The following is a 41591-nucleotide window of genomic DNA, read 5'->3' on the forward strand; positions in this document are numbered from 1 at the left end:
CCCCGCCAAAATGTCGCGGGCCCGGTATGGTTAATGAGCCGTTAGGACTCAGTCGCCATTTCTCGGTCCAGGCCTGCTGGGCCGTGGAGATTCGAGAGCATGAGCGGGTTCAATCGGCTGCCTCTGGGCTGGAGGCTGATCGTCGTCCTCGGCCTGATCGCGGGCCTGGGCCAGCTGGGCTGGGCGGCGTTCGGCGGGCCGGGCCTGGTCTCGCCGTTCAGCATGGCCGGCATGGCCACCCTAGTGGCGACCCTGATCATCGGACTGCTCGCCTGGAACGAGGCCACGAACCGCGCCCTGCAGGGGCTGGGCCGCTCGGTCGACGCCCTGGGCGCGGGCCAGTATGACCGCCCGCTCGCTTCGCCCGACTCCGACGACGAACAGGTCCGCGGCCTGGCCAAGGGCCTGGACGGCGTCCAGCGCAGGCTGGCCGGCGAGCAGGCCGCCCGCGCCGCCGAGGACGCCCAGCGCGCCGCCGCCGACGCCGAACAGCAAAAGCGGACCCAGGACCTGGAGACCTACGCCCGCACCCAGCTGACCGCGCTGAACGCCATGGGGCAGGGCGTCGAGAAGCTGGCCCAGGGCGATCTGATCGCGCGCGTGCGCGAAGACGCCTTCCCGGCCGAAGCGCGCCAGATCCCCAGCGACTTCAACGCCGCCGTCGACAACCTGCAGCAGACCCTGGCCGGCATCCTGAACACGGCGCGCGGCCTGCGCGCCGGCTGCGGCGACATCGCCGCCGCCGCCGAGGACCTGGCGCAACGGACGGAGCGCCAAGCCGCTGGCCTGGAACGCACCGCCGCCGCCCTCGACCAGATCACCGCCACCGTCACCAAGAGCTCGGACAACGCCGAGAAGGCGCGCGGCGTGACCCAGAGCGCCAAGTCCAACGCCGAGAAGAGCGGCCAGGTGGTGCGCGAGGCCGTCGAGGCCATGGGCGGCATCGAGAAGTCCTCGCAGTCGATCACCCAGATCATCGGCGTCATTGACGAGATCGCCTTCCAGACCAACCTTCTGGCCCTGAACGCCGGCGTCGAGGCGGCCCGGGCCGGCGACGCCGGTCGCGGCTTCGCGGTGGTGGCGCAGGAAGTGCGGGCCCTGGCCCAGCGCTCGGCCGACGCGGCCAAGGAGATCAAGGGCCTGATCCGCGCCTCCAGCGAACAGGTCGACAAGGGCGTCAAGCTGGTGGGCGAGACCGGCCAGACCCTGGACCAGATCCTGGGCCAGGTGATCGAGATCAACGACCTGGTCGGCGAGATCGCCGCCTCGTCCAAGGCGCAGGCCGGGGGGCTGGCCGAGGTCAACGCCGCGGTGAACCAGATGGGCCAGGTGATCCACCAGAACGGCGCCATGGTCGAGCAGTCGGCGTCGGCCGCCGGCGCCCTGGCCGCCGAGGTCGAGGAGCTGGAGCGCCTGCTGGACGGCTTCCAGGTCGGCGCCCAGATCCACGAATATCGTCCCCGCCAGGAGGCGCGCCGCGAGGTTCCCGCCGCCCCGCGCCGCGAGGCTTTCCGCGACCGCTACGTGCAGGGCGCCAACGCGCTGAAGATCGAGCCGCGCTCGCGTCCCGGCGGGTGGTGACGGCTCCGGCGCGCTCGCCTTTTGGGCGAACGGTCGAGTTGGGATAAGACTAGGCCGCTCATCCGCCGTTAAGGGCGTCCAGGTCTAGGTTTGAGCACGACGGGTCCGCCGTCAGGACGACCATGAACGATTACGCCGCCCCCTTCGCCCGTCCCGAGCCCGAGCAGGCCGCCACGCCGCGCTCGCGCGCCGCCCTGCTCAAGCGGCTGGCCGATGTGGTCTGTCTGCCCGCCAGCCGCATCAACGCCTTCGAACGCGCCATGACCGCCGACCTGCTGGTCGAGATGCTGCGCGACGCCGTCGTGGGCGAGCGCGAGAAGGTGGCCCGGCGCCTGGCCAACCTGACCGAGATGCCCGGCGTCCTGGTCCGCCTGCTGCTGCGCGACGAACTGCCGGTGGCCCGCGCCCTGCTGGAGCACTCGCCCGTGCTCAGCGACGCCGACCTGATCAGCTGCCTCTACAACAGCACCCAGGACCATCGCCGGCTGATCGCCCAGCGGCGCGGGGTCAGCGAGGTGGTGGCCGACGCCCTGGTCGACATGGACGAGACGGGGGTCACCGAGGTCCTGCTGAAGAACGACCTCGTGCGCTTCAGCCACCAGGGGCTGGAGAACATCGTCGCGGCCACGCGCGACAATCCGCAGCTGATCCCGCTGCTGCTCAAGCGCGCCGAGCTGCGACCCAGCCACGCCTATGTGATGTTCTGGTGGTCGGACGCCGAGGCGCGGCGCACCATTTTGCAGCGTTTCGCCGTGTCGCGCGAAATTCTGCAGGACGCCGTGGGCGACGTCTTCCCCCTGGCCTCGGCCGAGGGCTGGCAGGACCCGCTGTCGCGAAAGGCGCTTCAGTTCATCGAACGGCGTCAGCGAAACCGCGCCGCCATCGACAAGAGCCCCTACGACAGCCTGGAGGACGCGGTCGCCGCGGCCCAGGCCGGCATGACCCGCGAGACGGCCGAGGAGATCTCGTACCTGTCGGGCCTGAAGCCGATGACCGGGGCCAAGATCTTCACCGACCCGGGCGGCGAGCCGCTGGCCATCCTGTGCAAGGCCACCGGCCTGCCGCGCAGCGCCGTGCGGGCCTTGTGGCGGGGGCTTCGCCGACCCGACACCGACGCTTCCGGCGCCGTGGCGCCGGCCCTTGAGCGGGTGCTGACCGCCTTCGACACCATCGCCGTGGACCGCGCCCAGACCATGCTGCGCTACTGGAACTGGTCGCTGTCGTCGGCCATGACCCCGGCCCTGCTGAAGGCCATCCGCGAGGGCGACGAGGCTGCCGTGGACGAGTATTCGGTGCCCCAGCGCGCGGCCATGCTGGCCCTTTCCCGAGATTTCGCACGCTAATCGACCATAGTCGTTGAGCTTGTTCAGCGAGTATGGTCCGTCAGGAATAGAGATTTCTGACAACTGAAGGCTGTACGCAAGATTGGCCAGACCAGTGCACGCCGGCCAATAAATGGTAGATACCCGCACGTCTATGTTGCCCGGGTGTAATAATCTGCTATCCAAGACTGCATTGGTTCCTGGGGGACCAGTATGAGTCGGGGGAGCGACAAGAACATGGACAGAGAGGCCGACCTCATTGAAGTCACGGCCGGTGTGGTCGCCGCCTATGTGGGCGGCAACACCATCGCGGCGGCCGACGTGCCGGGCCTGATCCGCAGCGTGCACCAGGCTCTGTCGAACGTGGGGGGCAAGGCCGAGACGGCCGAAGTCGGGCGCGAGCCGGCCGTTTCGGTGCGGCGTTCGATCACCCCGGACTATCTGATCTGTCTGGAGGACGGTCGGAAGTTCAAGTCGCTCAAGCGCCACCTGCGCACCAAGTACGACCTGAGCCCCGAACAGTATCGAGCCCGCTGGGACCTGCCGAAGGACTATCCGATGGTCGCCCCGAACTACGCCCAGGCGCGTTCGGACCTGGCCAAGCAGATGGGCCTGGGTCAGGGCGGCCGGAAACCGGCGCGTCGCGGGCGCGCCTAACCTACCGCGAACCGACTATCCACGAACCGACCGGGCGGTGACCTGACAGGTCAGCGGCCGGCCGGCTTCGGCGTCCGCCAGGCCGCCAAGGGTGGTCTCGGCGATCGCCGACAGGGCCTCCTCGGTCAGGAAGGCCTGGTGCCCCGTGATCAGCACGTTGGGGAACGTCAGCAGGCGCTGGAAGACGTCGTCCTGGACGATCTCGTTCGAGAGGTCCTCGAAGAACAGGTCCGCCTCCTGCTCGTAGACGTCCAACGCCACGCTGCCGACCTTGCCCGACTTGAGACCGCCGATCAGGGCCGCGGTGTCGATCAGCGCACCGCGGCTGGTGTTGACGATCATCACGCCCGGCCGCGCGGCGGCCAGGCGGTCGCGATCGATCAGGTGTCGGGTGTCGGGCGTCAGCGGGCAGTGCAGGGTGATCAGGTCGGCTTCGCGCAGCACCTGGTCGACCGGCGCGTAGCGCACCCCGATCGCGACCAGCTCGGGGTCCTCGACCAGGTCGCTGGCCAGCACCTCGCAGCCGAAACCCAGCCGCAGGGTCTTGGCGACCAGGGCGCCGATGCGGCCCGTGCCGACCACGCCCGCCGTCCGGCCCGAGAGGTTGCGGCCGATGAGGCCGTCCAGGGCGAAGTTGTTGTCGCGGACCCGGATCCAGGCGCGCGGGATGTTGCGGTCCAGGGCCAGGATCAGGCCGATCGTGAACTCCGCCACCGCCTCGGGCGAATAGGCCGGCACGCGGACGACGGCGACGCCCAGGCGCTCGGCGGCCTCCAGGTCGACATTGTTGTAGCCCGCGCAGCGCAGGGCCACGAGGCGCGCGCCGCCCTTGGCCAAGGTCTCCAGCACCGCCGCGTCCACCCGATCGTTCACGAACACGCAGACGGCGGGAAAGCCCTCGGCCAGGGCGGCCGTGCTGGCGTCGAGCCGGGCCTCGAAATAGCGGATGTCGTGGCCGAAGCCGCGATTGGCCGCGTCCAGGAAGCGGCGGTCATAGGCCTTGGTCGAGAAGACGGCCACGCGCATGGGCGGGCTCAGCCGGTGACGCCGATGGTCAGGACGTAGTCGGCCGTCTCGTTCCGCATGGCGGCGTCCTCCATCATGTAGACGATGATCCGGTAGGCCCCGGCGACGGGCGTCTTGCCGGCATAGTCGCGTGCGCTCGAGCCGTTGAACAGGGGCTCGTCCAGACCGGGGGCGATCACGTTGAACCGGGCCGAGGCGTTGCGGGTCCGCAGCGACACCTTCAGCGTCTGGCCGGCCCGGACGGTGAGGACGTAGCTGACGCCGCCGTCGGCCTTGATCGCGCCGTTCACGGTGGCCGAGGACGCGCCCTTGGCGAAGCGGACCTGCTCGTTCCGGAAGGGGCCTTGCGCCAGGGCCGCCGGAGGCAGGCTCAGCAAGGCCAGGCCCAGCAGGACGGGGACGATCGGCGCGGGCTTTCGCATGATGGGTGCGGGCTCCCTGTCGGCTGCGTCGCAATCATAGCATGCAGTCGGGGTTTCGGCGGCCGATTTGAATTCTCAAGGTTGCGCCCTGTGCTCGACGAACGGGCAGCGCGGGCGCCTCGAAAGCGGTCGATCACAGTGTCCGGAGGCGTCGAGTCGGCTTGAGTCTGAGCGTTCATTAACCCTAATTCAAACAATCGCTTGCGCCATCCGCGCGCTGCTTTTGGCATCCGGATTCTACCCCGGACGTTTCGCTTGCGGATTGACTCACCTCAACAAACTTAGCCGTAGAGCGCGATTTTCGCTGGCGGCGATTCGGTGCTTAAGACATAGTGAATCGTCGTGATTCCAACGGCTTGTTAAGGAATCTGAAGATGAACGCGCAGCTGAGCGCATCGGCCACGGCGGCCCGCGCTCACCAGGAGATGTTCGCCTACTGGGCGTCCCTCCGCCGGGGGGCTAGCCTCCCGTCGCGCGTCGACCTGCACCCTTCGGGCATCAAGCGGATGCTGCCGACCGTGAGCCTGATCGACGTGAAGCGCGATCTGGACGGCGCGATCGACTACCGCCTGCGCCTGGCCGGCACCGGCCTCTACTCGGTCTATGGCCGCGAGATCACCGGCCGCACCCTGGAAGACGTCTACAACACCGCCGCGGTCGAATACTGGCGCCGCGAGCTGGACAAGGTCGTCACCGAGCGCCGTCCGGGCGTCGGCGTGCACAGCCTGGCCTGGAAGGGCTCGCCGCACATGTCGATCCTGTGGCTGCGCCTGCCCCTGGCCCGCAACGGCAAGGACGTCGACATGATCCTGGGCTACGACGCTGTGGTCGGGTCCCAGGCCGGCGACATGCAGAGCGGCATCCGCGCCGCGTGAGGCCCGCGCCGCGCGCCTCACGCGCGGCGATTTCCATGGCTCAGCTTGCTCCCCCGGCCTCGCCGCCTATTGTCCCGCCTGGGATTCCAGCCGAGGTTTGGGGGAAGAGGTCGGGTGACCGTCGATCGCGACGTCTTTCAGTTCATTCGCGAGCACGTGCGTTCGGTCTGGGCGCTGGAGCTGCTGCTGCGCCTCAAGCACGATCCCGAGCGCTGCTGGTCGGTGGCGGAGCTGGTCGGCGATCTGCGGGCCAGCCACAGCCTGGTGACCGACAACCTGACCGCCTTCGTGGACGCCGGACTGGTGGTCGCCGAGGATCGGGGCTGCTTCCGCTACCAGCCGGCCGCCGCCGTCCTGGCCAAGGTCTGCGACGACCTCGAGACCGCCTATCGCACCAAGCCCGTCACCGTGATCCGCTGGATCTCGGCCCCGGCCGAGCGCCTGCAGTCGCTGGCCGACGCCTTCAAGTTCAAGGGTAGGGACCAATGAGCGGGCCGACGGTCGTCTACATCCTCTGCATGCTGGCCAGCATGACCTGCGCGGGCCTGCTGACCCGGGCCTGGCTGCGCAACCGCTCGCGCCTGCTGCTATGGACGGCGATCAGCTTCGGCTTCCTGGCCCTGAACAACCTGCTGCTGGTGGCCGACCTGGTGGTGTTCATCACCCAGGTGAACCTCTTGCCCTATCGTCAGCTGACCGCCGGCCTGGCCATCGCCACGCTGCTGTACGGCTTCATCTGGGAGGTGGACGAATGAGCTTCCCGATCACGCCGGTCGAGGGGCTGATCGCCGGCGCCCTGGCCACGGGGTTCCTGGTGGCCGGCCTGTTCTTCCTGAAGTTCTGGCGGCGCACGGGCGACGGCCTGTTCCTGGCCTTCTCGGCCGCCTTCGGCCTGCTGGCGGCGGGCAACGCGCTGCCGGTGCTGCTGGGCACGCCGCACGAGGAGCGCAGCGGCATCTACCTGTTCCGCCTGGCGGCCTTCGTGCTGATCATCGTGGCGGTGCTGGCCAAGAACCTGCGGCGCGGGACCTAGAAGGGGACGGGGACACGCACTTGTGCGTGTCCCCAGCCAACGCGCCGTGGATCGAGCGGGGACACGCCGAGGGGGCATGTCCCCGCTCCAGCTAGAAGTTCCAGGTCAGGGTGGCGCCGTAGGTCGACGGCTTGCCGGGGAAGCGGACCACGGTGTTGGCGTTGCTGCTGACCGCGCTCCAATAGTACTCGTCAGTCAGGTTGCGGCCCCAGACCTGCAGCTCCCAGCCCTTGTCCGAGGCCAGGCCGACGCTGCCGTTGACCAGGCCGTAGCCGTCGATCGCGAACAGCGGATTGCCCTCCAGGTCGGCGCTGGACTTGCTCTGCCAGCGCCCGTTCAGCGCCGCCTTCAGCCGCAGGCCGTCGCCGACCTCATGGTCGAACATGGCCGTCAGGCCGCCCTGGAATTTCGGGCTGTATAGAAAGGGCCGCCCATCGAAGGTCTGGGACTGACCGGCGGAGTTGATGCCGGTGTAGCCCTGGACTTCGGTGTGCAGCCAAGTCGCCGAGGCGATAAAGGTCAGTGAGCGCGACGCGCGCCAGGTGATGTCGCCGTCCAGGCCGTGGGCCTCGGCGTCGGGCACGTTGGCCAGGCGGGCGAGAGCGGTGTAGATCGGGTCGGCGAAGTACACCGACAGCTGCTTGTCGGTGTAGTCGTAATAGAAGGCGCTGACATTGGCCTGGACCCGGCGCTGGAATAGGCCGGCCTTCACGCCCACCTCGTAGGCGGTCAGCATCTCCTGCCGCGCCGGGGCGTTCTGGGTCGAGATGTTGGCGGCGTTGATCGGGGTGGCGCCGGCCTTGGCCCCGCGCGAGACCGAGCCGAACAGCAGCACGTCCTCGGTGGCTTGCCAGTCCAGGGCCACGCGCCAGGCCACGTTGTCCTCGTCCAGCTTGGAGGTCACCAGGCCGAAGCTCTTCTTGACTGGGTCGAAGGTGTTGCACTGGCCCTGGCTGATCGGCGCGACCGGGCCGTAGGCGGCGAAGAACAGCGCCCGGTTCACGACGTTGACGTTGGGCAGCATGTTGCCGTTGAAGTCGCGCGAGCAGCCGTAATAGTCCTGCTTGTCCTGGCTGTAGCGGACGCCCAGGGTCAGTTTCAGCGTGTCGGTCAGCTTGTGGTCGACATTGCCGAACACGCTCCAGGTGTCGGTCTCGATATTGCCGACGTCCTCGTAGGTGCGGAACGCCTGGCTCATCTGCAGGGCGGTGTAGCCGCCGCTGTTGAACGGCGTGGCCAGCAGGGTCGAGCCGAAGAAGCGGATGGTCCCGACATTGGCGTTCTGGCCCAGCAGGGTGCGGTTGCTGTCGAGGATCTCGTCGTGGGCCACATAGGCGCCCACCAGCCACGAACCCTTGTCGGTGGCGCCTTCCAGGTGCAGTTCCTCGGCGGCGGACTGGATGTCGCCCTTGGCCTTCTGGACCAGGATCTCGTAGGGCGCGCCGCTCCAGTCGAAGACCGCCCTGCGGGACAGGTCGTTGTAGCTGGTCAGCGAGACCAGCCGGACGCTGTCGCTCAGCTCCCAGCCGACCCTCAGCTTGAGGGCGTCGAAGGCGTCGTCCTCGCGGGCGGGACCGGCGATGCCCAGGCCCGTGCCGACCTCCGTCCCGCGGGTCGACAGCGGGGCCCAGTCGGCCTGGTCGGCCTTGGTCGGCTGGTGCGAGGCCACGTAGGCGACCACGCCCGGGGCGTTGAACGGGCTGGCGGCGGTGGCGGGCGTGAAGCCGATCGCCTGGGCGGCCACGGTGTCGGACTTGTTGCGCCAGCCGGCGTAGGAGAAGTCGACGTCGATCTTGTCGGTGGGCTGGGCCGCCAGCGACAGGCGCCAGCCGTCGCGATGGACCTCGCCCAGGCGCTCGTCGCGGGTATTGCTCTTCTGCCAGCCCTCGTCGCTGTCCTCGGTGCGGAAGGCGAAGCGGGCCTGCAGGCCGGGCGCCAGGGCGCCGCTGACATAGCCCTCGAAATTGTGGGTCTTGTAGTTGCCGACCTCGCCGGTGACCGAGGCCTCGAACATCTCGGTGGGCTTGTTGGTGACGAAGTCGATCAGGCCGGCGGTGGTGTTGCGGCCGTACAGCGTGCCTTGCGGGCCCTTCAGCACCTCGACCCGCTCCAGGTCGAACATCGGGCCGGTGTTCATGAACGGATAGGCGTAGGCGACCTCGTCCGTATAGGTGCCGACCGTCGAGGTGGCCGACAGGTTGATCGTGTTGAAGCCGATGCCCCGCAGGGTGTAGGTCGGCACGCCCTGGTAGCTCTGGCTGACCGTGAAGCTGGGCGCGATGGTCGACAGGTCCTTGGGATCGGTGACCCGCAGTTGCTGCAGGGTGTCGCCGCTGAACGCCTGGATCGGCATGCCCACGCTGTTGGCGGTCTCCTCGCGGCGCTGGGCCGTGACCACCAGGGTCTCGATCGTCGGGACGTCGTCCTTCTTGGGCTGCGCCTGGGCCGGGGCCTGAGCTTGCGCGATGGCGGGCATGGCCGCGAGCAGCGCGATGGCCGACGCCCCCAGCGTCAGCAACAGGCGCGATTTACCTGGCATCCGAATTCCTCCCTCTGGCCGCGCCTGCATCGGACGCCGGCTCTGATGGGGAGCGTGCGGGTCGCGGCCGGGGGGGACAAGCTATCGGAATCGATAGGGGGCGGGCGCGTCAGAGGCCCAGCACCAGCTTGGCGATGATGTCGCGCTGGATCTCGTTGGAGCCGCCGTAGATCGAGGCGGCGCGGTTGTTCAGGTAGCGGGCCATGGTGGTCAGGCCGTGCTCCGGCCCCACCGGCGGGGTGTTGGAGCCGGCCGCGCGCGCCTGGGGCTGATGCGGCGCGGCGTAGGTCGCCAGGGCGTCCACCGCCACCTCGTCCAGCCGCTGCAGGGCTTCCGAACCCTGGGCCTTGAGGATCGACGAGGCCGGGCCCGGATTGCCGCCGCCGGTCAGGGCGCTCAGCACCCGCCGCTCGGTCATGTCGATGGCCAGGGCCCCGATCTCGGCCTCGGCCAGGCGGCGACGGTGGTGCGGGTCTTCCAGCAGCCTCTCGGTCTCGTCGCCGGCCTCGTCGCCCGCCTGGGCGCGCAGGCGCTCCAGCCCCGCGTGGAGACCGGCCGCGTAGCCGCCGCCGCGCTCGAATTCCAGCAGGTGCTTGGCCACGGTCCAGCCCTGGTTCTCTTCGCCCAGCCGGTCGGCCTTGGGCGTGCGGACCGCGTCGAAGAACACCTGGTTGACCTCGTGCTCGCCGGCCAGGGTGATGATCGGGTCCACCCGGATGCCGGGCCGGTCCATCTCGATCAGCAGGAAGGTGATGCCGGCCTGGGGCTTGCCCTCGGTCGAGGTGCGCACCAGGCAGAACATGTGCGTGGCCCAGTGGGCGTGGGTGGTCCAGATCTTGGCGCCGTCCAGCACGTAGTCGTCGCCGTCCTGTACGGCCCGCATGCGCAGGCCGGCCAGGTCCGACCCCGCGCCGGGCTCGGAATAGCCCTGGCACCAGTAGTCCTCGCCCGAAAGGATGCGCGGCAGGTAGCGGGCCTTCTGCTCGGGCGTACCGAACCGCATGATGGCCGGGGCGACCATCCGCAGCCCCATCGGCGCCAGGTGCGGCGCGCCGGCCCGGGCGCATTCGGCGAAGAAGACGTGGCGCTGGATGTCGGTCCAGCCGGGACCGCCGTACTGGGCCGGCCAGGTGGGCGCCGCCCAGCCGTGGGCGTGCAGGATGCGCTGCCAGGCCAGGCTGTGATCCTTGTCGCAGAACACGCTGGTCATGCGGCGCCCGACCTGGCGCAGTTCCGGCGTCAGCTCGGCGTCCAGGAAGGCGCGCACCGTGTCGCGAAAGGCCCGGTCGGCGCTCGACAACTCCAAATCCACCCGTCCCGGCTCCTCTCCCGACGTCGTCGGGGAAACTTGCGAAGAGGGGAGGGCCGCGCGCAAGCTATCGGAACCGATAGGGAAAGCACGTCGATGACGACCGCCGGCGAGGACATCCAGCGCCTGGCGCGCGTGACGGCCCTGGCCGAGCGCGTGCGCGATCTGGGCCGCGACATGGGGCTGCCCTACGTGGCCGTCAGCGCCGACATCTCCAGTCCTGACCCCATGGTCGGGGTGGATTCCAGGCCGCTGGCCGAGAGCGTGTTCGAGTGGCTGGACGCCTCGCTCCACTACTGGCGCGACCGGTCCTTCGCCCTGCGGGCGCCGTTCATCCTGGCCGCGCGCTGCACGGCCGAGCCGTTCTTCTATCACCAGGGCCGGTTTTCCAGCTGGCGGCCGCTGGCCCGGCTGGAGGCGATCGAGGTCGGCGAGGCGGCCAAGACCTTCGGGGTCGAGGCGGCGATCATCGCCCCGGCCCACCTGACCGGCGGGGTGATCGGGGCGGTGGTCTGGGCCTCGTCCCAGCCGGTGGCAGACCTGCCGGCGCTGTATGCGGCGCGGTCGGACCAGCTGCATGGCGCGGCCCTGCGCCTGGTCTCGGCCTATCGCGACCGCCAGGACGACGACGCCCCGCCGGTGCGCCTGACCAAGCGCGAGATCCAGTGCCTGAAATGGGCGGCGGCCGGCAAGACCGACGCCGACATCGCCCAGATCATCGGCATCTCAGGGCCCACTGTCCGCTTCCACGTCCAGAACGCGGCGCTGAAACTGCGCGTGGCGGGCCGCGCCCAGGCCGTCCACCGGGCGACGGGGCTGGGCTATATCGGCGCGATGGGCTCGAGCCAGGGGCGGGGCGCGGAGCGGTAGGATATCTGTCGTCAGCGCTCGGTCTGGAAAATAAAACCTTCGCATTCGCTTCACCTGGCCGTCGCCGACTCAGCGGAGACAGGCTTCGCCGGCAATAGAGCTCAGTAAACATCCGGCTGCGTCTGAACTACGCGCCGTCTTGAAGGACGACAGAGGTCTGGTTCGTCATTCAAAGCGGCCCGCATGTCTGGGAGCGGCGAATGATGAGTTTGGCGATTCTGGCCCTGGTTCCCGCCGTGGCGGTCCTGGCCCCCGACGCGATCGATCTCGGCGCCTCGACAGGCGGTGGCGCTGTCGTCCCGCCCGCCCCCCACAGCACCGAGATCAGCGTGCTCACCTACAATGTCCGAGGTCTGCCCTGGCCGCTGGCCAGCGGCCGCGCCAAGGCCCTGAAGGCGATCGGGCTCGAACTGGCGACGATGCGGCGCGACGGCCGCCAGCCCGACGTGGTGCTGATCCAGGAAGGCTTCCGCGGCGAGATCGCCGACCTGGTCGAGGCCAGCGGCTACCGCTACTGGGCGCGCGGGCCCAGCCGCTTCGAACGCGCCTCGGAGGCGGGGCCGGAAGACGGGCGGCGCTACGCCACGGTGCGCTATCCCTCGTTCGGCGAGGGCTGGGGCAAGTTCACCGGCGCCGGCCTGCACGTGCTGAGCGATGCGCCGATCACCGACGTCGAAGACACGCCCTACCGCTACTGCGCCGGCTTCGACTGCCTGGCCAACAAGGGGGTGATGCTGGCGCGCCTGGCGCTTCCGGGCGCGCCCGGCGCGATCGACATCGTCAACACCCACCTCAACTCGCGTCGCGCCGCCAAGGTGCCGGTCGCCGGGTCGCTGCGGGCCCACAACCTGCAGACCGAAGAGTTGGTGACGTTCATCAACGCCCATCGCGACGCCGATCGCCCGCTGCTGGTCGGCGGCGACTTCAATGTCCTCGACGCTCCCGACCGCTACGACTACCGGTCCGCCGAGCGGCCGTATCAGGTGGTCAGCGAATTCTGCAACCGCGCCGCCGATCCCTGCGACGGCCAGGCCCTGGGGCCTCCGGCCGCGCGGCCCTGGCTTCGCTCCCAGGACCTGCAGGCCTTCGCCGGCGCCGGGCCGGTGACCGTGCGGCCGATCCGGATCGAGACGCTGTTCGGCGCTTCCCGGTCGGGGCGGCGGCTGTCGGATCACGACGGCTATCTGGTGCGCTACCGGCTCAGCTGGGATCCGGCGGTCGTGGCCGCCGCGTCGCCGCGGCCGCCCGTCGAGGTTCGGCCCCAGCTGCGCAGCGGCCTCGGCGTCAAGGTGACCTGGCGGCGGTAGCTACCCCTCCAGGAACTGCTCCACTTCCCGCCGGCTCGGCATCGACGGTGCGGCGCCCGCCTTCTGCACCGACAGGGCGGCGGCGGCGTTGGCGTGCTCGACCGACTCGCGCAGGTCCATGCCGGCGGCCAGGCAGGCGGCCAGGGCGCCGCAGAAGCAGTCGCCGGCCCCGGTGGTGTCCACGGCCTTGACCTTGCGGCCCTCGACCAGGAAGGCCTCGTCGCGGCGCACGGTGGCTACCCCGGCCGAGCCGAGGGTGACGATCACCGTCTGGTCCGGACGGCTCATCAGCTTGCGCGACACGCGGCTGACCTCTTCCAGGCGCGAGGGCTCGTGGTCCAGGCGGGCGTAGGTGGCCAGTTCGGTCTGGTTGAGGATCAGGATGTCGGTCAGCGGGAACAGCGCCGCGCCCTGCGGCAGGGCGGGGGCGGCGTTCAGAATGCGCAGGGCGCCCTTGGCGACGCCGGCCCGGAACAGGGCCTCGATGGCCGGGGCCGGGGTCTCCAGCTGGCAGAGCAGCACGCGCTGGCCCTCCAGCGGCGTGGCGGCCACGTGCTGGGGCGTCAGGGTGGCGTTGGCGCCGCTGGTGACGACGATCATGTTTTCGCCGCTGGACCCGACCCAGACGTGGGCCTGGCCGGTCGGGATCGACGGCAGTTCGGCCACGTCGGAGACCTGCACGCCGTAGCCGGCCAGCTTGGCCTTCAGGCTGGGGCCGCTGTCCTCCTTGCCGACCGCGCCCATCAGCCGGGTGGCCGCGCCCATGCGGGCGGCCGCGACGGCCTGGTTGGCGCCCTTGCCGCCGGGGAACAGCTCCAGCGAGATGCCGGCCACCGTCTCACCCGGCCGCGGCAGGTCGTCGACCCGCGCCACGGCGTCCAGATTGATCGACCCCAGTACGAAAACGCCCATCGCCCTACTTCTCTAATCGCTCTCTAACCGCCGCCGGACCCACGCTGGAAGCTCTCGACCAGGCTGCCGGCGACCAGTCGCCAGCCGTCCACTAGCACGAAGAAGATCAGCTTGAACGGCAAGCTGATCGTCGCGGGCGGCAGCATCATCATGCCCATGCTCATCAGCACGCTGGCGACCACGAGGTCGATGACCAGGAACGGGATGAACAGCAGGAAGCCGATCTCGAAGGCCCGCTTCAGCTCCGAGATCATGAAGGCCGGGGTCACCACCTTCAGCGGGGTGTCGACAGCGGTCTTGGGCTTTTGGATCTTCGATAGGCGGATGAACAGGGCCAGGTCGTCCTGGTCGACCTGGCGCAGCATGAACACCTTCACCGGCTGGGCCGCGGCGTCGAAGGCCTCGGGCATCTCCATCTGCTTGTCCAGCAGCGGCTTGATCCCGGCGTCGTACGACTGCTCGAAGGTGGGGCCCATGACGATGGCGGTCAGGAACAGGGCCAGGCTGATGATCACCGGGTTGGGCGGGCTCTGCTGGACGCCGATGGCGGTGCGCAGCAGGCCCAGCACCACCACGATCCGCACGAACGAGGTGGTCATGATCACGATCGACGGGGCCAGCGACAGCACGGTCAGCAGGCCGACCATCTGCACCACGCGCTCGGACAGGCCCGCGCCGGTGCCCAGGTCGACATTGATCGCCGACTGGGCCACGGCCGCGGCGGGACCGATCACGGTGATCAGCCCGGCCAGCACCGAGATGATCGCGGCCTGGCGAAGGTCCTTGGGGTCGGCGCCGGTGATCAGCTTGAGCAGGCGGCGCATCAGACCACGATCTCCCCGGAGGGCTTGTTGTTGGCGGCGGGTTTGGCCGGGGCGGGGGCCTTGCGGGGCTTCCTGGAACTCCAGTCCAGAAGCTGCCCTTCGCCCAGCATCAGCAGGCGCTCCTCGCCGTCCAGGGTGAACAGCACCAGGCGGCGGGTGGGGTCCAGGACCAGGGTCTCGACCACCTGCATCCGGCGGTCCTTGCGCAGGGTGGTCACCCGGGCCAGGGCGTCCGGCCCCCACTTGCGCAGCGCCACGCCGGCCAATCCCACCAGGCCCAGGGTGATGGCCAGGGCGGCGACGGCGCGGATCAGAAGGAAGATGTCCATGACGCCTGGAAACGGAGGAGGGGCTGGAAGGAGAAGCTGAGTCGCGGAAGAGAATAGCGCAGGGCGCGACGCGGAGCCGCACCCTTGGTGTGCAGCACGGTCCTTAATGCGTGATTAACCCTGTTTCTTCACCATGACTCGCATGGGTCCCGATGACATTCCTCTGTTCGCGATGCTGAAGAGCCGCATGGGCTATCTGTCCCAGCGGCAGAAGGTCATCGCGCAGAACGTCGCCAACGCCGACACGCCGGACTACCAGCCGCGCGACCTGAAGGCCTACAGCTTCAAGGCGTCGCTGGACCAGCAGGCGACGGGCCAGCCCTATCGCGGCGGGCCGGTGTCGTCCCAGGCCACCAGCGGCGTTCAGATGGTGGCGACCAGCGCCGCCCACATGGCGCCGTCCAGGCCGTACAGCCCGTGGCGCTCGCCCGAGCAGGCCGACAGCGAGACCACCCTCGACGGCAATTCGGTGACGCTCGAGGACCAGATGCTCAAGATGACCGACGCACGCATGAACTACGACGCGGCCGTCGGTTTCTACCAGAAGTCCATGGCCATGCTGAAGACGGCCACGCGCCGTCCGGGCAGCTAGGAGTAAGTCCAGATGACCGAGATCCGCTCCCAGTCGATGGCGACCATGGCCATCGCCGCCAGCGCCCTGAAGGCCCAGCAGGGCCGCATGCGGGTGATCGCCGAGAACATCGCCAACGCCAATTCGACGGCCCGCACGGCCGGCGGCGACCCCTATCGTCGCCAGGTGCCGGTGTTCAAGCCGGCCCAGGTGGCCGGCGGCGAGGGCGTGGCCATGACCTCGGTCGATCCCGACCGCAGCGACTTCAAGACCGAATATGATCCCGGCAACCCGGCCGCCGACGCCAAGGGCTACGTCAAGCTGCCCAACGTCGACACCCTGGTCGAGGCGCTGGACATGAAGGAGGCGCAGCGCGCCTACGAAGCCAACATGAACGTCATCGAGACGTCGCGCGCCATGGAATCGCGCACGCTCGACATCCTGCGCAAGTAAGGGGCCCTAAGCGATGATGACCGCGCTCGCGGCCGCCAAGGCCTACGCCGCCCAGGGCTCGATGGCCATGCCGTCGATCGGCGGGGCCGAGGCCCCCAAGAAGGCCATGGACTTCGGCCAGATGCTGAAGTCGGCCATGACCGACACCCTGCACCAGACCCGCGCGGCCGAAACCAAGATGGCCCAGCAGGCGGCCGGCAAGGCCGAGCTGATCGACGTGGTCACCGCCATTTCCTCGGCCGAGGCCAGCCTGGACACGGTGATGGCCGTGCGCGACCAGGTGATCTCGGCCTATCAGGAAATCATGCGGATGCCGATCTAAAGGGCGCTTAGCCCTTATCGGCCACGCCTCTCCCTTTCGCCGTCATCCCGGGCCTTGCGCCCGGGACCCCTCCATCCGCCGCAAGTGCGAGTGGGGCGGTTCGCCGGCGAACCGCTTGCGCTTCACGTGGAAGCTGGATCAGGGGTCCCGGGCACAAGGCCCGGGACGACGGGCAGGGGGTTACGGCTTGCAGCCCAGCTGGATCCAGCAGCCGAACAGGTTGACCTGATCCTCGGTCCAGGCGGGCGCGGGGAAGGGCGGCATGTCGCCCGACTGCACCTTGCCGTAGATGGCGCTCGACCACATCACCACGCTGTCATAGTTGCTGAGGTCCAGCTTGCCGCCGGTGACGTTCTTCATGTGGCTGATGTCGGTGCCGTTGAACAGCGGCGCGATGTCGGTGGCGAAGCTGACGCTGGTCGGGCAGGTCAGGCCGGCGGCGAGCAGTTCACGAACGTTGGCCATGATGGCTTTCCCCTTCGAAGGAAATGGCTGGAGAGAAGGCCCGGCGGAAGGATGTCGGTCCTAGCGCCGGTAGACGAGTGCGCGGTTCTTGTTGGGAACCACCTGCGCGCCGGAGCTTGAGATCCCCGGCACGGATTCCGGCGTGCCCACGATGCCGCGCGCCAGGATCACGCTGAAATCGCCGCCCAGGCTCTGGCCCTGGCTGCCGTGGCAGCCCATGCACCCGCCCATGTCGTGGCCGACGGTTTGGAAATAGGTGTTCTTGTGGGTGCCGCCGCCCGGCTCGTCGAACTGCGAGGCGTAGTCGGAATTGGCGCCCGTGCCGCCGACCCCGCCCACGGCGCCGACCAGGCCGCCGCTGAAGATCTGCAGCGGGCGGTTGGTCTCGACCATGATGTTGGCCAGGTAATAGCTGGCCGGGTTCTTGTCGGTGTTGGGATCGTTGCCCGTGTAGAAGCCGGGCTGGGTCTTGTCGATCGGCGTGTATTGCACGTTGACCAGCTTGTAGAAGGCCCACGGCGAGCTCTTGATCTTGTTGGCGGTGTTGTAGGCGGCGATCGCCGCGTGGGCGGCCTTGTTGGCGTTGACGATCACCGGCGGGATCGGGTTGGCCCGGTAGTTGATGCACACGAAGCCGCCGACCGGCAGGGCCGTCAGGGTCGAGGTGTTCAGGTAGTAGGCCTGGTTCTGCGGCAGCTGCGCGGTGCTGGACGTGCAGTAGGCGGCGTTGGCCGGGTTCAGCGTGACGTTCGGCGGCACCTGGCTGGGCGACACCGTGCCGGTGTCGTTGAAGGTCAGGGCCGGGATCACCGGGCAGGGCGCGGTCTGGTCCGAACGGCAGGGCGGCAGGCTGGCCACGGCGCCGTCGACGTCCTCGACCGGCTTGCCGGCGGTGGTCAGGATGTTGTCGGCCTGCTCGAAGGTCGCGTAGATGAAATAGGGCGCCGAGGGCGTCTTCTGGATGATGTGCAGCGACACCAGGCCCCAGGTCGCCTCGTTGTAGCAGAGCGAGGAGCCCTCGCCTTCGTAGTACCGCACCTTGGTGGTGTGGAACCGCGTGACGTCCTCCTTGGCGGGGTTCAGCATCCGCCAGCCGGCCTTGATCTCGATGGTGTTGTTGGGAAGGCTGACATAGCTGGTGCCGCCGGGAGGCGGGTCGCCCTGGGTCTTGAAGTAGTTGATCGTCGCCGTGCGCAGGGCGCGCGACGGACCGTTCACCGCATTGATCTTCTGGACGTAGTCGAACTCGGCCCGGTTGGCCTTGGCCATGAAGCGGATCAGCTGCGGGGCGCTGTTGTCGGGCGTGGGCGTGGCCACCCCGACCCCGGCGTACATCGCCGCCAGGGTGATCTCGGTGGTCTCGTCCAGATTGACCCAGGCGGCCTGGGCGGGCGGCTGGCCGCCGTTGCAGGGCGAGATCGGCGAATTGTAGACGTCGGCGTAGGTCGGGATCTGGTCGTAGGGCTGGGTGGCCCCGGCGGTGAAGATCTCGGCCTTGCCGCGGAAGGTCTGCCAGGTCAGCGGGCGGGTGGCGCAGTTGGGGTCGCCGAACAGGCAGTCGGCGGCGGGCGTGTCGCGGTCGCCGACCGCGCCGGTCTGGATCTTGGCCGGCCAGTTCAGGGCGATGAATTCCTGCCAGGCGAAGGCGGCGGCCTGGTCGAGGGAGGCCTTGGCCGCCCCGCCGCCGCTGGGGTTCAGCTCGCCGGGCGGGGTGGAGCTAATGCTGATCGGCGTGGTCGCCAGCTCGGCCTTGGCCGCCCCGGTCGGCGGCTTGGCCGAGCAGGCCATCAGCAGGCCGCCGGCCAGCAAGGCCCCGGCCGCGATCGCCGCGAGGCGGAGCAGGGACTTGGGGGCGGTCTCGCGCGGGGTGAGGCGGATCATCGGCGACGCTCCTGGTCTGGGCTCGGCTTGCGGCCGGCGAGCGGGAGGGCTCGGCCGCGCCGACGACGGGACGCTGGCGCCTTTCTGGATTTTCCCCCATAAGGCGCAGGCGAATTGATATCGACCTATGAGGGAGTCTTAGGGCGAGTTTTCGCGAAGCGCAACTAGAGCGCGCGAAAAAGCCGTGTTCGCGTCATGGGTTTTCGCGGCCGCGCCCGAGCGGGCGAGGTCGGTCGTCCGCCGAGAGGACGATCAGGCAAGAGGGCCTAAGGCCTTCGCTCGGGAGGAGGCCCGGGCGACGTTGGACGACGGGTTCTAGTGAGGGTCCCGCCTCAGCGCGTGATCGTGATGTTCACCTGGGGCAGGGCGGCGATCCAGGTCGCGGTCACGGCCTGGGCCTCGTCCACCAGCCGGTGCACGTCGATCACGCCGCGCGCCGTGGCGATCATGCCGCCCCAGACGACCGCGTTCAGCAGCACCATGGCCGCCACGGCCCAGCGCAGGCGCGCCAGGGCGGCGCGGGCCCGCTTCTGGGCGGGCAGGACACGGGCTTCGAACGCGGTGGCCTCGAACTGGCGGCCGTCGACGGCGAGGGTCATGATGGGTCTCCTGGGAACCGCCCCCCGTCGCGTCGCGCGCGCCGGGAATCAGCTGAAGCATTAGGCTTCCCACGCCGCGCGTTCTGACTGACTGTGACAGGACGTCCCTGCGACAGCGCGTCCTAGCGCTTGTTTCGCCGTCACCGACCTGGAGCCGCATGACCGACGCCATCGTTCTGGAGGGGGTGAGCAAGGCGTACGACGGCGCGGCCGTCCTCCAGCCCGCCACGCTGTCCATCGCCAAGGGCCAGTTCGTGGCGCTGGTCGGCGGGTCTGGGGCCGGCAAGACCACCCTGCTCAAGACGATCAACGGCCTGGTCGCGCCGGACGGCGGGCGGGTGCTGATCGACGGGGCCGCCGCCGCCGACCTCGACGGCCCGACCCTGCGCCGGCGCATCGGCTACGTCTTCCAGGAGGTGGGCCTGTTCCCGCACCTGACCGTGGCCGAGAACATCGGCATCGTGCCGACCCTGCTGGGCTGGGACGCCGCCGCCATCGCCGCGCGGACCGACGAGCTGCTGGACCTGGTCGCCTTGCCGCGCGAGGTGGCTGGGCGGAGACCGCTGGCCCTGTCCGGCGGCCAGCGCCAGCGGGTGGGCGTGGCCCGGGCCCTGGCGGCGCGGCCCGCGATCCTCTTGATGGACGAGCCGTTCGGCGCGCTGGACTCGGTGACCCGCGTCGCCCTGGCCGACGACGTCCGCCGCCTGCACGACCAGCTGGCCCTGACGACGGTGATGGTCACCCACGACATCGCCGAGGCCGTGCTGCTGGCCGACCGGATCGTGGTGATGAGCCAGGGGCGGATCATCGCCGACGACACGCCCAGGGCGCTGCTGGCCGGTCACTCGGACCCGGCCGTCGAGGCCCTGATGCAGGCCCCGCGCCGCCAGGCCGTCCGGATGCGGGAGATCGCCGGTGAGTAGCGGCCTGCTCTCCCTGTTGCCGGACCGCCTGGCCTGGCACGTCGTGCTGTCGGCCGCGGCCCTGGGGCTGGGCCTGCTGATCGCCCTGCCGCTGGGCGTGCTGGCCGCCCGCAGCCCGCGCCTGCGCTGGCCGTCCCTGGCCCTGGCCGGCCTGGTGCAGACCATCCCCAGCCTGGCCCTGCTGGCCCTGTTCTATCCGCTGCTGCTGCTGCTCTCGAACCTGGCCAAGGGGGCGTTCGGCCACGGCTTCTCGGCCCTGGGCTTCCTGCCGTCGCTGCTGGCCCTGACCCTCTATTCGATGCTGCCGATCCTGCGGAACACGGTGACCGGCCTGACGGGCGTCGACCCGGCGGTGGTCGAGGCGGCGCGGGGCGTGGGCATGACCGACGGCCAGCGGCTGTGGCGGGTGGAACTGCCCCTGGCCGCGCCGGTGATCATGGCCGGGGTGCGCACGGCGGCGGTGTGGACCATCGGGGCGGCGACACTCTCCACACCCGTCGGCCAGACCTCGCTGGGCGACTACATCTTCTCAGGCCTCCAGACCGAGAACTGGGCGATGGTCCTGACCGGCTGCGTCGCCTCGGCGGTGCTGGCCCTGGTGGTGGATCAACTGCTGGGCCTGGTCGAGCGCGGGGCCGAGCGGCGCGACCGCCGGCTGTGGGGCGCGGGCCTGCTGGGGCTGGCCGTGGGCCTGGCCGTCGCCGTCGCGCCCCTGGCGGCGGACCTGGCGCCGCGTCCGAGCCTCTACGTGATCGGGGCCAAGAACTTCTCCGAGCAGTACATCCTGGCCGAGCTGATGGCCGACCGGCTGGAAGGGCAGGGCGCCCAGGTCGACCGCAAGATCAACCTCGGCTCGGCGGTGGCCTACCGCGCCCTCGCGGCCGGCGAGATCGACGCCTATGTCGACTATTCCGGCACGCTGTGGGCCAACGTCCTGGGCCGCAAGGACAATCCAGGCCGCCAGGCGGTGCTGGACGGCCTGCGGACCGAACTGAAGCGCCGCGACGGCGTGGTGCTGCTGGCCCCGCTGGGCTTCGAGAACGCCTACGCCCTGGCCATGCGCCGCGACCGCGCCCAGGCGCTGGGGATCAGGACCCTGGCCGACCTGGCCGCCAAGGCTCCGAACCTGACCATGGGCGGCGACCTGGAGTTCTTCTCGCGGCCCGAATGGACCAGCGTCGAGACCACCTACGGCCTGCGTTTCAAGGCCAAGCGCCAGTTCCAGCCGACCTTCATGTACCGCGCCCTGGGCTCGGGCGAGGCCGACGTCATCTCGGCCTTCTCCAGCGACGGCCGCATCGCCGCCGACGATCTGGTGGTGCTGGGCGATCCGAAGGGGGCGCTGCCGCCGTACGACGCGGTGCTGCTGATCGCGCCGGGCCGGGCGCAGGACCGCCGCCTGCGCGAGGCGCTGGCCGGGCTGGACGGGGCGATCACCGTGGAAGCGATGCAGAGGGCGAACTTCTCGGTGGACCGGGATGCGGGGAAGGTTTCGCTGGCCGAGGCGGCGCGGGCGTTGGAAGCCGGTATTAAACACTAGTCATTGGATCCGCTCATCCCGGCGAATGCCGGGACCCAGATCCTATGGCGGTGTGGTGGGCTGGAAGAGCTCAGCGCTTTTGGCGTCGGCCTTAAAGCTATTCCATCTGGGTCCCGGCATTCGCCGGGATGAGCGGAGTTTTGAGTGACCTACTCCTCCTCCAACCCCACCGGGATCGTCAGCCCGCGCTTGACCACGCCCAGCGCCACGTTGGTCGTGAACTTGCGCACGTTGGGGTTCTCGATCGTCAGCCGCGCCATCAGGGCGTCGTAGGTCTCGGTGTCCGGCGCGGTGACCACCAGGATGAAGTCGGCCTCGCCGGTCACGTAGAAGGCCTGCTGCACGTGTTCCTGGCCCGCCAGCCAGGTGCGCAGCTGGGTCAGCAGTTCGGGCCGGTCGCGCTCGACCTCCAGCGAGACGATGAAGAAGGTCGGCCGTCCCACCTTGCGCGGCTCCAGCACGGCGGTGTGGCGGACGATGACGCCGGCCTCCTTCAGCTTGCGCAGGCGGCGCTGCACGGCCGAGGGCGACAGGGCCACGCGCTGGGCCAGGTCCTCGGAGGTGCGGCCGGCGTCCTCCTGGACGAGGTTCAGCAGTTGGCGGTCGAAGCGGTCGAGTTTCATGGGCGGGAGCCTACGCCAAATCCAGGCGCGCGAACGCCGAATTTCCGCGTTCTGAGACCCGTCTTCGCCGCCAAGCGTCACGCTGGCGCGGCTACACGTCACGGCGTCGTTTCACTCCCCTGAAAGGTCGCTTCCCTTGCTCGATCACCTCGAAATCCGCACCCGCCGCCTGGACGACTGCGTGGCCTTCTACCGCCAGGTCCTGGAGCCCACCGGCTATCGCCTGGTCGTCGATGGCCCCAAGAAGGGCTTCGGCTCGAACGGCGGCCGCCTGGACTTCTGGATTTGCGAGGGCGAGCCGTCGGCCGACGTGCACTACGCCTTCGTGGCCGCCGACCGGGCGGCGGTCGACCGGGCCTGGGGGCTGTCCGGCCAGCACGGCGGCGTCCAGGAACGGGTCCCGGCCGTGCTGCCCCAGATCCACCCGCACTACTACGCCGGTTTCGCCCACGATCCGGACGGCCGACTGGTGGAGTTCGTCAGCCACGCGCCAGCCTAGGCTGAAAGCCGGCGTTCGGTCAGTTCCGGCTTGCGACGGTTTTGTGACAGTGCTTGTTGAGCGCCATGTTCAGCTTGCCCAAAACCGTCGCCGCCGCGGCCTTCAGCGCCGTCGTCCTTACAGCTCCCCTGGCGCACGCCGCGCCGGTCGAGGCGCCCAAGCCCAAGCTGGTGGTGGTGATCTCGATCGACCAGTTCAGCGCCAGCCTGTTCGAGCAGTACCGCGCCGACTTCCACGGCGGCCTGGGCCGGCTGGCGCGGCAGGGGACGGTCTATCCCAGCGGCTTCCAGTCGCACGGCATGACCGAGACCTGCCCGGGCCACTCCACCCTGCTGACCGGCAAGTATCCGAACAAGACCGGCATCGTCGCCAACGACTTCTACGACCTGGCCACCGGCAAGAAGACCTACTGCCTGGCCGACCCGTCGATCGTCCTGGCCAACGATCCATCGGGCGGCGGCCGCCTGGCCAGCCCCAAGCTGCTGATGGCCGACACCTATGGCGACTGGCTGAAGGCCGTCTCGCCCAAGAGCCGGGTCTATGCTGTCTCGGGCAAGGACCGCGGCGCGATCAACATGGCCGGCCACAAGGCCGACGGGGTGTTCTGGCTGGAGACGCGGTTTGGCATGACCACCTGGGTCTCGCCGGGCGAGGACGCCAAGGCCAAGCTGGCCCCGGTGGCGGCGTTCAACGCCAAGCTGGTGGCCGACCAGAAGAAGCATCCGTTCACCTGGACCTACGGCGACAAGCGCTGCGCGGCGCTGGAGGACGACTACGTCACCGGCGGCCGGTCCTGGCGCGCGGCCTTGCCGCGCCCGGCGCCGAAGGACGAGGCGGCGGCGACCGACGACCTGTCGGTCAGCCCTTACACCGACCGCGTCACCCTGGACGCCGCCCAGGTCCTGCGCGACGAGTTCAAGCTGGGCGACGGCGAGGCGACCGACGTCCTGACGATCAGCCTGTCGGCCACCGACTTCATCGGCCACCGCTTCGGCACCAAGGGGCCGGAGATGTGCGACCACCTGCTGCGGCTGGACGACCGGCTGGGCGCGTTCCTGGACAGCCTGGACAAGGTCAAGGGCCAGGTCCTGGTGGTGCTGGCCGCCGACCACGGCGGATCGGACTTCCCCGAGCGCCTGGCCCAGCAGGGCTATGACGCCGGCCGGGTGCCGCCCACCCAGTGGCTGAAGGACCTGAACGCGGCGCTGCGCGGGCAGTTGGGCCTGGCCTACGACCCGCTGGTCCAGGCCGGCGGCATCGAGTCGCTGTACGTGGTCGGCCCCGACGGCAAGACGCCGACGGCCGGCGACCACGCCCGGATCACGACGGCGGCCCTGGCGGTCCTGGCCAAGCGGCCCGAGGTCTACGCCGCCTACGACTCCAACACCCTGTTCACGATGGCCCCGCCGCCCAAGGGCACGCCGCCGGACGAGATCAGCGTCGCCGAGCGCATGCGCCGCAGCGCCTATCCCGGCCGGGTGGGCGACATCCTGGTGGCCTTCCAGCCCTACCAGACCCCGGCCTCCGCCGGCGCGACCTACGTGGCCAGCCACGGCAGCCCGTGGAACTACGACCGCCGGGTGCCGATCCTGTTCTGGTGGAAGGGCGGCCCGGCCCGCGAGCGGGTGCTGCCGATCGAGACGGTCGACATCGCCCCGACGATCGCGGCGGTGACGGGCGTGCCGGTCCCCGCCGACGTGGACGGGCGCTGCCTGCCGCTGGGGGCTGGACCGGGCTGCTAGCCCCCACTGGAACCCTCTCCCATGGGGAGAGGGCAGGGTGAGGGGGTAAGGCGTTGGCCGGCGTGCCGGCAAAGCGTTCGCGCGAAATCGGTGAGGGCGTAATCCCTCACCCTCCCACGACTTCGTCGCGGGCCCCTCCCTCTCCCGCTGGGAGAGGGTTAGGGTGACGAAAACCCCGGGGAGCCTCCATGTCACGACGCCTGTTCGCGCTCACCGCCCTGACGCTCGTGACCACCGCCGCCCACGCCCAGCCTACTCAGCAGCAGCTGGACCGGTTCGCGGCCGAGCTCCAGGTGCGCTACCAGGTTCTCGACAACCGGCCCGCTCCCGCCGTCTGCGCGCCGTCGCCGTCGTGCCACCTGGCGGAACTGACCCTGGCGGCGCCGCGGACCCCGACCGCCGGCTGGTCGATCTATTTCAGCAGCGTCACCCCGATCCTGCAGGCCGACAACGACGGCTTCGCCCTGAGCCATATCAACGGCGACCTCTATCGCCTGACGCCGACGGCGACCTTCGCCGGTTTCGCGCCGGGACAGCCGGTCCGCATCCCCCTGAAGCTGGCCGGACATCAGCTGTCCGAGCTGTACCCGATGCCCAACTATTATTTGGCCGGCGAAGGGCTGGCGGCGCGGACCATCGCCAGCACCCGGCCGGCGGTTGATCCCGAGACGGGCCTGGAGAGCCTGCCGTTCGTCGCGCCCTTCACCGACGAGGCGCGGCTGGCCGGCGGTTCGGCGGCCGACGCGACGGTCTGGGCCACGGCGGCCAGGGTCTATGCGGTCAACGCGGCCACGGGGCCCGCCACCGGGGCGAATGTCCAGCCCGTCCCGGCCACCGCCGTCCTGCCCACGCCGCTGAAGACCAAACCGGACCCCAAGGGCGGATCGCTGGACCTGTCGCGCGGCTTGAAGGTCTCGATCAGCGGCGTGCCGCGCGCGCAGCTTGAGGCGGCGCTGGGCCGTCTGGCCAAGGCCGGGGCGGGCGAGGGCGCCCGGGGCGCGCCGCTGCGGGTGCGACTGGTCCCCGAGGAGAAGCTGGCGTTGGGCGGCTACCGCTTGGCGATCAAGACGGGCGGCGTCGAGGTGGTCGCCTCGGACCCCGAGGGCGCGGCCAACGGCCTGGCGTCGCTGACCCAGCTGGTGGACGCGCGGCGGACGGTCCCGCTGCTGACGATCGACGACGCGCCGCGCTTCGACTTCCGGGGCTTGCATGTCGACGTGGCCCGCAACTTCCACTCCAAGGCCGAGATCCTGGCGATCCTGGACCAGATGGCGGCCTACAAGCTGAACCGCCTGCACCTGCACCTGGCCGACGACGAGGGCTGGCGGGTCGAGATCGCGGGCCTGCCGGAGCTGACCGACATCGGCTCGCGCCGCTGCCACGACCCCGGCGAGCGGACCTGTCTGCTGCCGCAGCTGGGCGCGGGCCCCGACCCGTCCACCCCGGTCAACGGCTACTACACGCGCGCCGACTACATCGAGATCGTCCGCGCGGCCCAGGCGCGCCACATCCAGGTCATCCCGTCCTTCGACATGCCCGGCCATTCGCGGGCGGCGATCAAGGCGGTGGAGGCCCGCGCCGCCCGGCTGCGGGCCGAGGGCAAGCCGGAGGCCGAGGCCGGCCGCTACCTGCTGAGCGAAGCCGAGAACAAGAGCGTCTACAGCAGCATCCAGCACTACGACGACAACACCATCAACGTGTGCCTCGACAGCACCTATGCCTTCCTGGGCAAGGTGGTGGACGAGATGGCCGCCCTGCACGCCGCCGCCGGCCAGCCCCTGACCCGCTACCACATCGGCGCCGACGAGACGCCCGGGGCCTGGAGCGCCTCGCCGGCCTGCGCGGCGTATGAGGCCAAGACCGGGATCAAGCCCGCCGACCTGGGCGGCCACTTCATCGAGAAGGTCTCGGCCCTGCTGGCGGAGAAGGGCGTGGTGGTGGCGGGCTGGAGCGACGGCATGGGCCACGCCCAGCCCGACCGCATGCCGGCCAGGGTCCATTCCAACAACTGGGGCGCCCTGGCCGGCGAGGGGCCCGCCAGCGCCCACGTCCAGGCCAACCAGGGCTGGGAGGTGGTGATCTCGACGCCCGAGGTGATGTACTTCGACAGCCCCCAGGCCGCCGATCCCAAGGAGCGGGGCTACGACTGGCCCTCGCGCGCCACCGACACCCGCAAGGTGTTCGACTTCATGCCCGAGAACCTGCCGGCCCACGCCGAGCTGTGGACCGATTTGCGCGGCAAGCCTCAGGCCTCGAAGGACGATCATCCGCTGGAGCCCGGCGTGCGCTTCAACGGCCTGCAGGGCCAGCTGTGGAGCGAGACGATCCGCTCGGACGCCCAGGTCGACTACATGCTGTACCCGCGGATGCTGGCCCTGGCCGAGCGGGCCTGGCATGGGGCGAACTGGGAGACGCCCTACGTGCCGGGCAAGGGCTACGACCCCACGACCGGCGCCTTCACCGACGCGATGCGGGCCCGGCGCGACGCCGACTGGGCCGCCTTCGCCAACCTGTTGGGCCGGCGTGAGCTGGCGCGGCTGGACGCGGCGGGCGTGGCCTACCGCATCCCGACGGTCGGGGCGGTGGTCGAGGGCGGCAGGCTGCGGGCCAATGTCGAATTTCCCGGCCTTCCGATCGAATACCGGGTCGAGGGCGGCGCCTGGCGGCCCTACACGCCGGACGCGCCGGTCGCCGGGCGAGTCGAGGTCCGGGCCCGATCGGCCGACGGGAAGCGGGCGGGACGGAGTCTGTTCGTCCCCTGAGCCGGCCGTGGGCCCTTTCGTGCGCCTATGGAAAAGTCCGCCGAAATCGACCGTCCCGGCGGTGGGACGCGAGGGCCGCCACGGCGCCGGAATCCTGATCATCGCAGTGCACAAAAAGCATGGCGGGCGCCGTGCAAAGGGGCGCCGGGGGGCTTGAAGGCCTCCGTTACGGTCCCGCGACGGTCGCGGCGCTTGCAGAAATTTCAGCTTCGACGAAGTGTTTCAATCGCGGCATCGCCGTGAGTTGCGTCTGTATTCGCGTTCAATGACAAGAACACGACCATCGGGAAACGCCAGAGAGGAGAAAAACAATCGCGCCTAGACGGCGCACGAGGGGGTATACATGAATAGTCGTTCGCGTAACATCCTGTTCGCGGGGGTTTCGACCGTCGGAATCGCTTTCGCTATTGCTGCAAATGCTTATGCAGCTGAGGCTCCGGAACCTTCTCCCGACGTCGCCGAACTCGAGGCCGTGATCGTCACCGGGACGCGCACCACGGGCATGAAGGCCGTCGACAGCCCCGCGCCGATCACCGTCCTGGGCAGCGACGTCCTCAAGAAGACCGGCCAGCCGGACATGATCCAGGCCCTGGCCCAGAACGTGCCGTCGTTCAACGCCCAGGCCTTCGGCGGCGACACCGCCGCCCTGACCCTGTCGGCCAAGCTGCGCGGCGTCAGCCCCAACCACACCCTGGTCCTGCTGAACGGCAAGCGCCGCCACGGCACCGCCAACCTCGCCGTGCTGGGCGGGGCCTATCAGGGCGGCGCCGCCGCGGACCTGAACTTCATCCCGCTGGCCTCGGTCGAGCACGTCGAAGTGCTGCTGGAGGGCGCGGCCGCCCAGTACGGCACCGACGCCATCGCCGGCGTCATCAACATCATCCAGAAGAAGGCCACGTCCGGCGGTGAGGTGATCATCAACGGCGGCGGCTACATGGACGGCGGCGGCACGACCGGCGACCTGGCCATCAACATCGGCATGGCGCCGACCGAGAACTCGTACCTGAACCTGACGGGCGAGACCAAGTACCACGGCTACAGCTTCCGCGGCGCCTATGACCCGCGCGTGGTGGACTCGCCCTACAACGCCGGCGCCACCAACAGCCCGGCCAAGAGCTATCCGCAGGTCATCAACGCGGCGAACTGGCCGTACGTGAACCGCATCTCGGGCGACGCCCAGTACCGCCAGACCGTGCTGGCCTACAACGGCGGCGTCCAGGTCACGCCGGACATCGAGGTCTACAGCTTCGGCACCATCGCGCGGAAATGGAGCGCCGCGCACGAGAACTACCGCCTGCCCAACGTCGTGAAGGGCAAGATGGCGACCGACATCCCGTTCCCGCTGGGCTTCGACCCCAAGGAGTCGATCACCGAGACCGACTACGCCGTCACCGGCGGGATCAGCGGCGTGACCAACGCCTGGAACTGGGACCTGAGCTCGACCTACGGAAAGGACGACGACTCGGTCAACGTGCTGGATACGGCCAACGCCTCGCTCTACGCCGACACCTCCACGACCACGACCAAGGGCTACACGCCCACCGATATCCACGCGGGCGGATTCATCAACACCCAGTGGAGCAACACCCTCGACGTCAGCCACGAGTTCGAGGTCGGCCTGGCCGGACCCCTGACCTTCGCGGCCGGCGCCGAATACCGCAAGGAGAGCTACGAGATCACGGCCGGCGAGGTGGCCACCTATTACGGCGGCGGCTCGCAGTCGTACTTCGGTTTCGCCCCGGTCAACGCCGGCAAGCACAAGCGCAACAACAAGGCGGTCTATGTCGACCTGGCGGTCAGCCCGATCGAGCCGCTGAAGCTGGACGCCGCCGTCCGCTATGAGGACTTCAGCGACTTCGGCGACACCACCGTCGCCAAGCTGACCGGCCGCTACGACTTCTCGCCGGCCGTCGCCGTACGCGGCACGGTCAGCACCGGCTTCCGCGCCCCGACCCTGGCGGAGTCGTACTATTCGGGCATCAACGTCTCGCCCAGCTCGATCAGCGGCCAGCTGCCGCCGAACTCGCCCGGCGCGGCCCTGCTGGGCATCAACGGCCTCAAGCCCGAGAAGTCCGAGAACATCAGCGTCGGCCTGGTCACCCACCTGGCGCCCAAGCTGACCATGACGCTGGACGCCTACCAGATCAAAATCAAGAATCGCATCGTCAGCTCGGGCACGCTGTACGGCGAGAACGTGATCACCGTGAACGGCAACAAGGTGACCAACGGCATCGTCTCGCCGGCGGTCATCGCGGCCCTGGCGGCCAACGGCGTCAATGTCGACCCGACGATCCGCACCAACGCCACCTACAGCGTCGGCGCCAACATGTTCGTCAACGGCCTGGACACCAAGACCAAGGGCGTCGACTTCGTCGGCACCTACTACAGCGACTTCGGCGACTGGGGCCGGGTCGATTGGTCGCTGAGCGCCAGCTACAACAAGACCGAGGTGACCAAGATCGCGCCGAACCCGCCGGGCCTGGACCCGACGCTGACCCTGTTCGACGCCATCGCGATCGCCAACCTGGAAGACACCTCGCCCAAGTACAAGGTCATCGCCGGCGGCTACTGGAGCCTCGGCAAGTTCGCGATGAACCTGAAGGAGACCTTCTACGGCGAGACCTCGGGCCTCAGCACCGACAGCGGTTCGTCGGCGCTGATGAAGACCAAGATCAAGCCGGCGATGATCACCGACCTGGACCTCAGCTACCAGGTCCTGGACAGCGTGAAGGTGTCGATCGGCGCCAACAACCTGCTCAACTACTACCCGAACCGGATCAACGGCCTGCTGCGCGAGCACTACCTGAAGAACAACAGCAACGGCTACGTCACCCAGTTCCCGTCGTTCTCGCCCTTCGGCATCAACGGCGGCTACTACTACGGCAAGGTCACCTACAGCTTCTGATCCGCCAAACGCTTCAAGACCAAGGGAAAGCCGGGCCTCGCGCCCGGCTTTTCTGCATTTTCGTCAACGGTTTCCGCCGATCGATTTTCCGTCGGTCCGACCGCGTTTTTCGGCGTGAAATTTTACGTCGCCCGCTCTCCGCACAAGCCTCGCCATGGGCGCCCAAGGGCGTGGCGCCGAGGTGCTTTCTCATAAGGCGTACGAGTTTTTCGCATTGTTGTTCAAAGCGCGTCGTCTGACATACCCAAGGCGATCGCCTGGCTCGCAGGCGGCCTTTCGCGACAAGAAAAATCGGGGACGGTATGGGTGATCAATCGACAGCGGTGTCGGGTGGCGTTCTGACGCGGCGACGGTTTTTCGAGGGTCTGGCGGCCTTCGGCGGAGTTTCGCTGGCCATGGCCGGCATGGACGCCCTGGGCTTCGGTTTCGCCTCGGCCCAGACCGCCCCGCCCAAGCTGGAAGGCGACGCCAAGGGGACCAAGATCGTGGTGCTGGGCGCGGGCCTGGCCGGCATGACCGCCGCCTACGAACTGACCAAGGCCGGCTACAGCGTGCAGGTGATCGAGGCCCGCTCCTTCGCCGGCGGCCGCTGCCAGACGGCGCGCAAGGGCTTCCAGCACACCGACCTGGTCGGCAACAGCCAGACCTGCGAGTTCGACGAGGGGCTCTACATCAACCACGGCCCGTGGCGGATCCCGTACCACCACCGTTCGACCCTGCACTACACCAAGCTGTTCGGGGTGCAGCTTGAGAGCTTCGTCAACGACAACGACGCGGCCTATGTCTATTTCGAGAAAGGCGACGGCCCGCTGGCCGGCAAGCCGATCCGCAAGGGCCAGATCGCCGCCGACGCCCGCGGCTACGCCGCCGAGCTGATCGCCAAGGCCGCCTCCAAAGGCCAGCTCGACGCGCCCCTGACGCCCGAGGACCGCGACCTGTTCGTGGCCTACATGATCAACGAAGGGCGGCTGTCGCCGACCGACCTGGCCTATACGGGAACCGAGGGGCGGGGCTTCGACGTCCATCCCGGCGCGGGCGTCGATCCGGGCCCGGGCAAGCCGTCCACGCCCTACAGCCTGACCGACGTGCTGCACTCCAAGGCCTGGCGGGTGCTGAGCTCGGTCGCCGGCTACGAGCAGCAGCGCACCATGCTCCAGCCGATCGGCGGCATGGACCAGATCGCCAAGGGCTTCGAGAAGCACGTCGGGTCGATGATCCGCTACTCGTGCGTGGTCGAGAAGATCAAGCAGTCCGACAAGGGCGTGAAGGTCACCTATCGCGACAAGTTCGGCGAGCAGGACACCATCGAGGCCGACTACTGCGTCTGCACCATCCCGCTCAGCGTGCTGAAGAACGTCGACGCCGATTTCTCCAAGCCGTTCAAGGCGGCGATGTCGGGCGTGTCCTATGCGCCGGTCAACAAGATCGGCCTGCAGATGAAGACCCGCTTCTGGGAGGAAAACCACTTCATCTACGGCGGCCACATCTACAACGACATGCCGGGCATCGGCACGATCACCCTGCCGTCCACCGGCTGGCAGGGGCAGAAGGGCGTGCTGCTGGGCTACTACGCGTTCGGCGGCGAGGCGGCCAAGATCAGCGCCAAGCCGCCGGCCGAGCGCGCGGCCTTCGCCGTGGCCGCCGGCCAGAAGATCTTCCCCGAATACGCCGAGAACTTCGAGAACGCCTTCTCGTTCAGCTGGCACCTGGCGCAGTTCAATCTGGGCGGCTGGGCCGAGTGGGGCGAGGAGGGGCGCAAGACCGCCTATCCGGTCCTGACCGAGCCCGACGGCCGCGTCTACCTGGCCGGTGAGCACCTGACCTATCTGGGCGGCTGGCAGGCGGGCGCCATCGAGTCGGCCTGGCAGCAGATCGGCAAGATCCACGCGCGGGTGCTCAAGGCGTGAAGTCGCGCTATGGCTGGTTCCAGGTTTATCGGGGAGTTCCCATGAGTCGTTCGATCGTCTTCCGCTCGCTTTTCGTCGGGGGGCTGCTGGCCGCCTCGGCCGTCTCCGCGACGGCTTTCGCCGCCACGCCGCAGTCGTTGTTCAACGACAACTGCTCGGCCTGCCACCAGACCACGGGCAAGGGGGTGAAGGGCGCGTTCCCGGCCCTGGCCGGCGACCCCTTCGTCCAGGGCGACCCCGCCCCGTTGACGGCCACCGTCCTGGCGGGCCGCGCCGGCATGCCGGCCTTCAAGGACGACATCAACGACGCCGACCTGTCGGCGATCCTGACCTACATCCGCACGTCCTGGGGCAACAAGGGCAAGCCGGTGACGGCCGCCGACGTCGCCGCCGCCCGCGCCAAGCTGAAGGCCTCCAAGAAGCCGGCCAGTCTGCAGGCCCACTAGCGAAAGTAATCCGCTCATCCCGGCGAATGCCGGGACCCAGATGGAAAGGCGGGGCGGCTGACGCCAAGAGCTCTGAGCTTCCAGTCCACCACGCCGCTTTGGGATCTGGGTCCCGGCATTCGCCGGGATGAGCGGTGAGGAGGAATGGTTTTGATCTTTCGGACCCAATTCAACAGGAGACGACCATGAAGCGCCTGATCCTCGCCGCCGCCGCGTTCGCCGCGCTCGGGACCGCCGCCCACGCCCAGGACATCGTCCGGGGCGGCTCGCCGACCTCGCCGATCGCCAGCGTGGTGACCGTGCCGGCCGGCTACGACACCATCTATGTCAGCGGCATGACCCCGCCGATGCTGGACCCCAAGGGCGACCCGGCCCTGACGGCCACCTTCGGCGACACCAAGACCCAGACCCTGGGCGTGCTCAAGCGCATCGAGGAGGCGCTCAAGACCCAGGGCGCGACCATGGGCGACGTGGTGATGATGCGCGTCCTGCTGGTCGGCGACCCGGCCAAGGGCGGCAAGATGGACTTCGCCGGCATGATGGAAAGCTACAAGACCTTCTTCGGCACGCCCGAACAGCCCAACAAGCCCTCGCGCATCACCAGCCAGATCACCTCGCTGGTCCAGCCGGGCATGCTGGTCGAGATCGAGGTCCAGGCGGCGCGGAAGCCGAAGTAGGCTTCCGGGCCGCCGTTCCGCGCCCTATGGGGGCGGACAGACCGCGAAGCGGTCAGGTGGGGGCAAGTGGGGGCGCCGCTGCGCTCTATGATCGACTTGCCCCCTACGGATCGCTGCGCGATCGTCTTCCCCCAGAGGGGGAAGATGTGTTCCTCCGAGCGACGTTTCGCCACGCGCGCAACTGTCCCCTGTTAATTGTGCCTAACGGGCTGTTAACCATGACGGACGATGGTGCGAGTCACCTAAAGTCCCCGCGTTGACCGCGTAGTTAGAGGCCATCCGATGAGCGGAGCCGAAGTCCTGGATGTCGGCCGCGACGCGATCTGGCTGACCCTTCAGCTGTGCGCGCCGATCCTCATCGTCGGCCTGGTGGTCGGCGTGGCCATCGGCCTGTTCCAGGCCCTGACCCAGATCCAGGAAGCCACCCTGGTCTACGCGCCCAAGATCGTGGCGATCTTCATCTCGCTGCTGCTGTTCCTGCCGCTGATGGGCGCGCTGATGTCCGGCTTCATGAGAGAGATCGCCGCCAAGATCGCCGGGATGTAGGGGGCAGGGCTTGGACAGCTACGCCACCGTCCTGCAGGTCTATGCCGGCGGCCTGGTCTTCGCCCGGGTCGGGGCGATGGTCATGCTGATGCCGGGCATCGGCGAGACCGTGGTCCCCCAGCGCATCCGCCTGTCGTTCGCCGTGCTGATGGCCATGTTGCTGGCCCCGCTGGTCGGCAAGTCGATCGTCACCGTCCCCAGCAGCGTCGGCGCCATCGGCGGGGCGGTGCTGCACGAGGTGCTGATCGGCCTGATGATCGGCCTGATCCTGAAGATGTTCGTCAGCTCGCTGACCACGGCCGGCGAGGTGATCTCGATCCAGACCTCGCTGTCCTTCGCCCAGACCACCAACCCGGCCGGCGCGCCCAGCAGCACGGCCGTGGCCACCTTCCTGTCGATGCTGGGCCTGACCCTGATCATGGTCACCGACCTGCACCACCTGTTCATCGGGGCGATGGCCAAGTCGTACGACCTGTTCCCGTTCAGCCGCCCCGTGCCCGTCAACGACGCCGCCACCCTGGCCGTGCGCACGATCGCGGACTCGTTCAAGCTGGGCCTGCAGCTGGCCGCGCCCGTTCTGGTGTTCTCGATCGTCTTCAACCTGGCGACCGGCCTGGTCGGCCGGGTGATGCCGTCGTTCCAGATCTTCTTCGTCACCTCGCCGCTCAGCGTGATCCTGGGCCTTTCCCTGCTGGGCCTCTCGCTCGGCGGCATCGCCATGGTGTGGACCGATCGCTATCGGGACCTGCTGTCGGTGTTCAACTAGGGAGGCGCGGGCGTGGCTGACGAACAGGACGACGCGTCAAAGACAGAAGAACCAACAGCCAAGAAGCTGTCGGACGCTCGCGCGAAAGGCGACGTCCCGAAATCCGCCGACATCTCGCAACTGGCCTCGCTCTCGGGCGCGTTCGGCGTCGTGATCATCGCCGGCGGCTGGCTGACCCGCGACCTGGTCGGCAACCTGACGCCGTTCCTGGCCCATGCCGGGACCATGGACGTCGAGGGCGGCATCCGCGCCATCGCCAAGATGGCGATCCTGGCGGCCCTGCCGGCCGTCGTGCTGGTGATGGTGGTCTCGGCCCTGCTGGGCGTGGTGGGCAACGTGGCGCAGACGGGCTTCATCCTGTCGGCCGACAAGATCAAGCCCGACCTCCAGAAGCTGGACCTGATCAAGGGCCTGGGCCGCATCTTCGGCCCGGACGGCTTCGTCCAGTTCGCCAAGTCGGCCGTGAAGTTCATCGTCACTGGCATCATCGCCTGGTTCGTGATCAAGCCGGACGCCGCCCAGATCACCACCCTGGTCGGCATGGACGTGGCGGCGATCGTGCCGCTGTCCATGAAGCTGTGCGTGAAGATGTTCTGGATGGTGCTGATCTTCCTGATCGCCACCGCCGGCTTCGACTGGTTCTGGCAGCGCATGCGCTTCAACAAGCGCATGCGGATGAGCGTCCAGGACGTCAAGGACGAGATGAAGCAGTCGGAAGGCGACCCGCACGTCAAGGGCAAGCAGAAGCAGATCCGCATGCAGCGCTCGCGCCAGCGGATGATGGCCAACGTGCCCAAGGCGACCGTCGTCGTCATGAACCCGACCCACTACGCCGTGGCGCTGAAGTACGAGCAGGGCGAGACCGCGGCCCCGATCTGCGTGGCCAAGGGCGTCGACGACCTGGCCTTGAAGATCCGCGCCGTCGCCGAGGAGAACGGGGTCTACGTGCTGGAAGACCCGCCCCTGGCCCGCGCCCTCTACGCCGCCATGGACATCGACGAGCAGATCCCGGCCGAACACTTCGAGGCCGTGGCCAAGGTCATCGGCTTCGTGATGAGCAACAAGCAGGCGAAGAAGCGGGCCTGGGCTGATTAGCCGGCGAGATAATCGCATTCAAAAGTTGTCATCCCGGAAGCCCCGCAGGGGCTGTCCGGGACCCAGGTGACTGGGCTGATGCTTTGCGGTTCCCCTGGGTCCCGGACAAGCGCTCCGCGCTTTCCGGGATGACAACCGTTGGGGGCGGACTAGTTCGGTTTCCCCGACACCATCCCTAGCCGATAGGGCGGATCGGCCGCCGGCACGTCCGCCGGACGCACGGTCGGCTCCAACGCCGCCGCCCCCGCCAGGCCCCGGCCGGTGACGTTGCTGGTCGCCAGCTTCGGCCCCTCGGCCACGGCCACGTCCACGTGGTCGAGCACGACGTTGCGCATGTTGGCCAGGCTCATGCCCTTGCCCGCCGTGCCGGTGACGTTCCTCAGCGTGAAGCCGTCCAGCGGCTTGTCGGGATGGATGTTCGTCGCCTGGACCAGCACCGGGACGTCGGTGACCTTGATGCGCTCGAAGGTGAAGTTCCGCACCGTCGGCACGCCCTCCAGGCCGGCGACGGGGAATGGGTCCTGCTTGCCGCTGTCCAGGAAGTTGAGGCGCAGGAAGCCGTCCTTGGCGCCCGAGACCTCCAGGTCGCGCATGACGATGTCCTCGATGAACGCCCCGCGCCCGGGGCGGCTCTTGATGTAGATGGCGAAGGTGTAGGCGGCGAGGCACTTGCAGCGCTCGACCAGCACCTTGCGGATGCCGCCCGAGGTCTCGCTGCCGATGCCGATGCAGGCCCAGCGGTGGTCGCGGAAGGTGCAGTCGCTGATCCGCACGTCCTCGGTCGGACGGCCGATCAAGGCGCCCTCCATGCCCCGGCCGGACTTCAGCGAGATGCAGTCGTCCACCGTGTCGAAGTCGCAGCGCTCGATGACCACGCGACGGCAGGAGTCGACGTCGATCCCGTCGGCCCCGCCCCGGACCGTCACGCCGCGGAACAGCACGTCGTCGCAATAGACCGGGTGGATCGACCACATGTCGTTCTGCTCGGTGTAGACGTCGGTGACCGACAGGCCCTGGACCTCGACGAACTCCAGCAGGGCCGGGTGGCGCAGGCCGGTGGCCTTGTCGACCCGGCCGGGGATGGCCTTGGAGCCCAGGATGCGGCCCTTGCCGGCGATGGCGACGCCGCGCGCGTCCTGGGCCCAGACCAGGCCGACATGGCCCGGCGTCCAGCGGCCCTCCCAGCGCACCTGGACCACCGGATAGTCGGCCAGGTCCGGCGAGCCCTGCAGCGTCGCGCCCTCGTCCAGCAGCAGGGTGGTGTTCGAGCCTAGGCGCAGGGCGCCGGTCAGGTAGACGCCGGCGGACACCGCCACCACCCCGCCGCCCAGCACGGCGCAGCGGTCCAGGGCGGTCTGCAGGGCGGTCGTGTCCTTGGTCGTCCCGTCGCCCACGGCGCCGAAGTCGCGCGGGTCGAGGCGCAGGTCGGTCGCCTTGGCCGTCGCCCGGGCGGGCGAGGCCGGAGCGGCCGTCGCGGTGGTCGCCAGGGCCGCCGCTCCAAGACCGGCGACCGAGAGCACGGCGCGTCGGCTGGGGGAGGGGGCTCTGTCGTCGCGCGCGGTCTTCGTCATGGCGGGCCTCCCGAGGCGACGCCGGTTTCTGACACCGGTGTCTTTCCTCGGGAGTGTTGGGCGATCAGTCCCGGCTGTAAATGCGCGCCCGAAAAAATGGGGTAGGGCTCACGCGACGTAGCGCGCGATCACCATGCCCAGGACCGTGATCATCAGCAGGCCGCCGGCGATCCGCTGGCTGCGGGCGGGGCGGGCGCGGTCCAGGATCTGGACGGCCAGGGCGGTGACGGCGGCGACCACGGCGACCATCAGCACCTGCTCCTGCCGTCCGAACGCGCCGCCGTGCAGCATCGCGGCGAGGGGGACGCCGGTGACGATGGCGACGCTCGCCGCGCCGAACTGCGGACGACGCAGGGCGTCGATCCCGCTTCCGCCCGTCCGGGCCAGCACGAAGGTCGATCCCGCCCAGAAGATGGCGGACAGCACGTGGAGCGACAGCAGCAGCATCAGACCGATGTTCATGGCGATATCCTTTCGCGGACCGCCGTTCTGGCGGCGGCGATATTCATAGACATCGAATCATTCGACGTCTATCTATCGAATCATGAACCTTCCGGGCCCGCCTTCCGCCCCGCCGATCGGCTTCGTCCTGTCCCAGGTCTCCAAGGCCGTGGCGCGGGCGTTCGACGACGCCATGACGCAGGCGGGCGGCTCGCTGTCGACCTGGCTGGTGCTGCGCTCGCTGATGCCGGGCGGCCATCAGCCCCAGTCCGACCTGGCCCTGGCGGTGGGCGTGCAGGGGCCGACCCTGACGCACCACCTGAACGGCCTGGAGGCCCAGGGCCTGATCACCCGCACCCGCGACAAGGCCGACCGCCGGGCCCACCAGGTGGCCTTGACCCCGGAGGGCCGGGCGCGCTTCCTGCAGTTGCGCCAGACGGCCGAGCGCTTCGACGCCCGGCTGCGCGGCGACCTGACGGGGCAGGAGGTCGACCTGCTGCGCGACCTGCTCCAGCGGCTGCGGGCCAATGTGGCGGACGAGGCGCCGCGACCATAATCCGGTCACGGAATCAGGAATCGATCACGGATCGCGCTCCGCGAGCGGGTTAAGGGTATTCTATCCCGCGAATCGATGGGCTGGACGCCCGCAAGGCTGAAGAAGGATTTCGGTCGACCATGACCGAGACGCCCATGAAAGACTTTGGCGCAACAGACCCCGTCGGCGCGAAGCGTCGCCCGGACCTCCTGATCTGGGGCGCGGCCATCTTCCTCGTCCTGGCCGCCGCCTTCGCCGCCGCCCCCGCCCTGCGGGCCGGTCCGGCCACCCTGGCGGGCCTGCTGCTGCTGGGCGGCGTCGCCGGCGTGGCGATCCTGGGCCTGGTGGCCATCCGCGCCTCGACCGCCGTGACCGATCCCGAGCCCGAGGGCGCCGAGGCCTTCGTGGACGCCCTGTCCGAGCCGGCCGCCCTGACCGCCGCCGACGGCCGCATCCTGGCCGCCAACCTCGCCTGGACCCAGATCGTCGGCGACGCCCGCCGCCTGCCCAAGGGCGCGGCCGGCGCCGGCCTGTTCGCCGCCCTGGTCAAGGCCCGCGACGGTCAGCGGGCCGACGGGACGCTGATCATCGCCGGCCACGAGCGTCGCGCCGAGGCCGCCCGCCTGCGCGGCGGCCGCCTGCTGGTCCGCCTGCCGACGGTGATCGAGAAGGAGGTCTTCGTCCCGACCGCCGCTCCGGCCCCGGTGATCTCGCAGTCCGCCCCGGCCCCGCGCACCCTGGACGCCTTCTCCGGCGCCTCGCCGTTCGGCGCGGCCCTGCTGGACGGGCTGGACCCGTTCAACTCGCGCATCCTGGAAGCCAATCCGGCCCTGACCGCCATGGCCGGGGCCGTGCCGGCCGGCACGCTGTTCGGCGCCCTGATCGACCCGCCCTCGCGGACCGAGGCCGAGACCCGGCTGGCCGAGGGCAAGGCCGGTCCGTTCGAGGTGCGCCTGGCCCGCGACCCGACCCGCATCGCCCATCTCTATCTCTACCGCGCCGACGGGCGGCTGGTGGCCTATCTGATCGACGTGTCCGAGCAGAAGCAGATGGAGCTGCAACTCGCCCAGGCCCAGAAGATGCAGGCCATCGGCCAGCTGGCCGGCGGCGTGGCCCACGATTTCAACAACCTGCTGACCGCCATCCAGCTGCGCCTGGACGAGCTGCTGCACCGCCACCCGGTGGGGGATCCTTCTTACGAAGGCTTGAACGAGATCCGCCAGACCGGCGTGCGCGCCGCCGACCTGGTCCGCAAGCTGCTGGCCTTCAGCCGCAAGCAGACCGTCCAGCGCGAGGTGCTGGAGCTGGGCGAGCTGATCAGCGAGTTCGAGGTCCTGCTGCGCCGCCTGCTGCGCGAAGACGTCAAGCTGATCACCGACTACGGCCGCGACCTGCCGCAGGTGCGGGCCGACAAGAGCCAGCTCGAGACCGCCGTCATGAACCTGGCCGTCAACGCCCGCGACGCGGTGCGGGCGGCCAAGGGCGGCGGCGTCGTGCGCATCCGCACCGCGCGCCTCACCCAGGACGAGGCCCAGAGCCTGGGCTTCCCGGGCGCCGAGGGCGACCAGGCCTTCATCGAGGTTAGCGACGACGGCCCGGGCATCCCGCCCGAGGTGATGGGCAAGATCTTCGACCCGTTCTTCACCACCAAGCCGGTGGGCGAGGGCACGGGCCTGGGCCTGGCCACGGTCTACGGCATCGTCAAGCAGAGCGACGGCTGGATCCACGTCCACAGCCGCCCGGGCGAGGGCGCGGCGTTCCGCATCTTCCTGCCCGTGCACGAGCCGACCCCGGCCCAGGAAGCCGCCGCCGCGGCCGCCGCCGTCGCGCCGGAAGCCAAGCCGCGTCCGCCGCGCGACCTGTCCGGCGCCGGCCGCATCCTGTTCGTCGAGGACGAGGACGCCGTGCGCGGCGTCGCCGCCCGCCTGCTGCGCGCCCGCGGCTACGAGGTGCTGGAGGCCAGCGACGGCGAGGAGGCCCTGATCATCGCCGAGGAGCACGCCGGCACGATCGACCTCCTGATCAGCGACGTGATCATGCCCGGCATCGACGGCCCGACCCTGCTGAAGAAGGCGCGCGGCTATCTGGGCAACGCGCCGGTGATGTTCATCAGCGGCTATGCCGAGGCCGAGTTCAGCGACCTGCTGGAAGGCGAGACGGGCGTGACCTTCCTGCCCAAGCCCATCGACATCAAGACCCTGGCCGAACGGGTCAAGCAGCAGCTGCAGGCCGCCTGACTGCCGTGAAACGGGCGCCGTCGAACGACCGGACCTGAGGTTTCTGTCGGCCGCGTGCGACCTGGGGTAAGGCCCCGCCGGTATTCACGGCGCCGTCGGGGGACGCTTGCAGCTTCATTCGATCATCTCCCTCGGCCTGGCCGTGGGGACCACCGGCTTCGCCGTGAAATACGGCGACCGGACCGCGCGGCGGTTCGGGGTGTCGTTCCTGGCGAACTGGCTGGTCTCGCTGGCGGTCGACAGCGGCGACTTTCAGAACACCGGCCTGGCGCTGTTCTGCGTCGACGTCCTCACGCTGATCTATTTCATCTGGGCCTCGCTGCGGGCGCGCCGGATCTGGACCCTGATCGCCACCGCCTTCATGGCGCTGATCGTGGCCTCGCACCTGGCCACGACGATCGACCTGCGGGTGACGATCAACACCTTCCGGCTGGGCATGACGCTCTGCAGCTACGGCATCCTGGCCTGCGTCGGGTTCGGGACCTGGGGCGGCTGGCGGGAGCGCTCGCGGACGCTGGTCCCGGTCGCGGGCTAAGGCTACGCCCACCGAACCCCTCTCTCTTAGAGAGAGGGAGGGGCCCATGGCGAAGCCATGGGAGGGTGAGTGGTTACACCCTCACCGATTGGGCGCGGCTGTTCGGCAGGCCTTCGGGCGATCGCCGGATCCGCGACGGTTAGGCGTGGCGTGCTTCTTCCAACGCTTCGAAAACGAGGTTGAACGTCTTGGGGTTTGCCGGCCGGCGGTGAAACCACTCACCCTCCCACCGCTTCGCGGCGGGTCCCTCCCTCTCTCTAAGAGAGAGGGGATTTAGGGGGATCGAGCCGCGTGTATCCCCGTCAGCGGCGCGGACAACGCTAGCAATCCCAACGCCCTGAAGAAAAAGCAGCGTCACAAACGCGCCAGGGTTCAAACCTCCCGCACAATCATACCCGTCACCATCACGGGGAGGGCTCTTGGTACCGGCCCAAGCAGGCGATGGGGATGGAACCGAGCGGGGCCGCTTGCCTTGGCTGGGGGGAGGTCTTGGGCGGCGGGGCTCAGAAGGTCCCAAGGCGCAAGACGAACCTCGGCGAAGACC

The 41591-nt window shown here is 69.2% G+C and carries 40 protein-coding genes; 27 read left to right on the top strand and 13 right to left on the bottom strand.

The window, feature by feature from the left end; all coding sequences use genetic code 11:
• The first annotated feature begins 99 nt into the window (after window positions 1–99).
• The 3 genes from AC1U89_RS03560 to AC1U89_RS03570 all read left to right on the top strand — a co-directional run bounded on the left by AC1U89_RS03560 (window position 100) and on the right by AC1U89_RS03570 (window position 3560).
• Window positions 100–1581 carry a methyl-accepting chemotaxis protein gene (locus AC1U89_RS03560; RefSeq protein ID WP_479898308.1) on the top strand — a complete coding sequence of 494 codons (1482 nt, stop codon included), beginning with the start codon at window positions 100–102 and terminating at the stop codon, window positions 1579–1581.
• A gap of 122 nt (window positions 1582–1703) precedes the next feature.
• A complete protein-coding gene (locus AC1U89_RS03565) occupies window positions 1704–2924 on the top strand; it encodes a DUF2336 domain-containing protein (RefSeq protein ID WP_479898309.1) in 1221 nt (406 codons plus the stop codon).
• 216 nt (window positions 2925–3140) lie between these two features.
• Window positions 3141–3560 (top strand): Ros/MucR family transcriptional regulator, encoded by a 420-nt coding sequence (locus tag AC1U89_RS03570; protein ID WP_479898310.1) that lies wholly within the window; start codon window positions 3141–3143, stop codon window positions 3558–3560.
• A gap of 15 nt (window positions 3561–3575) precedes the next feature.
• On the opposite strand, the gene AC1U89_RS03575 is transcribed toward AC1U89_RS03570, so the two are convergent.
• Together AC1U89_RS03575 and AC1U89_RS03580 are read right to left on the bottom strand one after the other, a co-directional pair.
• Window positions 3576–4586, bottom strand: a complete 1011-nt coding sequence (locus tag AC1U89_RS03575) for a 2-hydroxyacid dehydrogenase (RefSeq protein WP_479898311.1) — start codon at window positions 4584–4586, stop codon at window positions 3576–3578.
• Window positions 4587–4594: 8 nt separating this feature from the next.
• Window positions 4595–5008, bottom strand: coding sequence for a hypothetical protein (locus tag AC1U89_RS03580; RefSeq protein ID WP_479898312.1), 414 nt, complete (start codon window positions 5006–5008; stop codon window positions 4595–4597).
• A gap of 368 nt (window positions 5009–5376) precedes the next feature.
• Between AC1U89_RS03580 and mopJ the strand changes: the two genes are divergently transcribed.
• From mopJ to AC1U89_RS03600, 4 genes are all read left to right on the top strand, one after another.
• Window positions 5377–5883, top strand: a complete 507-nt coding sequence (mopJ, locus tag AC1U89_RS03585) for a motility/cell cycle regulatory protein MopJ (RefSeq protein WP_479898359.1) — start codon at window positions 5377–5379, stop codon at window positions 5881–5883.
• Window positions 5884–5997: 114 nt separating this feature from the next.
• Window positions 5998–6372: a hypothetical protein gene (locus AC1U89_RS03590; protein ID WP_479898314.1), complete on the top strand. Its 375-nt coding sequence runs from the start codon at window positions 5998–6000 to the stop codon at window positions 6370–6372.
• Window positions 6369–6638, top strand: coding sequence for a DUF5985 family protein (locus tag AC1U89_RS03595; protein WP_479898315.1), 270 nt, complete (start codon window positions 6369–6371; stop codon window positions 6636–6638). The genes AC1U89_RS03590 and AC1U89_RS03595 overlap by 4 nt, the downstream gene beginning before the upstream one ends.
• Entirely contained in the window at window positions 6635–6916 is a 282-nt protein-coding gene (locus tag AC1U89_RS03600) for a DUF5985 family protein (RefSeq protein ID WP_479898317.1), read from the top strand. The genes AC1U89_RS03595 and AC1U89_RS03600 overlap by 4 nt, the downstream gene beginning before the upstream one ends.
• Window positions 6917–7007: 91 nt before the next feature.
• Here AC1U89_RS03600 and AC1U89_RS03605 read toward each other — a convergent pair whose 3' ends face one another.
• Both AC1U89_RS03605 and AC1U89_RS03610 read right to left on the bottom strand, forming a co-directional pair.
• On the bottom strand, window positions 7008–9455 hold the full coding sequence (locus AC1U89_RS03605; protein WP_479898318.1) for a TonB-dependent receptor: 2448 nt from the start codon (window positions 9453–9455) through the stop codon (window positions 7008–7010).
• A gap of 109 nt (window positions 9456–9564) precedes the next feature.
• Window positions 9565–10767, bottom strand: coding sequence for an acyl-CoA dehydrogenase family protein (locus tag AC1U89_RS03610; protein WP_479898319.1), 1203 nt, complete (start codon window positions 10765–10767; stop codon window positions 9565–9567).
• A 93-nt stretch (window positions 10768–10860) separates the two neighbouring features.
• Between AC1U89_RS03610 and AC1U89_RS03615 the strand changes: the two genes are divergently transcribed.
• Together AC1U89_RS03615 and AC1U89_RS03620 are read left to right on the top strand one after the other, a co-directional pair.
• Complete coding sequence (locus AC1U89_RS03615; RefSeq protein WP_479898320.1) at window positions 10861–11634, top strand: helix-turn-helix transcriptional regulator; 774 nt, start codon at window positions 10861–10863, stop codon at window positions 11632–11634.
• A 203-nt stretch (window positions 11635–11837) separates the two neighbouring features.
• Window positions 11838–12941 carry an endonuclease/exonuclease/phosphatase family protein gene (locus AC1U89_RS03620; RefSeq protein WP_479898321.1) on the top strand — a complete coding sequence of 368 codons (1104 nt, stop codon included), beginning with the start codon at window positions 11838–11840 and terminating at the stop codon, window positions 12939–12941.
• On the opposite strand, the gene AC1U89_RS03625 is transcribed toward AC1U89_RS03620, so the two are convergent.
• The 3 genes from AC1U89_RS03625 to AC1U89_RS03635 are packed head-to-tail and all read right to left on the bottom strand — an operon-like array spanning window position 12942 to window position 15006.
• Window positions 12942–13853: a ribokinase gene (locus AC1U89_RS03625; protein WP_479898322.1), complete on the bottom strand. Its 912-nt coding sequence runs from the start codon at window positions 13851–13853 to the stop codon at window positions 12942–12944.
• A gap of 23 nt (window positions 13854–13876) precedes the next feature.
• On the bottom strand, window positions 13877–14677 hold the full coding sequence (gene fliP, locus AC1U89_RS03630; protein ID WP_479898323.1) for a flagellar type III secretion system pore protein FliP: 801 nt from the start codon (window positions 14675–14677) through the stop codon (window positions 13877–13879).
• Window positions 14677–15006, bottom strand: a complete 330-nt coding sequence (locus tag AC1U89_RS03635; protein ID WP_479898324.1) for a hypothetical protein — start codon at window positions 15004–15006, stop codon at window positions 14677–14679. The genes fliP and AC1U89_RS03635 overlap by 1 nt, the downstream gene beginning before the upstream one ends.
• 142 nt (window positions 15007–15148) lie before the next feature.
• On the opposite strand from AC1U89_RS03635, the gene flgB reads away from it, so the two are divergent.
• Genes flgB through fliE form a run of 3 tightly spaced genes read left to right on the top strand, consistent with a single transcriptional unit; the run spans window position 15149 to window position 16352 of the window.
• On the top strand, window positions 15149–15598 hold the full coding sequence (gene flgB / locus AC1U89_RS03640; RefSeq protein WP_479898325.1) for a flagellar basal body rod protein FlgB: 450 nt from the start codon (window positions 15149–15151) through the stop codon (window positions 15596–15598).
• Between the two features lie 12 nt (window positions 15599–15610).
• On the top strand, window positions 15611–16030 hold the full coding sequence (gene flgC, locus AC1U89_RS03645) for a flagellar basal body rod protein FlgC (protein WP_479898327.1): 420 nt from the start codon (window positions 15611–15613) through the stop codon (window positions 16028–16030).
• A 13-nt stretch (window positions 16031–16043) separates the two neighbouring features.
• Entirely contained in the window at window positions 16044–16352 is a 309-nt protein-coding gene (fliE, locus tag AC1U89_RS03650) for a flagellar hook-basal body complex protein FliE (RefSeq protein WP_479898328.1), read from the top strand.
• 180 nt (window positions 16353–16532) lie between these two features.
• On the opposite strand, the gene AC1U89_RS03655 is transcribed toward fliE, so the two are convergent.
• From AC1U89_RS03655 to AC1U89_RS03665, 3 genes are all read right to left on the bottom strand, one after another.
• Window positions 16533–16817 carry a hypothetical protein gene (locus AC1U89_RS03655; protein WP_479898329.1) on the bottom strand — a complete coding sequence of 95 codons (285 nt, stop codon included), beginning with the start codon at window positions 16815–16817 and terminating at the stop codon, window positions 16533–16535.
• A gap of 60 nt (window positions 16818–16877) precedes the next feature.
• On the bottom strand, window positions 16878–18698 hold the full coding sequence (locus AC1U89_RS03660; protein ID WP_479898330.1) for a hypothetical protein: 1821 nt from the start codon (window positions 18696–18698) through the stop codon (window positions 16878–16880).
• Between the two features lie 332 nt (window positions 18699–19030).
• Window positions 19031–19297 (bottom strand): hypothetical protein, encoded by a 267-nt coding sequence (locus AC1U89_RS03665; protein ID WP_479898331.1) that lies wholly within the window; start codon window positions 19295–19297, stop codon window positions 19031–19033.
• Window positions 19298–19455: 158 nt separating this feature from the next.
• Here AC1U89_RS03665 and AC1U89_RS03670 point away from each other — a divergent pair, with 158 nt between their 5' ends.
• Complete coding sequence (locus tag AC1U89_RS03670; protein ID WP_479898332.1) at window positions 19456–20220, top strand: ATP-binding cassette domain-containing protein; 765 nt, start codon at window positions 19456–19458, stop codon at window positions 20218–20220.
• Window positions 20213–21760, top strand: coding sequence for a glycine betaine ABC transporter substrate-binding protein (locus tag AC1U89_RS03675; protein WP_479898333.1), 1548 nt, complete (start codon window positions 20213–20215; stop codon window positions 21758–21760). Before AC1U89_RS03670 ends, AC1U89_RS03675 begins: the two co-directional genes overlap by 8 nt.
• A 149-nt stretch (window positions 21761–21909) precedes the next feature.
• On the opposite strand, the gene AC1U89_RS03680 is transcribed toward AC1U89_RS03675, so the two are convergent.
• Window positions 21910–22383: an Lrp/AsnC family transcriptional regulator gene (locus AC1U89_RS03680; RefSeq protein ID WP_479898334.1), complete on the bottom strand. Its 474-nt coding sequence runs from the start codon at window positions 22381–22383 to the stop codon at window positions 21910–21912.
• Window positions 22384–22519: 136 nt separating this feature from the next.
• On the opposite strand from AC1U89_RS03680, the gene AC1U89_RS03685 reads away from it, so the two are divergent.
• From AC1U89_RS03685 to flhB, 10 genes are all read left to right on the top strand, one after another.
• The gene (locus tag AC1U89_RS03685) at window positions 22520–22882 is read left to right on the top strand and encodes a VOC family protein (RefSeq protein WP_479898335.1); all 363 of its coding nucleotides are present in this window, start codon (window positions 22520–22522) and stop codon (window positions 22880–22882) included.
• A gap of 65 nt (window positions 22883–22947) precedes the next feature.
• Window positions 22948–24624 carry an alkaline phosphatase PhoY gene (gene phoY, locus AC1U89_RS03690; protein WP_479898360.1) on the top strand — a complete coding sequence of 559 codons (1677 nt, stop codon included), beginning with the start codon at window positions 22948–22950 and terminating at the stop codon, window positions 24622–24624.
• A gap of 188 nt (window positions 24625–24812) precedes the next feature.
• The gene (locus AC1U89_RS03695; protein WP_479898336.1) at window positions 24813–27386 is read left to right on the top strand and encodes a family 20 glycosylhydrolase; all 2574 of its coding nucleotides are present in this window, start codon (window positions 24813–24815) and stop codon (window positions 27384–27386) included.
• Between the two features lie 472 nt (window positions 27387–27858).
• Entirely contained in the window at window positions 27859–30291 is a 2433-nt protein-coding gene (locus tag AC1U89_RS03700) for a TonB-dependent receptor plug domain-containing protein (RefSeq protein ID WP_479898337.1), read from the top strand.
• Between the two features lie 302 nt (window positions 30292–30593).
• Window positions 30594–32198, top strand: coding sequence for a flavin monoamine oxidase family protein (locus AC1U89_RS03705; protein WP_479898338.1), 1605 nt, complete (start codon window positions 30594–30596; stop codon window positions 32196–32198).
• A gap of 41 nt (window positions 32199–32239) precedes the next feature.
• Entirely contained in the window at window positions 32240–32644 is a 405-nt protein-coding gene (locus tag AC1U89_RS03710) for a c-type cytochrome (RefSeq protein WP_479898339.1), read from the top strand.
• Window positions 32645–32829: 185 nt separating this feature from the next.
• Window positions 32830–33321 (top strand): RidA family protein, encoded by a 492-nt coding sequence (locus AC1U89_RS03715; protein WP_479898340.1) that lies wholly within the window; start codon window positions 32830–32832, stop codon window positions 33319–33321.
• 282 nt (window positions 33322–33603) lie between these two features.
• Entirely contained in the window at window positions 33604–33867 is a 264-nt protein-coding gene (gene fliQ / locus AC1U89_RS03720; RefSeq protein ID WP_479898341.1) for a flagellar biosynthesis protein FliQ, read from the top strand.
• A 10-nt stretch (window positions 33868–33877) separates the two neighbouring features.
• A complete protein-coding gene (gene fliR / locus AC1U89_RS03725; RefSeq protein ID WP_479898342.1) occupies window positions 33878–34633 on the top strand; it encodes a flagellar biosynthetic protein FliR in 756 nt (251 codons plus the stop codon).
• A gap of 12 nt (window positions 34634–34645) precedes the next feature.
• The gene (gene flhB, locus AC1U89_RS03730) at window positions 34646–35728 is read left to right on the top strand and encodes a flagellar biosynthesis protein FlhB (protein ID WP_479898343.1); all 1083 of its coding nucleotides are present in this window, start codon (window positions 34646–34648) and stop codon (window positions 35726–35728) included.
• Between the two features lie 149 nt (window positions 35729–35877).
• Here the strand turns inward: flhB and AC1U89_RS03735 are convergent, their stop codons facing one another.
• Both AC1U89_RS03735 and AC1U89_RS03740 read right to left on the bottom strand, forming a co-directional pair.
• Window positions 35878–37299, bottom strand: a complete 1422-nt coding sequence (locus tag AC1U89_RS03735; protein WP_479898344.1) for a glycoside hydrolase family 28 protein — start codon at window positions 37297–37299, stop codon at window positions 35878–35880.
• 108 nt (window positions 37300–37407) lie between these two features.
• Window positions 37408–37761 (bottom strand): hypothetical protein, encoded by a 354-nt coding sequence (locus tag AC1U89_RS03740; protein ID WP_479898345.1) that lies wholly within the window; start codon window positions 37759–37761, stop codon window positions 37408–37410.
• An 82-nt stretch (window positions 37762–37843) separates the two neighbouring features.
• Between AC1U89_RS03740 and AC1U89_RS03745 the strand changes: the two genes are divergently transcribed.
• The 3 genes from AC1U89_RS03745 to AC1U89_RS03755 all read left to right on the top strand — a co-directional run bounded on the left by AC1U89_RS03745 (window position 37844) and on the right by AC1U89_RS03755 (window position 41047).
• Window positions 37844–38296, top strand: coding sequence for a MarR family winged helix-turn-helix transcriptional regulator (locus tag AC1U89_RS03745; RefSeq protein ID WP_479898346.1), 453 nt, complete (start codon window positions 37844–37846; stop codon window positions 38294–38296).
• Between the two features lie 134 nt (window positions 38297–38430).
• Complete coding sequence (gene cckA / locus AC1U89_RS03750; RefSeq protein WP_479898347.1) at window positions 38431–40512, top strand: cell cycle histidine kinase CckA; 2082 nt, start codon at window positions 38431–38433, stop codon at window positions 40510–40512.
• A 106-nt stretch (window positions 40513–40618) separates the two neighbouring features.
• Complete coding sequence (locus tag AC1U89_RS03755) at window positions 40619–41047, top strand: hypothetical protein (protein WP_479898348.1); 429 nt, start codon at window positions 40619–40621, stop codon at window positions 41045–41047.
• Window positions 41048–41591: the final 544 nt, after the last annotated feature.

It is taken from the genome of Caulobacter sp. 05T431 (assembly GCF_056665975.1).

Excerpts from the sequence above, each read along its gene's own strand:
- AC1U89_RS03560 (WP_479898308.1), top strand. The coding sequence starts at position 100 with ATGAGCGGGTTCAATCGGCTGCCTCTGGGCTGGAGGCTGATCGTCGTC.
- AC1U89_RS03565 (WP_479898309.1), top strand. The coding sequence starts at position 1,704 with ATGAACGATTACGCCGCCCCCTTCGCCCGTCCCGAGCCCGAGCAGGCC.
- AC1U89_RS03570 (WP_479898310.1), top strand. The coding sequence starts at position 3,141 with ATGGACAGAGAGGCCGACCTCATTGAAGTCACGGCCGGTGTGGTCGCC.
- AC1U89_RS03575 (WP_479898311.1), bottom strand. The coding sequence starts at position 4,586 with ATGCGCGTGGCCGTCTTCTCGACCAAGGCCTATGACCGCCGCTTCCTG.
- AC1U89_RS03580 (WP_479898312.1), bottom strand. The coding sequence starts at position 5,008 with ATGCGAAAGCCCGCGCCGATCGTCCCCGTCCTGCTGGGCCTGGCCTTG.
- AC1U89_RS03595 (WP_479898315.1), top strand. The coding sequence starts at position 6,369 with ATGAGCGGGCCGACGGTCGTCTACATCCTCTGCATGCTGGCCAGCATG.
- AC1U89_RS03600 (WP_479898317.1), top strand. The coding sequence starts at position 6,635 with ATGAGCTTCCCGATCACGCCGGTCGAGGGGCTGATCGCCGGCGCCCTG.
- AC1U89_RS03605 (WP_479898318.1), bottom strand. The coding sequence starts at position 9,455 with ATGCCAGGTAAATCGCGCCTGTTGCTGACGCTGGGGGCGTCGGCCATC.
- AC1U89_RS03615 (WP_479898320.1), top strand. The coding sequence starts at position 10,861 with ATGACGACCGCCGGCGAGGACATCCAGCGCCTGGCGCGCGTGACGGCC.
- AC1U89_RS03620 (WP_479898321.1), top strand. The coding sequence starts at position 11,838 with ATGAGTTTGGCGATTCTGGCCCTGGTTCCCGCCGTGGCGGTCCTGGCC.
- AC1U89_RS03625 (WP_479898322.1), bottom strand. The coding sequence starts at position 13,853 with ATGGGCGTTTTCGTACTGGGGTCGATCAATCTGGACGCCGTGGCGCGG.
- fliP (WP_479898323.1), bottom strand. The coding sequence starts at position 14,677 with ATGCGCCGCCTGCTCAAGCTGATCACCGGCGCCGACCCCAAGGACCTT.
- AC1U89_RS03635 (WP_479898324.1), bottom strand. The coding sequence starts at position 15,006 with ATGGACATCTTCCTTCTGATCCGCGCCGTCGCCGCCCTGGCCATCACC.
- flgB (WP_479898325.1), top strand. The coding sequence starts at position 15,149 with ATGGGTCCCGATGACATTCCTCTGTTCGCGATGCTGAAGAGCCGCATG.
- flgC (WP_479898327.1), top strand. The coding sequence starts at position 15,611 with ATGACCGAGATCCGCTCCCAGTCGATGGCGACCATGGCCATCGCCGCC.
- fliE (WP_479898328.1), top strand. The coding sequence starts at position 16,044 with ATGATGACCGCGCTCGCGGCCGCCAAGGCCTACGCCGCCCAGGGCTCG.
- AC1U89_RS03655 (WP_479898329.1), bottom strand. The coding sequence starts at position 16,817 with ATGGCCAACGTTCGTGAACTGCTCGCCGCCGGCCTGACCTGCCCGACC.
- AC1U89_RS03660 (WP_479898330.1), bottom strand. The coding sequence starts at position 18,698 with ATGATCCGCCTCACCCCGCGCGAGACCGCCCCCAAGTCCCTGCTCCGC.
- AC1U89_RS03665 (WP_479898331.1), bottom strand. The coding sequence starts at position 19,297 with ATGACCCTCGCCGTCGACGGCCGCCAGTTCGAGGCCACCGCGTTCGAA.
- AC1U89_RS03670 (WP_479898332.1), top strand. The coding sequence starts at position 19,456 with ATGACCGACGCCATCGTTCTGGAGGGGGTGAGCAAGGCGTACGACGGC.
- AC1U89_RS03680 (WP_479898334.1), bottom strand. The coding sequence starts at position 22,383 with ATGAAACTCGACCGCTTCGACCGCCAACTGCTGAACCTCGTCCAGGAG.
- phoY (WP_479898360.1), top strand. The coding sequence starts at position 22,948 with ATGTTCAGCTTGCCCAAAACCGTCGCCGCCGCGGCCTTCAGCGCCGTC.
- AC1U89_RS03695 (WP_479898336.1), top strand. The coding sequence starts at position 24,813 with ATGTCACGACGCCTGTTCGCGCTCACCGCCCTGACGCTCGTGACCACC.
- AC1U89_RS03705 (WP_479898338.1), top strand. The coding sequence starts at position 30,594 with ATGGGTGATCAATCGACAGCGGTGTCGGGTGGCGTTCTGACGCGGCGA.
- AC1U89_RS03710 (WP_479898339.1), top strand. The coding sequence starts at position 32,240 with ATGAGTCGTTCGATCGTCTTCCGCTCGCTTTTCGTCGGGGGGCTGCTG.
- AC1U89_RS03715 (WP_479898340.1), top strand. The coding sequence starts at position 32,830 with ATGAAGCGCCTGATCCTCGCCGCCGCCGCGTTCGCCGCGCTCGGGACC.
- fliQ (WP_479898341.1), top strand. The coding sequence starts at position 33,604 with ATGAGCGGAGCCGAAGTCCTGGATGTCGGCCGCGACGCGATCTGGCTG.
- AC1U89_RS03735 (WP_479898344.1), bottom strand. The coding sequence starts at position 37,299 with ATGACGAAGACCGCGCGCGACGACAGAGCCCCCTCCCCCAGCCGACGC.
- AC1U89_RS03740 (WP_479898345.1), bottom strand. The coding sequence starts at position 37,761 with ATGAACATCGGTCTGATGCTGCTGCTGTCGCTCCACGTGCTGTCCGCC.
- AC1U89_RS03745 (WP_479898346.1), top strand. The coding sequence starts at position 37,844 with ATGAACCTTCCGGGCCCGCCTTCCGCCCCGCCGATCGGCTTCGTCCTG.
- cckA (WP_479898347.1), top strand. The coding sequence starts at position 38,431 with ATGAAAGACTTTGGCGCAACAGACCCCGTCGGCGCGAAGCGTCGCCCG.